Here is a 54,810-nt window from a genome sequence, read left to right on the forward strand (position 1 = left end):
TGTGGCCAACAAAGAGACGGGCCCCCCCCCCAGGAAAGAAGGGAAACTCCCCCCCCCCCCCCCCCTCCCCCGCCCTTCCTCTCAGCCCCCTCGTCCCCACGGGCGTATCGGGCAGACACCACCCGTTCGCCCTTCACTGATCGCCGCCCGGCCGTCCCGCGCTTAGCGTTCCAAGCGTCGCGACGAAGGGAGAATCATGGGCCGGGACAACTGGCGCGTCGAACGGACCGGGCACTCGCCCTGGGGCGCTCTCGCCCTGGTGCTGCTCACCGGCCTGGCATTGATGCAGAACGGCGCGGACTTCTCCCTGGGCCCTCCCCGGCCGGCCGCCGCCACGTCGCTCGACCTCCATCGGGCAGCCCCCGGAGTACCCAGCGACAGCCCTGTCCGGGGCGTTGCCGCAGCCCGGACCGGGGTCGGTGCCGGGACCGGATAGCCTCACTGCCGTGACAGACCGACAGCCCCACCAGTTCGAACGTGGCACAGACGGCCCGAGAGTGATCGTCGCAGGCCTCGACGGGTCCGATTCCTCCATGCGTGCCGCGGCGTACGCGGCGGGGCTCGCCCGTCGTCAGGGGGCCATGCTCGCCCTGGTCTATGTCCAGCCCGTGCTGCCCGCGGGGGCCGCGCTCGGTGCGCCGGTCGCCGATACGACCGGAGAGGTCGCGGAGGGGCTGGTGAACGAGATCCGGGAGGCGACGGAGCGGATGAAGGACATATGGGATGTGCGCTGGGAGTTCCACACCTTCCGCGGTGATCCCTACAACGGGCTCGTCACGGCGGCGGACGAACTGAAGGCCGATGCGGTCGTGGTGGGAGCGTCGGAGTCGGCGGGGCACCGGTTCATCGGATCGGTGGCGATCCGGCTGGTGAAGGCGGGCCGTTGGCCCGTCACGGTGGTGCCGTAACCGTCGCGGAATCCTCAGCCGGACGGCACGCCGTCTTTCGCACCGGACCCACCTGGGCCATCATGAGCGCCCGTCAGGGACGGCCGTCAGCGGAGAGGTGACTCATGGCAAGGCTCCGAGGGGGCGAGGGTGTACTGCGCCGCAAGCCGATCGAGCAGATCGACGAGAAAGGGCCGGCGGGGGACGCCACCACTCAGCTCACCAGAACGCTCGGGCTGTGGCAGCTCACGGCGATCGGCGTGGGCGGCATCATCGGCGCGGGTATCTTCACCCTCGCCGGCACGGTGGCGAACGGCACCGCCGGGCCCGCGGTCCTGCTCTCCTTCCTGATCGCGGGCGTGGCGAGCGCGGCGGCCGCTTTCAGCTACGCGGAGTTCGCCGGCCTGATCCCGAAAGCCGGCTCCGCCTACACCTACGGATACGCGGTACTCGGCGAGCTGGTGGGCTGGTTCATCGGCTGGGACCTGCTGCTGGAGTACACGGCGATCGTGGCCGTGGTCGCGATCGGCATCTCCGGCTACTTCAGCTTTCTGCTCGGGGAGATGGGGCTCGAACTGCCGAAGTGGATGCTGGGCGCGCCCGGCACCGGGTCGGGCCATCGCGTGGACCTGTTCGCCGCGCTGCTCTGCCTGCTCGTGGCGTACCTTCTGACCCTCGGCATCAAGAACGCGGCCCGCTTCGAAACGGTCGTGGTGATCCTGAAGGTCCTGGTCGTCCTGCTGGTCATCGGCGTCGGCGTGTTCCACATCAACACCGCCAACTACAACCCGTTCTTCCCGTTCGGGGTGAGCGGTGCCTTCACCGGTGCGGCCACGGTGTTCTTCGCGGTGTTCGGGTATGACGCCATGTCGACGGCGGCCGAGGAGTCCAAGGACGCCCAGCGGCACATGCCGAAGGCGATCCTGTACTCCCTCGGGATCTCCATGGTGCTCTATGTGGCGGCTTGTCTGGTGCTGACGGGGATGCAGAGCTACAAGGACATCGACCCGGAGTCCGGATTCTCCACGGCCTTCAAGTCGGTGGGGCTCAGCGGACTCGCCGATGTGATCGCGGTGGGCGCGATCATCGGCATCCTCACGGTGATGTTCACCTTCATGCTCGGCGTGACGCGGGTGTGGTTCTCGATGAGCCGCGACGGGCTGCTGCCGAAGTGGTTCGCCAAGACCCACCCGACCCGGCACGTACCGACCCGGGTGACCTGGATCGTCGGCGCGGCCTCGGCCGTGATCGCCGGGTTCCTGCCGATCGGCGAGGCTGCCGAGCTGACGAACATCGGCATTCTGCTGGCGTTCGTGGTGGTGTGCGTCGCGGTGATCGTTCTGCGTTACAAGCAGCCCGATCTGCCACGTACGTTCCGCACCCCCGGCATGCCCTTCGTGCCGGCCCTGGGTGTTGTGTTCTCGATCTGGCTGATCACCTTTCTGCAGTGGCAGACATGGGTACGGTTCGCGGTGTGGTTCCTGATCGGTCTGGTGATCTATTTCGGTTACTCGTACCGGAAGTCGGAGATGGCGAAGACACCGGAGACGGGGGCGGGTACAGGTACGGGTTGACCCATCGCCTGGAAGAACACCCGGTCGACCGCCGCCCGACCGTTCACCGCACCATTCGCCGCACTGTGCGACCGCTCGTCGCACGGAGCCGCCCGTCGCCTGTTCCTCGGCGCCGCGATGCGTTCGTATACGCCAGTCGGCAGCGAAGCGGCAAGGGGCCACTGCGGGGAAGGGCGTTCACGATGACCACCACGACGACCGATGAGCGGGCCCTGGCGGATCTCCAGCGGGACCACGGCCCCGCCGTTCTCTCTTTCCTGCTCGGGCTGACCTTCGGCGACCGGCAGCGGGCCGAGGATCTGCTCCAGGAGACGCTGGTGCGGGCCTGGCAGAACCCGGAGGCCTTCGACGCTCCGTACGACTCGATGCGGCCCTGGCTCTTCACTGTGGCCCGGCGCCTCGCGATCGATGCACGCCGCTCCAGGCTGGCCCGGCCGACCGAGGTGAGCGACATCGTGCTGGAGGCCGCCGCGGGCGGGGAGGACACCGCCGAGTCCACGGTCTCGGCCCTCGACGTACGCGATGCGGTACGCACCCTCAGCCCGGAACACCGTGCGGTCCTCGTCCAGATATATTTCCGCGGGCTGAGCGTGGGCGAGACGGCCCGGACTCTCGGTATTCCGGCGGGCACGGTCAAGTCCCGGTCCCACTACGCGCTGCGTCAGCTCTCCCGTAACCTGCCGGGCTACTCCAGCAGATCCTCCACGGTGATCAGGGCGAGCAGCGACACGGCCTCCGCGACCTCCATGTAGTCGGCGGCGCAGCGGTCGCAGGACTGCAGATGGCGGGAGACCATTCGGGTCTCGCCGGCCGTGAGCGCATCGAGAACATAGGCGCCGAGCGACTGCCGCACGTGCGCACCCTCCCCGTGATCGGCGGTCATCGCATCCTCGTGTCGTGGACGGAACCGGTCATGACGGATCCTGTCTTTCTGGCCACGTAGGGCGCGCTCCCCCGGTTCAATGCTCCGTGAAGCCCGGTGCCGAGAAGAGAAAGAGGCGAGACGGGATGCGCCCGGAACGTCAGGATGGAACCAGTGGGGGCGGGCTGCTGGTCCCGATGGCCTGGATGTACGCCGAGTACATCGCCGACGAGCTGCTGCGGACCGGCGATCTGATGGAGCCGTCCACCCTGGAGTACCGCGCGGGGCGGGACGCGCTCGCGCTCACCGTCTTCCTCTCCGACGGTGGGGTGCCCGATGCCCTGCCCGCGGCCCGGATGGACGAGCTGCGGCTGTTGACGGCGTACGGGGCGGCCTGGCGCGGCTGGGTCTGTGAGCGGCTCGACGCACTTGAGGCGGCCGCGGGGCTCGCGCCCGGCGACGCGGATCCGGATCTGGTGCTGGCCCGCGCGGCCTGGCGGTGGCTGGAGGAGACCGAACTGCTCGCGGCCGACCTCGATACGATCGGTCCGCCGCCCTGGGAACCGGTGAGCGACGGGGCGGATACGGAGGAGGCGGCCCAGGTGTGGACGCCGGCCTGGCAGCTGGGGCTGCCGCTGGGGCATCTGGCGATCCATCTGCACTGATCGCCGCCCCACCGGGTGGTCAGGAACCGTGCACCCCCGCACGGTACTTCGGCAGCCGTACCGTGACCTTCATCCCGGCGCCGATGCCCGTCTCGATGACGAGTCCGTAGTCGTCCCCGTACACCTGGCGCAGCCGCTCGTCGACGTTGAGCAACCCGATTCCGGTCGACTTGCCGCCCTCGCCGCGCAGGATGTGGCGCAGGCGTTCCGGATCCATTCCGGTGCCGTCGTCCTCGATGACGACCTCGGCCTCCGAACCGGCGTCGAGCGCGCGGATGGTGATGCGGGTCGGGGTCTCCCCTGCTCGAACGGAGTCGGGAGCTCGGGGAAGGGTGACGGCTCCTTCGAGGCCGTGTTTGACGGCGTTCTCGACCAGGGGCTGGAGGCAGAGGAACGGCAGGGCGACCGGCAGCACTTCGGGGGCGACCTGGAGGGTGACCGCGAGCCGTTCTCCGAAGCGGGCCCGTACCAGTGCCAGGTACTGGTCGATGGAGTGGAGTTCGTCGGCGAGGGTGGTGAAGTCGCCGTGGCTGCGGAACGAGTAACGGGTGAAGTCGGCGAATTCCAGCAGGAGTTCACGAGCCTGCTCGGGGTCGGTGCGGACGAACGAGGCGATGGCTGCCAGCGAGTTGAAGATGAAGTGCGGGGAGATCTGGGCCCGCAGCGCCCTGATCTCGGCCTCGATGAGCTGGGTGCGGGATCGGTCGAGTTCGGCGAGTTCCAGCTGTACGCAGACCCAGCGGGCCACCTCTCCGGCCGCTCTCGCCAGCACCGCGGATTCGCGCGGGGCGTAGGCAATGAGGGTGCCGAGGACCCGGTGGTCGACGGTGAGCGGCACGGCGACGGCCCAGCGCAACGTGCAGTCGAGGTTGTCGCAGTCGCTGTGGAAGGCGGTGCCCCGGCCGCTGGCGAGGAGGTCTCGCACCTGGTCCATCACGTGCCGGCCGTGGTGTTCGCCCTCGCCGTCCCAGACGAGCACCCGGTCGCGGTCGGTGAGGCAGAGGGCGTCGGTGCCGAGCAGGGAGCGGAGTCTGCGGGCGGATTTACGGGCGCTCTCCTCGGTGAGTCCGGCGCGCAGTGGGGGCGCGGCGAGCGAGGCGGTGTGCAGGGTCTCGAAGGTGGCGTGCTCGACGGGGGTTCCGACGTCGCTGGTACGGACCGGGCGGGCGGTACGGCGGCCGAGCAGGAAGCCCGCGCCGAGCAGCAGGAGGACGAGTACGGCGTATCCGGCCCCGGTCATCGGTGTCTCCCCGAGGTCAGGAGGGCCCGCTGCCGGGCCCTCACAGCGCTTCCGGCAGGTGGAAGCGGGTCATGGCGGCGTTCGTACCGGAAGGTATGCGGCCGGGCGTGGCGAGGGACACCAGGACCATGGCGAGGAAGCCGACCGGCACCGACCAGACGGCGGGCCAGGCGAGCAGGGCGTGCGGCCAGCCGGGCGGGCGTACCGCGCCGCTGACGGTGATGGCGACGGACAGGAACGCGGAGCCGCCGCCGAGCAGCAGCCCGGCGATGACGCCGGGCGGGGTGAGCCGCCGCCACCAGATGCCGAGGACCAGCAGCGGGCAGAAGGAGGACGCGGAGACGGCGAAGGCCATCCCCACCGAGTCGGCCACCGGCACCCGGCTCACCATGAGTGAACCGGCCAGCGGTACGCACATGGCGAGGACGGTGGCCAGCCGGAAGTGCCGTACCCCGCGCGATGGGAGCACGTCCTGGGTGATGACTCCGGCGACGGCCATCGTGAGGCCGGAGGCGGTCGACAGGAACGCGGCGAAGGCGCCGCCCGCGATGAGCGCGCCGAGCAGATCCCCGCCGAGCCCGCCGATGACGCGTTCGGGCAGCAGCAGCACGGCGGCGTCCGCGTCCCCGCCGTGGATCAGCTCGGGGGCGTACAGCCTGCCCAGTGCGCCGTAGACCGGCGGCAGCAGATAGAACAGGCCGATGAGGGCGAGGACAGCGACCGTCGTGCGCCGGGCGTCGCGGCCGTTGGGGCTGGTGTAGAAGCGGACGACGACATGCGGGAGGCCCATGGTGCCGAGGAAGGTCGCGACGATCAGCCCGTAGGTGGCGTACAGCGGATGGTCGGCGCGGAACACGGAGAGCTGCTCGTCGAAGTGGACGCGGGGCTGCCCGTCGCCCTGCCAGGCGAGCACCAGGAAGATCACGGGGACGAGGAGTGCGGTCAGCTTCAGCCAGTACTGGAAGACCTGTACGAAGGTGATGGACCGCATGCCGCCCGCGGCGACGGCGATGACGACGACGGAGGCCACGAGCAGATCGCCGAACCAGCCGGGCGCCCCGGTCAGGATCTTGAGCGTCAGCCCCGCCCCCTGGAGCTGCGGTACGAGATAGAGCCAGCCCGCCGCGACGACGAAGACGCTCACCAGCCTGCGCACCTGCCGCGATTCCAGCCGCCCCTCGGCGAAGTCGGGCAGGGTGTACGCCCCCGAGCGGCGCAGCGGTGCGGCGACGAACACCAGCAGCACCAGATAGCCCGCGGTGTATCCGACCGGGTACCAGAGCATGTCCGGGCCGTGCACGAGCACCAGGCCTGCGATGCCGAGGAAGGAGGCGGCGGAGAGGTATTCGCCGCTGATCGCCGCGGCGTTGAGCCGGGGCCGTACGGTGCGTGAGGCGACGTAGAAGTCGGAGGTGGTACGGGAGATGCGCAGCCCGAAACCGCCGACGAGGACGGTCGCGACGACGACGACGGCCACGGCCGCCACCGCGTACGTACGGCTCACTGTGCGGGGCGGCCTTCCACGAGCCGGGCGAAGTCGCGTTCGTTGCGCTCGGCCCGTCGCACGTACCACCAGGCGGCCAGGGTCAGTGGCGGATAGGCGGCGAACCCCAGGACCGCCCAGACGAGCGCGGCGCTGTGCAGGGCCTCGAAGACCAGCGGCAGTGTGCCGACGACCACGGCGAGGACGGTGAACGCGGTGAGTCCGGCCCGCAGTTGGCTGCGCATCAGCGAACGGACGTAGGCGCCGCCGAGTGCGGTCTGCTCGTCGATCTCCGACTGGGTGCGGTAGCGCGGCAGCGGGCGCACCCGCCGGGGCTCCCCCGTCACCACTTCACGCCGGGGCGTTGACTCTGCGGACATGGGCCCGGAGTGTACGCAGCACCGGACGGTCGTGGGAAGGGGTTCCAGCCCGGCAGGGCCTGGTCAGCGGCGCATCAGCAGATCGCGCAGCGCGCGGGCGTGGCGACGGCTCACGGCGAGCTCCGCAGCGCCGATGCGCACACTCATGCTGCCCGCGTCGAGGCGGAGTTCATCGATCCGCCCCAGCGCGACGAGATGGCGGCGGTGGATGCGTACGAAGCCGCGCGAGCGCCAGCGTTCCTCCAGGGTGGTGAGGGGGACTCGGACAAGGTGGCTGCCGTTGCCGGTGTGCAGCCGGGCATAGTCGCCCTGGGCCTCGGCGTAGGCGATGTCGTCGATCGGGATGAACCGGATCACTCCGCCGAGTTCCACCGGTATCTGGTCGTTCGCGGTGTCGAGTGCGGGCGCGGAGCGGTCGCCGACCTGTTCGGCCACGCGTCGTACCGCTTCGGCGAGGCGTTCGCGGCGTACCGGCTTGAGGACGTAGTCGACGGCTTTCAGGTCGAAGGCATGGACGGCGAAGCCCTCGTGTGCGGTGACGAAGACGATGAGCGGTGGCGCGGCGAACCCGGCCAGCAGCTGGGCGACGTCGAGACCGGTGAGACCCGCCATGTGGATGTCGAGGAAGACGACGTCGATGGCGGACGGGTCGTCGGGGCCCGCCTCGACGGCGCTGCCGATGCGGCGCAGGGCCTCGGTGGCACCGGTGGCGCCCTCGGCGCTGCGGATGCGGGGGTCGGCGCGCAGGAGGTAGAGGAGTTCCTCCAGGGCGGGTTCTTCGTCGTCGACGGCGAGTACGCGCAGCATAGGGCGGAGTTTAGGGCGTACCCGGGGGTTCCGCGCTGAGTGATTCACTCCTTCTCTCCGTACCGGACAGCATGCGCACCCTGGAACCTCATCGTGATGTCGGCGCCCATGCACTGGGTGTACTCGGCGCCGCCGATGCCTTCCGATTCGAGAAGCATCTGGCGGAGTGTGCCCGGTGCCGGCTCATGGCGGCGGAGTTCGCCGGGGTGGCGGCCGTGGTCGAGAAAGACGCGCAGGGCTTCGGCTTCCGGCAGTTCGGACATGGTTCCAGACCGCCAAAGCCGTCGCCCGGATGCCTGTCAGAGGCCGTACACGCGCTCGGCAGTGGTGGCGAGGACGCGCGTTCGCTCGTCGTCGGTGAGTGCATCGGTCAGAGTGTGTGCCGCTTCGACGACCTCCTCGTACGTCGCGGCGAGCCGGCACACCGGCCAGTCGGAGCCGAACATCAGCCGGCCCGGTCCGAAGACGTCCAGGACGGTGTCGGCGTAGGGGCGCAGATCACTCACGGTCCAGGAGTGCACATCGGCCTCGGTGACCAGGCCGGAGAGTTTGCACACGGTGTTGGGGCGGGCGGCCAGGGCCCGGAGGTCGTCGGCCCAGGGGTGCAGTTCACCGGTGGCGACGGGCGGCTTGCCGGCGTGGTCGAGTACGAAGGTCAGCCCGGGCAGCAAGGCGGCGGCCTCGACGGTGGCGGGCAGCTGGTGGGCCTGGACGACGAGGTCGTAGACGAGCCCTGCGTCGGCGACGGCACGCAGTCCGCGCCGGACGTCAGGGCGCAGCAGCCATTCGGGGTCGGGTTCGCCCTGGACCTGGTGGCGGATACCGACGAGCCGGTCGCCGCCCGGGAGTTCACGCAGCGCGGCAAGGGTGTCGGCGACGTCCGGCGCCGTGAGGTCGCACCAGCCGACGACGCCCGCGACGAGGTCGTTGTCGTGAGCGAGGGCCAGGAACTCGGGCGTCTCGTCGGGGACGGTGACGGTCTGGACGAGGACGGTGGCGCACACCCCGACGGCGCGCGCCTCGGGCTCCAGGTCGGCGAGGGTGAACGTACGCCGGAGCGGGGCGAGTTCGTCGCCGCTGATCCAGTCCTGGTCGCGCACCGACAGGTCCCACACATGGTGGTGGGCGTCGATGATCCGTTGCTGACCGGTCATGTCACAGCTCCCAGGCGACCGGGAGACCGGCTTCGGCGCCGTCCGACGAGTAGTCGTGCGCGACGTCGAGGAGCTCGTCCATCCTCGCCTGCCAGGCGACGTTGACGGGGAGTTTCTCCAGTTCGGCGAGGAGTGCGGCGTAGTCCTCGCAGTCGATGACGTGGAAGAGATCGGTGCCGCTGCGCCAGATCGTCCAGGAAGTGGCGCCCGCTGCTCGGATCGCGGTGGTCAGCTCCGCGGGGACTTCACGGTGCGCGGCCTCGTACTCCTCGATACGGTCCGCGCGGACCTTGGTGTGCAGGGCGATTCTCATGTCAGTGTCCGTCCTCGGTCAGCAGGCCCTCGGCGCGCAGGTCTTCCCAGAGGGCGCCCGGGATCTCGCGGCGGAGCAGGGCGGCGGCGTCGCGCACCTCGTCCGGGGAGCGGGTGCCGACGAGCACTCCGGCGACGGCCGGGTGCGCGAGCGGGTAGTGGAGGGCCGCGGCCCGCAGCGGGACGCCGTGGCCCTCTGTGACGGCCTTGATGCGCAGCGCCCGGTCCAGGAGGGCCAGGGGCGCGGCCGTGTAGTCGTACGTGGCACCGGGGCGCGGGTCGGCGAGCAGCCCGGAGTTGAAGACCCCGCCGACGACGACGCTGCGGCCGCGGGCGGCCGCCTCGGGCAGCAGTTCGGTCAGGGCGGACTGGTCGAGGAGGGTGTATCGGCCCGCGCAGAGCACGACGTCGACATCGGTGTCGCGCACGAAGCGGGTGAGCATCGCGGTCTGGTTCATGCCCGCGCCGATCGCGCCGATGACACCCTGTGCACGCAGCTTCTCCAGTTCGGGGTATGCCTCGTGGAACGCGGTATCCGCGTGGTCGTCCGGGTCGTGCAGATACGCGATGTCGAGGCGGTCGAGGCCGAGCCGTTCCAGGCTGTCCTCGATGCTGCGGCGTACGCCTTCGGCGCTGAAGTCCCAGCGGCGGCGGTGCGTGGCCCGTACGGCGAAGCCCTCGGAGAGACCGTCGGACATGTTCTCGCAGGCCGTACCGGTGTCGGCGGGCAGCGGGTCGAGCACCCGTCCCACCTTGGTGGACAGCACATACGAGTCGCGGGGTCTGGCGCGCAGGGCCTCGCCGAGCCGTCGTTCGGAGAGGCCGAGTCCGTAGTGCGGCGCGGTGTCGAAGTAGCGGACGCCCTCGTCCCATGCGGCGTCGACGGCGGCCGCCGCCTGCGCGGGGTCGACGGCGCTGAAGAGATTGCCGATGGCAGCCGCTCCGAAGGCCAGCTCGGTGATCTCGACCGCGCTGTTTCCCAGCCTGTTGCGCCGCATGCTTCCGTCGCCCTCCCCGGTGATCGCTTCCTGCACACAGCGAATATTCATCGGATCACTTGGGCACGTCAACACCTCAGACATCATGAACTGCGGCACATTCCCAGAAATTTGTCCGATCTATGGCCGATCGGGGCGCAGGCCGTTCACCGAGCGGGCAGCAGGGCGAGCAGCTGCGCCACCTCGTCCTCGGCGCAGCCCGCCAGCCGCTCCAGATCGGGCAGCGCCTTGCCGTCGGCCACCAGCCCGAGCTGCACCCGGCCGCCGTATGTGGACAGGGCGATGGCCAGGGACTGACCGCGGGCCAGCGGCGCCATCGGGTAGACGGCGCGCAGTGGGCAGCCGCCGAGCGAGAGCGCCGAACGCGGCAGGGGCACGCTGGTGACCAGGACGTCGAAGAGCATCCTGGCCGCGTTCCCGGCGATCGGTGCGCCGAAGCGGTGAGCCAGCGAGGGCAGTTGATCGGCGAGTACGGCCACCGCGCCTGCGCCGCGGAAGGGTCCTGCAGCCTTGTTGCGGTCCATGGCCGTGCGGACGGTACGGAGCCGCTTCCAGGGGTCGGGCTCGGAGACGGGGAGCCCGAGCAGGTAGGCGGAGAGCTTGTTGCCGCTCGCGGCGGCCTGGCCCGGCCTGCGGCGGGAGACCGGCACCAGGGCGCGCGGGTCCTCGGCGGGCAACGGTTCGCCGCGCTCCAGCATCCAGCGGCGCAACGCCCCGGCGACGACCGCGAGCAGGACATCGTTGGTCGTGCCTCCGGCGGCCCGCCGGATCCGCTGGACGGCGTCGAGGTCCAGGTCCGCGGTGACCAGCCGCCGGGTGCCGCTGGAGCTCGCGGTGAGTGCGGGCGCGCCGCGCAGATCGAGGCGACTGGCCCGCACCATGGAGGCACCGACCCCGAACGCCCGCCCGAGATCCTCGATCCGGCCCAGCGCGAGGCCGGCGACCTGGCGCGGGCCCGGCATCCAGGAGCGGGGCGGGACCGTGCGCGCCCGGCGGGCGGGCAAGCCGCTGCGGGCGCGTCCGGCGGCGGCGATCTCGTCGAAGATCCCGGCTCCGATGGCGACCGCGCGCATTCCGTCGGCGAGCGCGTGGTGGAGCTTGACGAGCACCGCGAAGGGGCCGTCCTCGGCGCCCCCGATCACATACATCTGCCAGGGCGGCAGACCCCGTTCGAGCGGCCGCTCCATCAGTTCACCGGCGAGCCGGGTGGCGCCCGCCATGAATCCGCCGTCCGCGCCCCGCGACTCAGCCTCGGTCAGCCGCACCCGCTCGATGTGCCGGTGCACATCGAAGTCCTTGTCCACGAACCAGGCCGCACCGCCGACCGGCAGCAGTACGTCCCTGACCCGCATCCGCAGCCGGGGAATCGCGGCGGCGCGGGTACCCAGCAGCTCCAGCACGGTCTCCGGGCCGGCGCCGTGCTCCGGGCCGGGCGGAGGGGAGAAGACGGCGAGCGCGCCGAGGTGCATGGGGTGGGCATCGGATTCGAGGTGCCAGAAGGCCAGATCGAGAGGTGCCAGTAGCTCAGTGCCCAACGGGTCCTCATGTCATCGAAGACGAAGACTGACGGAGTCGCAGTCAATCGTTCGCGGTCGGTTACGGTCAAGCACAGACATGTTACATTCTGTTACTGTCGGGTAGTACTCAACATCGCCGTCATCCGCGTTCCGGAATGACGAATTCGCACCACACGCACTTGCCGCTGCCCCGCGACTCCACACCCCACAGGTCCGCCAGCCGGTCCACCAGCATCAGCCCTCGCCCGGACACCCCGGCCGGCCCCGCGTCCCGGCGCCGGGGCAGCGCGCTGGAACGGTCCTCGACGTCGACCCGCAGCCGCCGCTCGGGCCCGGTGAGTACCCGGATCGTGAGGATCGCCCCGCCGTCGGTGTGCATCAGCGCGTTGGTGACCAGCTCGTCGGCGGCCAGCTCGACCTCGTCGGCCCGCGTCTTGGCGCCCCAGGCCCGCACCGCGGCACGGATCATGTGCCGCGCGGAGCTCAGCGCCTCCGGGTCGCCTTGTGCGACATGCTGCTGGAGCCGGCCGCCCGGCCGAGGTGCGTGAGCGGCCTGTCGGCGCAGCAGCAGGACCGCCACATCGTCCTCGCCGCCACGCTCGTCGACCTCCTCGCAGAGCTGGTCGGCCAGCCGCTGGAGGTCCTGCGGACCGTTGCGCACCAGGGACGTCAGCAGCTGCATACCCTCGTCGAGATCGGCTCCGGGCAGCTCCACCAGACCGTCGGTGAACAGCACCAGCGTCTGACCGGGGTCCAGCTCGACCGTGCTGACCGGGTATTCGAGCCGCCCGAACTCGGCCGACAGCCCCAGCGGCAGCCCGCCCTCCACGGGCAGCCTGCGGCAGCTGCCGTCGGTGTCGCGGACCAGCGGATCGACATGGCCGGCCCGGACCAGCTGCACCACTCCCGTCGTCAGGTCGGCCTCGGCGTAGGAGCAGGTCGCGAAGCGGTCGGTGTCCAGCTCATGGAGGAACACGGAGGCCCGGGCCATCACCGTGGCGGGGCTGTGCCCCTCCGCCGCGTAGGCGCGCAGCACGATGCGCAGCTGCCCCATGACAGCCGCGGCATGCGTGTCATGGCCCTGTACATCCCCGATGACGGCCCCGACCCGGCCGCCGGGCAGCGGGATGACGTCGTACCAGTCGCCCCCGATGTCCCGGCCCAGCCGGGCCGACCGGTACCGCACGGCGACCTGCGCGCCCGGCACGTCCGGGATCCGGCGCGGCAGCATGGCCTGCTGGAGGCCCTCGGCGAGATCGTGCTCCTGCTCGTACAGCATGGCCCGCTGCAGACTCTGGGCGATGGAGCTGCCGAGAGCGACGAGCAGGTTGCGTTCGTCGCCGGTGAAGCCGTCCTTCTCGCTGTAGAGCAGTCCGAGTGCACCGATGGGCCGGGCCTGGGCGATCAGCGGCAGATAGGCGGCGGACGTGATGCCGAGGTGGCTGATGTGGGGCCACAGAATCGGGTACGAGGTGGCGAAATCCGTGGCGGACTCGATGAACCGGGGCGAGAGCGTCGTCACCACTTCGCTCATCGGGTACGGCTCGTCCGTCCGGGTGTAACGGGTACCGGGTACGAAGGAGCCGTCCGGGCCGTCCGCCACCAGATGGATGCGTCCCGCCTCGATCAGGCCCACGACCAGGCTGGTCGCACCGAGATGCGCCAGGCCCTGCGAGTTCTTCAGCACGTCGATGACGTCCCGGACCGTCCGGGCGTGAGCCAGCGCGGCCGTGGTGCCCTCCACCAGGCTGGTTCGGCGCTGCCGCTCCATGTCCAGTTCGCGGCGGGCGGTGGAGTCGGCCAGCTCCTGGGTGGCGTCGCGGACGATGCCGATGATGCGATGGGGGCGGCCGGTCTCGTCGCGCTGGATGAAGCCCTGGGTATGGGTCCAGCGCAGAGTGCCGTCGCGCCTCAGGATCCTGAAATACGCGCCGTAATTTCTCTGCCCGCCCTTGAGGGCCTGCGCGACCATCGCGTCGAGCCGGACACCCTCATCCGGCGGCACCCGCGGCGCGAGCGACTCCGGCCGGTCGTCGTATTCCTCGGCCCGCAGGTCGAACACATCGAGTGCGGGCCGGTCCATGTGCATGAGGCCACTGTCGAGGTCCCAGTCGAAGCTGCCCATACGGTTCAGGGCGAGGCTGAGATCCGGGTGGGCGGGCCAGTCGTCCGGGAGTGACAGGGCACCCGCTACCCGATCATCCATGTGGGTCACTCTGCCATTATTTGTCCGATTCTTCGAGCGAACCCCGCACCGGCGGGGAATCCGGTGTCGCACAGTCGGAGCACCTCCCCGCCCCCACCGGCACCGGGCTGTAGCGCCCTGGACCGCCCCGAAAGCCGCCCGCCCAGAGGCCGCAGGTCAGCAGCGGATACCGTGTCCCGTGGAGCACGGTAAGCCCATCCTTACTTCTACCCTGCGCCGCACTGCCCGCGTCAGCCCGTTCTAAGGACCTGCACTCCATGACCCGCCCCGTCCGCGTCGCCATAGTCGGAGCCGGCCCCGCCGGAATCTACGCAGCGGACGCGCTGCTGAAATCCGGGGCCGCTCAGGACCCAGGTGTTTCGATCGACCTGTTCGAGCGGATGCCCGCCCCCTTCGGCCTGATCCGCTACGGAGTGGCCCCTGACCACCCGCGGATCAAGGGCATCGTCCAGGCACTGCACCAGGTGCTCGACAAGCCGCAGTTGCGACTGTTCGGCAACGTCGACTACCCCGCCGACATCGACCTGGACGATCTGCGGTCCTTCTACGACGCGGTGATCTTCTCCACCGGCGCCGACGCGGACCGCGCGCTCGACATCCCCGGCGGCTCCCTGGACGGTTCCCACGGCGCGGCCGACTTCGTCTCCTGGTACGACGGACACCCCGATGTGGCCCGCACCTGGCCCCTGGATGCGGAGAAGGTCGCCGTGCTCGGGGTGGGCAATGTGGCGCTGGACGTGGCACGCATGCTCGCCAAGACCGCGGACGAACTGCTGCCGACCGAGATACCCGCGAACGTCTACGAAGGCCTCAAGGCCAACAAGGCCCTGGAAGTGCACGTCTTCGGGCGTCGCGGTCCCGCGCAGGCCAAGTTCAGCCCGATGGAGCTCCGGGAGCTGGACCACTCACCGAACATCGAGGTCATCGTCAACCCCGAGGACATCGAGTACGACGCGGGCTCGATCGAGACCCGGCGCGGCAACAAGCAGGCCAACATGGTCGCCTCCACGCTGGAGAACTGGGCCATCCGCGACGTGGGCGACCGGCCGCACAAGTTGTTCCTGCACTTCTTCGAGTCCCCGGCGGAGATACTCGGGGAGGACGGCCGGGTCGTCGGTCTGCGCACCGAGCGGACCGAACTGGACGGCACCGGGAACGTCAAGGGCACCGGACGCTTCACCGACTGGGACGTACAGAGCGTCTACCGCGCGGTCGGCTACTACTCGCAGGAGCTCCCGAAGCTCCCGTTCGACGTGGCCTCCGGCACCGTCCCGCACGCCGCAGGGCGTGTCGTCGACGGCGAGGAGCCCATGCCGTCGGTGTACGTCACGGGGTGGATCAAGCGCGGCCCGATCGGTCTGATCGGCCACACCAAGGGCGATGCCAACGAGACGGTCGCCTGCCTCCTGGACGACCACGCCACCGGCCGGCTGGCCGCCCCGGCACAGCCCGAGCCGGAGGCCGTCACCGCCTTCCTGGAGGAGCGCGGCGTCCGCTACACCACCCGTGAGGGCTGGTACCGCCTGGACGCGCACGAGCAGACCCTGGGCGCGGAGCAGGGACGCGAGAGGATCAAGGTCGTGGAGCGCGACGCCATGCTGGACGCTTCCGAGCCCCGCCGCTGACGGTACGGACGTTTCTGACCGTACGGTCCGTACGGCCGGAAGGGCAGCTCCGCCCACCTCGGCGGAGCTGCCCGGCCCGCGATTTCACTCAACGGCCCTGCAGCGCCCGGACATTGTCCCCGAACGTCCACCGTTCCTGGGCAGTGAGCAGGAGTTGAGTCCTGCCTCACCGGCGCGCCCCGAACGGTGTTGGGCGCACTGGTCCTCCGCTTTCCCGTCCTGGTCGGCGACACATATCACGTATGCGATCCGTCCCAGGTGGGCGGAATCCCTGCGACCTGGCCATGTGGGTGTGGCCAGAGGCGACGGGGAGGCCCCGCACCATCACGCTGGTGATACGGGGGCCCCGACGGCTGACGCCACACCCGGCGCCCCAGATCGCGTCACAACAGCCCGTCGGGCACGCCCACAGATGTTCACACCGTTCACTCAATCGTGCCTATGTCCGCCAAAACAAAATATCGCAACAGCAGTTGTGAACCCCTCGACCGTGCCGGCGGAGTACGAGTCGCCCGCGCACCCGTGCATGCTGCCGTTGCAGTACTGCATGTTCAGCCACCACAGGCGGCCGTTGTCCGCGTACTTCTTCACAATGGGCAGGCAGGCGCCCCAGATCGAGCCGTACGTGATGCTCCCACCGGTGACATAAGCCGTCTCCGGCGCCATCGTCAGGCCGAAGTTCGAGGGCATCCGGGCGAGCACACCGTCGATGATGCGGATGAGGTTGGCCTGCGAGGTCGACAACTGGTCGATGTCACCGCTGCCGGTCAGACCGGTCTCGATGTCGATGTCGATGCCGTCGAAGTTGTATTCCTTCAGGATCGGCACGACCGTATCGACGAACCGGTCGGCGACGGCGCTGGAGCTGAGGTCGATACCGGCGGTCGCACCGCCGATGGCGAATACCCCATGCTCACGACAAGCAGCCGTAAGTTAGTCCAGACTTTTCATCAACGGGTCTGAACCAAAGACGGATACCGATAACCGAAGCCCGGTTGTAGGCGGAAGTTGACTTAGCTTAGGCTTACCTAAATGCTCGCGGTCCGCGCGGGATCCAACTGCTCCGTTCATCAACCCATGAGGAACATCCATGTCCCGGTTCACCCGCGTGCGTCGCCGGACGCTCGCCGCAACTGCCACCGCCGCAGCGTTCGTTCTCGTCCTCGGTGGTTGTTCGTCGAGCGACGACGGCAAGGAGACCTCCGGCGCATCCGGGAAGAACAACGGAGCGTTCCCCGTCTCGATCAAGAGCGCGCTCGGCACGGCCGAGATCAAGGAACAGCCCGAACGGATCGTCACCCTCGGCCAGGGCTCGGCCGAGACAGCCATCGCGCTCGGCCACACCCCGGTGGGCATGGAGAAGTACGAGTGGGGCAGCGACAAGACCGGCTATCTGCCCTGGATCCACGAGGCGGTGAAGAAGTCCGGCGACAAGCTGCCGACCCAGTTCACGGGTGGTGAGGACATCGACTTCGAGGCCATCACCGAGCTGGAGCCTGATGTCATCCTCGCGCCGTGGTCCGGGATCACGCAGAAGGACTACGACATCCTCAAGGACATCGCCCCCACCGTCGCCTATCCCGATCTGGCGTGGAGCACGGACTGGGACCAGCAGATCGACATCATCGGCAAGGCGCTGGGACAGACGGACGAGGCGAAGGGCCTCGTCTCGAAGATCGAGAAGCAGCTGTCCGACGCGGCGGCGACCCGGCCGAACTACAAGAACTACAAGTTCTCGTACATCTACAACACCGGTCCCGGCACCCTCGGCGTGTTCAAGCCCGAAGAGCAGCGCGTCAAGATGCTCTCCTCGCTCGGTCTCACCGTCGACCCGGTGGTGAACACCTTCAAGGAGACCAAGGGCACCGACTCGGCGCTCATCGGCCTGGAGAACGCCGAGAAGCTGAAGGACAGCGATCTGCTCTTCACCTTCTACATGGATGACAAGTCCCGCAAGGAGATCGAGGCTCAGCCGCTGTACGCGGCGATGCCCGCGGTCAAGAGCGGCGCCGTGGTGTACAGCAAGGACAACTCCTTCGTCACGGCCTCCTCGATCATCAACCCGCTCACCGTGCCGTGGGTGATCGACCGCTACCTGCCGCTGATCGACAAGGCCATCAAGGCCGCCGACAACGGCTGAGGCCGGGCCACCACCCACATGGCCACCACCACGCACGCACTGCCGGGCGGTGCCGGCACCTCACGGACCGGCACCGCCCGGCGGGTGTATTCCCTCGTCATCGCACTCGTCGTTCTCGTGCTCGCCGTGTTCGCGAGCGTCATGTTCGGCAGCCGGACCACCTCGTTCAGCGATGTGCTGCACGTCCTGTCCGGCACCGCCGATCCGAATGTCACCACCATCATCGAAAGCCGCTATCCGAGGACCGCGCTCGGTGTACTCGCCGGTCTCTGTCTTGCCGTCGCGGGCACACTCATGCAGGGAGTGACCCGCAATCCGCTGGCCGATCCCGGTCTCCTCGGGATCAACGCGGGCGCCTCGGCGAGCATCGTCGCCGCGACGGCCTTCCTGGGGGCGTCGGGCAGTACGGACACCATGTGGTGGGCGCTGCCCGGTGCGCTGATCGCCGGTCTGCTCGTCCATGCGATCGGATCGGCGGGTTCGGGCGGCGGACTGGTGCGGCTCGTGCTCGCCGGTGCGGTGCTCTCCGCCGTGCTGATGGCGTTCATCCAGGCGGTGACCCTGAGCCGGCCGCAGGTGTTCGACAGCTACCGGTACTGGGTCGTCGGCGCGCTCGGCGGCAGGGACTTCGACGTCTTCCTGTCGGTTCTGCCGTTCGCTGTGGTCGGACTGGTGATAGCCGCGGTGCTGGGGCCCGGCCTCAACACACTCGCACTCGGTGACTCGACCGCGGCGTCCCTCGGGGCGAATCCGGCCCTGGTCCGGGCGGGCGGGCTGCTCTCGGCCACGCTGCTGAGCGCCGCGGCGACTGCGGCGGTCGGCCCGATCGCCTTCGTCGGCCTGGCCGTTCCGCATGTGGTGCGGGCCCTGGTCGGTGTCGACTTCCGTGTGCAGATCCTTTTCTCGGCACTGGCCGGTCCCGCGCTGCTGCTCCTCGCGGATGTCGTGGGGCGGGTGGTCATGCGCCCGCAGGAACTGATGGTCGGTGTCGTGACAGCGTTCATCGGAGCGCCCGCACTGCTCATTGCCGTACGCAGGATGAGGGGCAACGCATGACGCCGCATCAGGCCGGATTCCGTACCGCCTCACCCAGGGGGTTCTTGACGATCGGCAGGACGGTGGCGTTGCCGTTCCGGCGAGTGTCCGTGCTGACGGCACTCGTGCTGTTCGTGCTGCTCGTGGTGGCCGCCGTCGCCACGCTGTCGCTCGGGCGGCTGGGCATTCCGCTCGCCGATCTCACCGGGGCGGTGACGGGCGGGGCCGATGGCAGACACGCGTTCGTCCTGGAACGCCTGCGCGGCCCGCGTCTGGTGGTCGCCATGGGCACCGGCGGAGCCCTCGGTCTTTCCGGGGCACTGTTCCAGTCAGTCACCCGCAATCCGCTCGGCAGCCCGGATGTGATCGGGCTGGCGTCCGGCGCGGGCGCCGGCGCCGCGATCACCGCGCTGATGTTCCCGGACACCGTGCCGGTGGCCCTCGGCGCACTGCTCGGTGCCGTCCTCGCCATGGTGCTGGTCCATGTGTCGACCGGCACCGGGTTCCGTAACCCCGCACGGCTCGTCGTCGCCGGGATCGGTGTCGCCGCGATCGGCACGGCGGTCACCCAGTACGTCGTCTACGCCATGGAGCGGGACCGGGCCGCCGTCCTCACCGCCTATGTCAACGGCAGCCTGTCGGCGCGGTCCTGGGACGACGCCACCACGATCTGGCTGGTGCTGCTGATCGTGGCCCCGCTCACCGCCCTGATCGCACGCCGGCTGGACATCGGGGAGATGGGCGACGACATCGCGGGCGCACTCGGAGCCGAGCCCCGCAGCACGAAGACGATCGCCATCGTGCTGGCGATCGTGCTCTCGGCGGGCGCCGTCAGTGTCGCCGGACCCATCGCGTTCATCTCGCTGACGGCTCCGCAGATCGCCAAGCGGATCACCCGGGTCTCCGGCCCGCACCTGTCGCTGTCGGCGCTGACCGGCGCACTACTGCTGGTGATCGCGGATCTCTGCGCCCAGCAACTGCCGCTGTTCGAGAACCTGCCCGTCGGTATCTACACGATGGCCATCGGGGGTGTGTACCTCGGCTGGCTGCTGGTACGGGAGTGGCGCCGGGGAGTGCTGTGAGGCTCTTCGGGGGCTGTCACTCGCCGCTGAAGTAGGCGTACGGCGCCCCACGGACACGCCCTCGCGGACGGCCCGTTCGTCGTCCTCTCCGGCTCGCCGGATCCGGGTCGCCCGATCGTGACGCGGCCGACGCCGCGTCCGGGGATGACCCGCATGCCCGGCATCCTGCCATCGTGACCGGACCCGGCCTCCCCCGACCCGCCCCACGGCCTCTCTTGAACGCGTTCAAGAGAGGCCGTGGAGTCAATGCCGAGCACACTTGAACGCGTTCAAGTCGGGGGGTGGTCATGTCAGTACTGGTCGGTCTGATCGTGATGCTGGGCATGCTGGTGGTGGTTCCGATGGGGCTGCGGCTGACCGGTGCGCCCGAACTGGACCGGGTGCGCCGTCTGTGGCCGCTCTTCGCCGTGCCAGGCGCCGTCGCACTCTGGCTGCCGCGCGGCGGGCCCGCCACCATACTGGCGGCCTGCTACGCGCTCGGTGCCGTACTCCTCGCCGTGCACGCCCCGCCACGGCTGCTCCGTAACCTCGAAGCGTCCAAAACCTCCGCCGTGGCGCCCGCCGAGATCGCCCTGCTCACCGCCCTGGTCACCCCTTCGATCGCCGCCATCGCGCTGGTCGCCGAACGCTCGGGGCACACACTCTTCGGCTTCGGGCTCGGCATCCTGGCACTGACCGTGCCGCACTTCCACTTCGCCGGATTCGCCGCCGCGCTGGTCTCGGGGCTCGTCTGCCGGATCGCCGACAGCGCCGCAGGAAGGTTCGCTGCGCTGAGCGTGCCGCTGGGCACCCTGCTCGTCCTGATCGGCTATTTCATCGGGGACTGGGCCGAACTGGCCGGGGCAGTCGTTCTGACAGCGGGCATGTGGACCGTCGCCCTGCTCACCTGGCGATCGATCCGAGGCGGCCAACGGGACCGGATCACCCGGCTGCTGCTCGCCACCTCGTCCGCCGTGCTCGTGGTCACCATGGTGCTCGCGCTGAGCTGGGCACTGGGGGAGGCCACCGGGCTCCCTCACCCCACGCTGACGTGGATGGCCGCCACCCACGGTCTCGGCAACGCACTCGGCTTCGCACTCTGCTCCGTGCTTGCCTGGCGCAGGCTCCGGAACCACACCGATCACGAAGGCAGGACCGCATGAGCACCTTCACGTACCCCGAAGTCGGAGCCACTCGCCTCGGCCCGCTCCCCGACGGCTACAACCACCTCCACCACCGGACCCGGGTCGGGCGCGGCCGGGCCGACTTCGAGGCAGCGGGCGCGGCGGTCACCGAATGGCGCATGCATCGCACCAGCGGAGCCGGGGTCCGCGCGTCGGCGGCCCGCGCCGAGGCCGGGGTCTGTGTTCGGGTGTCGCTGGGCATCGGCCCGTTCCGGTTCACCGCACCCTGCCGGGTCGTCTGGGCCGCGTACGAGAAGGACCGCATCGGATTCGCCTACGGGACGCTGGTCCGGCACCCCGAGTGCGGAGAGGAGTGCTTCATGGTGGAGCTCGCGGACGACGGGGCGGTGTGGTTCACCGTCATGGCGTTCAGCCGCCCGGCCGCCTGGCACACCAGGCTCGCGGGGCCCGTCGTACCGGTGATTCAGCATTGGTACGCCCGCCGGCTCGGCACCACGCTGCGCCGGATCATCACCGAAGGCCGGTGAGCACGCGTCTGAAGGGCCGAGCCGCCTCACCGGACCGATACTGGAAACGATGGAGTGGTTCACCGCAGACGGGTACTGGCTCAGCCGGCTGATCTTCCAGCGGGCTCTGGCCGGCATCTATCTGGTCGCGTTTCTCACCGCCGCGCTCCAGTTCCGGGCGCTGATCGGCGAACGTGGCATGCTGCCCGTACCGGATTTCCTGCGGCGTACGGACTGGCGCGACGCGCCCGGCCTCTTCCGGCTGCACTACTCCGACCGCTTCTTCGCCCTCGTCTGCTGGACCGGCTGCGCGCTCGCCGTCGCACTGATCGCGGGCGTGGACGCGTATGTTCCGCTCTGGGCGGCGATGGTTCTCTGGGCACTGCCGTGGGCGCTCTATCTGTCGATCGTCCAGGTCGGCCAGACCTGGTACGGCTTCGGCTGGGAGTCCCTGCTGCTGGAGACCGGCTTCCTCGCCGTCTTTCTCGGCAACGCGGACACGGCGCCGCCCGTGCTGGTGCTGTGGCTGCTGCGCTGGGTGCTGTTCCGGGTGGAGTTCGGCGCCGGGCTGATCAAGATCCGCGGCGACCAGTGCTGGCGCAACCTGACGTGTCTGTACTTCCACCACGAGACCCAGCCGATGCCGGGACCGCTGAGCTGGTTCTTCCACCGGCTCCCAAGGCCCGTCCACCGGGCCGAGGTGGCGGCCAACCATGTCACTCAGCTCCTGGTGCCGGTGCTCCTCTTCACTCCGCAGCCTGTGGCGAGTGCGGCCGCGGGGCTGATGATCGTCACCCAGCTGTGGCTGGTTGTCTCGGGGAACTTCGCCTGGCTGAACTGGGTGACGATCACTCTCGCCCTGTCCGCCGTCGACTGGTCCCTGTTCACCGAGCCGCCCGCGCAGTCCGCGCCGCCGCTCTGGTACGAGATCGTCGTCATCGCGGTCACCGCGCTGGTCGTGTTCCTCAGCTACCGCCCGGCGCGCAATCTGGTCTCCCGCCGACAGGTGATGAACCGCTCGTTCGACCCACTGCATCTGGTCAATACCTACGGCGCGTTCGGCAGCATCAGCCGGGTCCGGCTGGAGGTCGTGGTCGAGGGCACCGACGAGCAGGAGCTCCACGACGGAACGGTCTGGCGGGAGTACGGCTTCCGCGGCAAGCCGGGCGATCCGCGCCGGCTGCCCCGCCAGTTCGCCCCGTACCATCTGCGGCTCGACTGGCTGATGTGGTTCGCGGCGCTCTCCCCCGCGTACGCGGGCCCCTGGTTCGGCCAGTTCGTGGAGCGGCTGCTGGAGAACGACCGGGACACGCTGCGGCTGCTGCGTCACAACCCGTTCCCGCAGACCCCGCCCACGCATGTCCGCGCCAGGCTGTACCACTACCGGTACACGACCTGGCGCGAACTGCGGGCCACGGGACGCTGGTGGCACCGCACCTATGTGCGGGACTTCATGCCCCCCGTCTCGCTCGGTCCCGCCTGGCTCAGCCCGACCAGGCGATCTTGAACACCCAGGCATGCTTCCCGGTCCTGCGGGCCGCCGCCGGTACGTCGATCAGCAGCGAGCCGCCCGTGGTGCGCCAGCCGAGCGGCCGGTCGTGGCCGAGCAGGGTGACCCGGTCACCGCTGCGGATCGGCACGGGGGCCTCGACGGTGAGGCTCGCGCCCGGCTGCGCCAGGGAGTGGATGCAGACCGCCTTGTCCGGCCGTACGGTGAACCGCAGATCCTCGCCGAGCTGCGGCATCCGTGCCCAGTACGTGGTGTCGTAGACCGCCTCCCCGTTGGTCTTCAGCCACTCCGCGTCTCGCGCAGTCTGCGCTGCATGATGCCGGGGATCGTGCCGTCGGCCTTCGGCCCGATGTCGAGCAGGAACCCCCGCGTTGACGACGGTGGCCTCGGCACTCTGGGCGCCGGAGCCCAGCAGCGGGGTGGTGGAATGGGCGTCGCGCAACGTCAACGCCCGCCCCTGGGAGGCCGGTTGGAAGGAGAGCAAGTTCCGCCTCCACAGCGTCTTTCCGTCGGGCACCTTCGCGGCCAATGCCGGTGCGGCGCTACTCCTCGGCTTCCTCTCCGAGGCGGTGGCCGACGGGGACTTCGGGCCCCTGCTCCAGCTTCTGCTCGCCACCGGCTTCTGCGGCGCCCTGTCGACGTGGTCGACGTTCTCGTACGAGTTGCTGACCCTCACGTCGGCCCGCCGCCTGGGCATCGCGGCCGGCCTTCTGCTGCTCAGTGTCGGTGCGGGGGTCGGGCTCTCGTTCGCCGGGGCCGCTGTGGCGGACGCGGTCCGCTGACCGGCGGATGCCCCGGAGCGGCCGAGCTCCGGCCCACCCCTCGCGGGGTTCGGGCCGGAGCTCGGATGTGCAGGTATGAAGCGGTCAGTCGACGCTGGGCAGGATGTGCGGCTCGGCGAGGTCGTCCTCGTAGCCGGCCAGCCGGATCGGCGCGGACCTGGCCCAGACCTCGATGTTCCGGAGCTTCTCGGTCTTGCGGGTCCGTTCTCCGTGCCGTTCGGCCGGTCGCTTCTCGCGCTTCGCCAGTTCTGGTGTCGTCACCGCGCACTCCTTCGTGTCGCGTAACCCCGGGGCGTCGCCGACGCCCCGGCCTCATACCCGGGAGTCGACCACCCGCGAGGGGCAGGGGCAATTACAGTTCGGTCGCGGTGGCGCCGGGTACGGGGCGGGACGGCGACTTGGTTGACAAGCCTGTCCCAGGACGGTCGAGGAGGTTTCGTGGACTCCTCGATGACGTCCGTTCGCATCAGAGTAACCAAATGAGCGCGTTCACGCTCGATGGAAGGTGTGCACTGGCTCACTTTCGGCCATCAAGTACGGAAAAGACCCGGCCGGGAAGGAGTCCCGGGCCGGGTCCACTGCTCCGCACGAACACCGCGTGATCGGGTGACTACCAATTGGCGGGCGCGTAGTCCTTGAGGAAGCAGCCGTACAGTTCCTCGCCCTCCTCGCCGCGCACGATCGGGTCGTAGACGCGGGCGGCGCCGTCGACCAGGTCGAGCGGGGCGTGGAAGCCCTCTTCGGCAAGGCGGATCTTGTCGGGGTGCGGGCGCTCGTCGGTGATCCAGCCGGTGTCGACGGCGGTCATCAGGATGCCGTCCTTCTCGAACATCTCCTGGGCGCTGGTGCGGGTGAGCATGTTCAGCGCAGCCTTGGCCATGTTGGTGTGCGGGTGGCCCGCGCCCTTGTAGCCACGGCTGAACACGCCCTCCATCGCGGAGACGTTGACCACATAGGCGCGCTTGGCAGCGGTCGCCGCCATCGCCGGGCGGAGCCGGCTGATCAGGATGAAGGGCGCGGTGGAGTTGCAGAGCTGGACTTCCAGCAACTCGATCGGTTCGACCTCTTCGACGGTCTGGATCCAGCTGTTGGTGTCATGCAGGTCGGGTACGAGACCGCCCGCGTCGATCGCTGTTCCGGCGGCGATCCGCTCCAGGGAGGCGGACCCGGTGACCAGGGCGAGCTCGGTGACGTCCTGCGCGCTCAGGCCTTCCTTGCGGGCGACCGGGAGGGCCGCGACACGGTCGACGGTGCCGCTGCCGAAGGTGCCGATGACCTCGGCGGCGGGCAGCTCGCCCGCCGGGAGCGGGGCGGACTCGGCGTTGACCAGTTCGCTGTACGCGTTCGCGGAACGGCGCACGGTCTGCGCCGCGTTGTTGATCAGAATGTCCAGCGGGCCCTCGGCCGCGACCGAGTCGGCGAGCGCGACGACCTGGGCGGGGTCGCGCAGATCGATGCCGACGATCTTCAGCCGGTGGATCCATTCGTCGCTGTCCGGCATCGCCTTGAAGCGGCGGATCGCGTCGTTGGGGAAACGGGTGGTGATGGTGGTGTGCGCACCGTCGCGCAGCAGCCGCAGCGCGATGTACATACCGATCTTCGCGCGGCCGCCGGTGAGGAGCGCGCGCCGGCCGGTGAGGTCGGTCCGTGCGTCGCGGCGCGAGCGGTTCTCCTTGGCGCACTGCTGGCAGAGCTGGTGGTAGAACGCGTCCACCTCGACGTACCTGGTCTTGCAGATGTAGCAGGACCGGGGCCGCTGGAGGACGCCCGCGATCTCGGCACGGGCCGAGGACGACGGCAGGACCCCCTGGGTCTCGTCGTCGATGCGGTCGGCCGAGCCGGTCGCGGTGGCCTCGGTGACGGCCTTGTCGTGCGCGGTCTTGGCGGCGCGGCGCTCCTGACGACGGCGCTGCTTCACAGTCCGGTAGATCCCGGCCGTGGCGCGGCGCACGGCGATGGCGTCGGGGTGGTCGACCTCGATGTTGTCGAGTTCGTCGAGCACGCTCAGGCAGACGGCCAGCCGCTCCGGGTCGATACCGGAACCGAACTCCTCAGTACCGGGAGCGAGCTCCGGGCTGTCCTCTGTCACCGTCATTGCCGTTCCTCTGTCGCTTGTCACTCGTGGCGCCGACCGCCATACATGGTCCTGCCGGGCCGAACGCCCCGATCAAGTCTGCCATGCACCTGATGCTGCTCCGTTCGCGTGACTTCACAGGGGTTCCCCGCAGTTCGCGGGCGCGCGTGTGCATCGCTGCACCCCTCCGCCCCGACGGCTCCTCCACGGCTCGGTCACATATGCTTCCCTGCGAAACGGCCAGGGTTGAGCTGTGCCGTCCGTACAAGGGAGTGGAGAGTGGCCGAACTCCCCGCGGGCGGCTCTCCGGCGCAGCCTGTGCGCCCGGCCGCCATCCCCGTACAGAACGGACTTGTGCCGGTCGGCAACGGTTCGGTATGGGACGTCGATGCCGTGATCCTGCTGGTCGAGGACGACGCCGGTGATGCTCTCCTCGTCGAGGAGATGCTCACGGACAGCGAGCTGGACTCCGCGCTGGCCTGGTGCAGGACGCTCGCGGAGGCGCGCCGGTTCCTGGCCGGCTGCCGGACCCCGTGCTGTGTACTGCTCGATCTGCACCTGTCCGACGTGTACGGCCTGGACGCCGTCACCCAGATCGTCGAGTCGGCGCCCGATGCGGCCATTGTGGTGCTGACGGGCAGGGCCGAGGCCGATACGGGCCTGTCGGCCGTGGCGACCGGCGCCCAGGACTATCTCGTCAAGGGGCGACTCGATCCGGAGGCGCTGGGCCGCTCGGTCCGGTACGCCCTCCAGCGCAAGCAGGTCGAGCGGGCCGCCGCGGCGCTGCGCGCCAACCGGCTGATGGCGCAGGAGAACGCCCGCCTCGAACGCGGGCTGCTGCCCGTGCCTCTGCTGCGCGACGACTCCTTCGAAGCGGTGGCGCGATACGCACCGGGCCGGGCGCACGCCCTGCTGAGCGGCGACTTCTACGACGTGGTGCAGACGTCCGAGGGCACAGTGCACGCGGTGATCGGCGATGTGTCGGGGCACGGGGCGGCGGAGGCTGCGCTGGGTGTCTGTCTGCGGGTGGCCTGGCGCACTGCGGTGCTGTGCGCCACCGGCCAGCTCGAACAGGTCCGGCTGCTGGAGGAGATCCTGGTCGCCGAACGCTCCGACCCGCGTGTCTTCGCCACCGTCACCTCACTGTCCTTCGCGCCGGACCGCCGTCGGGTGCGGGTGGTGCGGGCCGGTCACCCCGGGCTGCTGCTGCGCAGCGGTGCCCGGGTGAGCTGGGTCGAGCCCGAGCCCGGGATGGCCCTGGGGCTGCTCCCGGGTGAGGGACGGTGGAGCGTCTCGGAACTGTCCCTGCCCGGGGACGGCCGGATCGTCCTCTTCACGGACGGCCTCTTCGAGGGGCGCACGGGGCCTGGTTCCCGGCTGGGCGAGGACGGACTGCTCGCCGTGGCCCGCAGGCACGGGGCGCTGGCGGCCCGCGCCTTTGTGGACACCCTGGTCGACGAGGCCGCCGGAGCCGCGTCCCCCTACGGTGGTCTCGCCGACGACGTCGCCGTGCTCCATCTGGGCTGGGGACGGGGGGATCCGCGATGAGCGGCCGGGACGCATCGCCGGCCCGCCGGCGCGGCCTCGCCTCACGCCTGTCGGTCCAGAACTGGGTCCATCTGATTCTCGCCGTCTTCGTACTGGTCGTCTGCGGCGGGCTGACCGTCGGTGGCCTGGTGCTGTCCCGGATGTCCGACCGCACCACCGAGCTGGTGGACCGCATCCAGCCTGCCCGCTCGTCGTCCTTCCAGTTGCAGAACGCCCTGCTGGACCAGGAGACCGGGGTCCGCGGATACGCGCTCACCGGTGACTCGACCTTCCTGCGGCCGTACGAGGCGGGGATGCGGGACGAGAAGCTGCGGCTGGCCGAGGTGCGTGCCCTCGTCGGGGACGAGCAGCCCTTCGCCCGCGATCTCGACCGGATCGCCGCTGCCGCGCGGGAGTGGCGCAGCCGGCACGCCGAGCCGCTGGTCGCCGCGGTCCGCCGGGACGGCCCGGCGTCCGAGTCCTCGGCCCCCATCCGGCGGAGCAACGGCGAATTCGACACTCTGCGGCGGCTGTACACGGCGCAGCAGGCGCATCTCGACGTGGCGCGTAACCGGGCCCGCGCCGATCTGAGCACGGCCCGCACCACCCGTGACCAGGTGCTCATCTCGCTGGTCGTGGGCTTTCTGCTCGCGGTTGTCTCGCTGAGTCTGCTGCTGAACCGGATGGTGGGCCGGCCGCTGCGCCGGCTGACCGCCGCCTCGGACACAGTCAGCTCGGGTGCGTTCCATAACCGGATCGAGGTCGACGGACCGTCTGATGTGCGGGCGGTGGCGGCGGCCGTGGAGGACATGCGCCGCCGCATCGTCGAGGAGCTTGCCGAATCCCAGGAGCGCGGGACGCTGCTGGCGGAACAGGCACAGGAGCTGCGCCGGTCCAATGCCGAACTGGAGCAGTTCGCCTATGTCGCCTCGCACGATCTGCAGGAACCGCTGCGCAAGGTCGCCTCGTTCTGCCGGCTTCTGGAGAAGCGGTACGCCGCGGAGCTCGACGACCGGGCGCGGCAGTACATCGACTACGCGGTCGACGGCGCCAAGCGGATGCAGGTGCTGATCAACGATCTGCTCACCTTCTCCCGTATGGGGCGGGTGCACGAAAAGTGGAAGGCGGTCGACCTCGACCGCTCCCTCGACCGTGCGCTGGCCAATCTCGCGCTGGTCGTCGAGGAGTCCGGTACCACGGTCGTACGGGAGGGCCCGCTGCCCGAACCGACCGGGGACGCGACGGCGCTCTCCATGGTCTGGCAGAACCTGATCGGCAACGCGGTGAAGTTCCGCCGTCCCGACGTACCGTGCCGGATCACGATCGGCTGTGTACGGGACGGCGACGACTGGCGCTTCTCCGTCGCGGACAACGGCATCGGTATCCCGCCGGAGTTCTCGCAGAAGGTGTTCGTCATCTTCCAGCGTCTGCACGGCAGGGATCAGTACGAGGGAACGGGCATCGGTCTGGCCCTGTGCCGGAAGATCGTGGAGTTCCACGGAGGCCGGATCTGGCTGGAGCCGGAGGCCGCCGAAGGCACCTGTATCCGCTTCACGCTGCCGGTCACTCCCGCCGTACCCGCGCGCACCGCTGCTGAGCCTCTCGTCGCGGAATCCCTCGTCGGGCGGCCCGGCCATGGCTGAGATCTGCCGGGTTTTCCCCGGAGTGGGACCGTTCGTCGCGGGTAGGCGAACGTCGAGTAGCTGTCATCGAACACCCCTGCGTCGCCCTGGCTGGAGCATATGAACGAACAGGTCACCCCGCGACCGGCCGGCCGCCCCGGCGGAGACCGGCTCACGGACGTTCTGCACAGCGCCGAGGTGTTCGACGGCGAGCCCGGCTGCATCGCGCAGGCCCGGGCACTGGCCGACCGCTTTCTGGTCCGGCTGGCCGCGGAGTGGCTCGCGGTGTTCGGCGAGCACACCCGCAGCGATCTCATGCTGGCCGTGAGCGAGCTGGTCACCAATGCGGACCGCTACAGCCAGGGCCCGTATCTGCTGGAGCTGGAGGGCACCGCGGAGCGCGTCAGCGTCACGGTGTACGACAGCAGCACGGCCTTGCCGCTGTTCTATTCACCCGACCCGACGCGCCCCGGCGGCCACGGAATGGAGATCGTGGTGGCGCTGTGCGACCGGCTGACCGCCGAGCGCGTGCCGGTGGGCAAGCGCATCCGGGCCGAGTTCGAGCTGAGCAGCTGAGCTGTGGGGCGGGCGGGACGCCGCCCGCCCCACGACCACGGTCAGCCGAGTGCGGGCGGGGCGTCCGCTGCCGAAGTGCTCCAGGCCGACGGCTCGCCGCCCACCGTGAAGGAGAGCGAACGGGTCGAGCGGATGTCGTCGGTGGTGCTCGCCTTCTCGTCGTCGTGGCTGAACTCCGCCACGTACTTTGCGTAGTCGGCCTGCGTGACGTCTCCGGTGGTGGGCAGGGTCGGCAGATCGCCCCCCAGGCCTCAGCCGACACCGGAGAGATGGATGGTGGAGAAGCCGCGTATGTGGTTCTCGCCGTAGTCGTAGCCGGTGTTGTGGCCGGTGTCCGGGGAGAACTGCACCATGCCGAACGGCACGGAGGCGCCGGGGTAGGTGTGCCCTCGTTCTGGGTGCCGATGAACGGGTTGACCAGGTCGGTCAGTTGTTCATCGGCGCGGGGCGCGGCCTGGGCCGTGGCCCCGGTGGCGAGGAAACCGCCGAGGAGCGCGACGGCGGCGAGTGCGGTCGCCGGGCCGCGAAGTCGCCGTGGGGTCCGGTGCATGGGGCGCTCCTCTTTGGATAACGTTGTCAGAGCGCGATCATTCTTGGGTCCCGGTGATTCGCGTCAAGGGTTCGGACGGAAACGCACGATCCGGCGGTCGTACGTGAGGAGCCCGTTCAACTCCCCCTCGACGTCCGAGAACTGGGTGTGGACGGCGCCGTTGCTGCCCTTGCAGGCAAGCTTGTGCACCTCGTCGGGCCGGGCCGGATAATCGTCGGTGTACGTGTCCGGGTCGACCGCGATGTGGGACTCATGGTGTCGGACTGCTGAACATCGGCACGCGACGGATTCGGGCGCCGTTTCGACCGCGACGACCCGGCAGAGAACCGGGCAGAGAGTACGCCCACCTCTCTGGACTCGGCGCGGAATTCCCTCCTCAGAGGCCGTGAGACCCAGGACGAGTCGGTGACGAACGCCGTCGCCGCCGAGTGGCGGGACAGGCTCCACACCCTCCTGCGCGCCGATCCATCGGCGCGCGCGGAACTCCGCTCGCTGCTCGACTCACTCGGTGAACCGCCCCGGAACCAGGCGTCACCCGCCGTGCGCAACGTGATCAGCGGTGGCGTCCAGCACGGGCCGGTCATCCAGACCGGCCGCATCGACGGAGCGGTGCTGTCCACGCCGCACAACGACTGAAACGTCCCCTCCGGGTCGTTCGGATCCACCATCGGACGACGACCTCAGGTGCGAGCCGACTGGCGCAACTTCCGCGTGCTCCGGGAACGATCCACGAAGATCGGGGCATCCTGTTGAGGTCCCCCTGGACGCAGACCTACACCCCACGCCTCATCCCCACCGGAACAAGGGGTGCATGCCGCATGCGGATGTCCAAGCCGGTCGCACCCACGGCGCCCACGAATCCGGGCCTCAAGCGGGAAATCGGGCTGATCGGTCTCATCTGGACCTCGGAGGGGTCCATCATCGGGTCCGGCTGGCTGTTCGGCGCCCTGTTCGCCGCGCAGGCAGCCGGCACGGCGGCGCTCATTTCCTGGGGAATCGGGGCACTCGCCATCATTGTGCTGGCGTTCGTCCACGCCGAACTGGGGGCCATGTACCCGGTGGCGGGCGGCACGGCCCGCTTCCCGCACTATGCCTTCGGCAGTGCCGCCGGCGCGTCCTTCGGATGGTTCTCGTGGCTGCAGGCCGTCACCGTGGCGCCGATCGAGGTCATGGCGTCGCTGAACTATCTCAGCGTCCACGCCCCCTGGTTGCAGACCGGCAAGAATCACCTGACACCCGCGGGGTACGGGCTGGCTGTCGCGTTCATGGCGTTCTTCGTCGTCGTCAACTTCCTCGGCATCAAATGGCTCGCCCACACCAACAGCGTGGCGACGTGGTGGAAAGTGGCCGTCCCCGTCTTCACCATCATCGTGCTGGCCGCCACCACCTTCCACAGCGGCAACTTCGGCTACCAGGGCTTCGCCCCCTTCGGTGCCAGGGGCGTGCTCTCCGCCATCAGCACCAGCGGCATCATCTTCGCGCTCCTCGGCTTCGAGCAGGCCGACCAACTCGCGGGAGAGAGCCGTAACCCGGCCAGGGACATCCCACGGGCGGTGATCGGCTCCATCCTCATCGGCGTCCTCATCTATGTGGCGCTTCAGGTCGTCTTCATCGCCGCCCTGCCGCACAGCGCCTTCGCCCACGGCTGGGCCAATCTCTCCTTCAGCGGAAAGGCGGGCCCGTTCGCCGGGCTCGCCACCTCCGTCGGACTCGGCTGGCTCGCCACGCTGTTGTACATCGACGCGGTCGTGTCACCGTCCGGTACGGGCCTGATCTATACCACCGCCACCTCTCGGGTCTCCTACGGCCTGTCCCGCAACGGCTACGTCCCCGCGGTCTTCGAGCGCACCACCAAGCACGGCGTCCCGTGGTTCAGCCTGCTCTTCGCGTTCGTGGTCGGCCTCATCGTGTTCCTGCCGTTCCCCACGTGGCAGAAGCTGGTCGGCTTCGTCACGTCCGCGAGTGTGCTGATGTACGCGGGGGCGCCGCTCGCCTTCGGATGCCTGCGCAAACAGGACCCGGACCGGCCTCGCCCGTACCGGCTGCCCGGCGGGATGTTCTGGGCGCCCGTGGCGTTCATCGTCTCGAACCTGATCATCTACTGGGCGGGCTGGGACACCCTGTGGCGGCTCGGCGTGGCCATCGTGCTCGGCTATCTACTGCTGGGCGGCTCCGCGCTGCTCAAGCTCAACCCAAAGGTTCCGCACATGGACTGGCGGTCCGCGCAGTGGCTGCCGGTGTACCTCGTGGGCATGGGGCTGATCTCCTGGCAGGGCGGCTTCTGCAGCACCGGCCCGGCGTCGTCAGCGTCCTGCGGTGCGACCGATGCCGTGCCGCTGTGGTGGGACGTCGCGCTCATCGCCGCGTTCAGCCTGGTGATCTACTTCTGGGCCCAGGCCGTGCGGCTCCCCGACGAGGAGACCCAGGAGTACATCGGCTCCGTCGAGGTGGTGCCGGGCGGGTGACCCGGCCTCCCGCCCGGCTCCGGCTCGTCCGGGTGTCAGACGTTCTCGAAGACGCAGTCGCCGCACAGACCGCCGCCCGGGCAGCGGTAGTACAGGCAGCAACTGCGGCGGCGGAACGCCGGGTCGTGCGGGGCGCCGGTGTTCCGGAGGTCCGGGTGGTCGAAGAGTTCGGCGGCCAGGGCGCGGGCCCGGCCTGACACGTCGGGGCGGCGGTGGGTGCGGGCCCAGGTGACCAGTTCGCGCAGGGCTCCCGCCAGCGCCGACCCCACGTTGCCCCACAGCAGCCCGTTCGACAGGGGGCCGTCGCGGTGGATCGCCTCGGCGAGGGGCACGAGATGGGCGTACTGCACGGCTTCCCGAATCCGGGCGGCGGTAGCGGGCAGCGATTCGGCGGTGCTCAGCCACAGGTCGTCGGGGGCGGTGTGCCGTGGGTCCCAGTGCAGGACATCGGGCGAGAGATCGGGGAAACGGCCGGTCAGGGCCGCCGGGCCGAGTGCGATCGACCAGAGGCGGGAGGCCAGCCCCAGGTGTGCGACGGAGGCGGCGACTCTGCGCTCAGGGGTACGGAGCCGGGTGGCGACCGTGTCGATACGGGCCGTGAGCGGTGCGGACTCCCCCGCGTACAACAGTGCCAGCGGGCGGTGCGCCCCGTCGGACGGTGAAGCGGTACGCAGTGTGAAGAATCCGCCCACAGAGACCGCTGCCGACTCGTCCATCGCACTGCTCCTTCTCGGCTCCCCGGCCGCCACTGGTGACATCGCGGGCACCCGGAGTACCGCGACCCGCCGTTCACCGTAACCCCTCGGGATGATCGCTCCGGGGCCCTCCGCAGGGAGGACTACCGTCGGGAGGAGGACACTGGGAGTAGTCACGTACTACCAAGGCAGTACGCAGGATTGCCGCCTCAAGGACGACGACGCAGCGGCTTTGAGGGGACATCGTGGTGTACATGAGTTCCCTTGCGCTGTCCGTGCTTCTGTCACTGGTCTCCGCGGTCGCCTACGCGGCCGGGGCGATCGTCCAGGAGCGCGTGGCCACGGCTGGAGACGGCCGTTCGCTCGCACCCTTGCGCAACCGTGTCTGGTGGGCCGCCGTGACAATGAACGGCGTGGGCGCGGTGCTGCATGTCGTGGCGCTGGCCTACGGTCCGCTCAGTCTCGTCCAGCCGCTCGGTGCGCTGACCATCGTCTTCGCCCTGCCGATGGCGGCACTCTTCGTACGCCGCCGGGCGGGTGCCATCGCATGGCGCGGCGCGATCATGGCGACCGTCGGTCTGGCGGGCCTGCTCGCGCTCACCGGGAACGCCGAGTCGCACACCCTGAGCGGCCCGGATCAGCTGACGCTCGCCGGCGTGACGCTCGGTGCGGTCGCAGCGCTCTTCCTGATCTCCAAGGGCTTGCACCGGCCGGTGGTACGGAGTGTGATCCTGGCCGGGGCCGCGGGCATCGCTTTCGGTATCGCCTCGGTGTTCACGAAGACCGTGGCCGTGCAGTGGACCTCCGGTGCGGCAGCGGCCGGAATGCCGGCGCTGCTGGCGATAGGCACGTTCGCGGCCGCCGGGCTGCTGCTCTCCCAGGCAGCGTACCGGGGCGCCGGGCTGACCGCGCCGCTGGCCACGGTGACCGTGGTGAACCCGGTGATAGCCGCGGCTGTCGGCATCACCATGTTCGATGAGCAGTTCCGGCACGGTACGGCGGGCACGATGCTCGCGCTGGCCTGCGGGGTGGTCGCCGCGGGCGGGCTGATACTTCTCACGACGGAGCGGCTGGGCGCGGAGCACCGCGCCGGGCAGCCGGCCGCGAGCGAGTACCGGGACGCTCTGGGAGACGGGGCGGACGCGGAGCCCGGCGCCGGAGGTGTTGTGGAACCGGCGGTGGATCTGGCCCACCCGGCTGAGACACAGACGGTTGTCGTTCTTCTCGAGCCCGCACCGTCGACGCCGGCCGCGGCCGTCGAGACCGTCGCGGAAACGTTCTCGGCAGCCCCTGTGATGCCTCTGATGACGCCACTGGAGCGTCGCCTCGGGCAGGTGGAGTTCGGGCCCGGGCGGTCGTCGCACACCGGCACCGCAGCACGGCGGGGCGGCGTGTCCGCGGAGCCTGCCGCGCCGGCTGACACAGCCGCGCCCCAGGGGGTCGTTCAGACGCTGACGCCGCCCGCCCTCAGGTAGGCCAGCGGGTCGACGTCCGAGCCGTAACCGGGGCCGGTACGGATCTCGAAGTGCAGGTGCGGACCGGTGACGTTCCCGGTGGAACCCGAGCGCGCAATCCGCTGGCCTGCGGAGACATGCCGGCCCTCACGCACATGAAGCGCGGACAGATGCCCGTACTGACTGTACTTGCCGTCGCTGTGCCGGATGACGATCTGGTATCCGTACGCCCCCGCCCAACCCGCCGAGACGACCGTGCCGGAGCCGACCGCCTTCACCGAAGTGCCGGTCGGGACGGGGAAGTCGACACCGGTGTGATAGCCACTGGCCCAGGAGCCGGCCCGGTGGTAAGGGGTACCGATACCTGCCGCAACCGGCGCGACGAGAGTGTCGGAGTGCTTCTCCGCCCGCCGCGGCTCGTGACTCTCGGCCTTCTTCGGATGCTGCTTCGGCTCGGTGGTCCGGTGCTGCGGCTTCGCGGCCTGGTGTTGCGACGTGGCCGGTTGCCGCTTCGGCTCGGTGGTCCGATGCTGCGGCTTCGCGGCCTGGTGTTGCGACGTGGCCGGTTGCCGCTTCGGCTCGGTGGTCCGGTGCTGCGGCTTCGCCTTCTGGCGCGGTGCGGTCTTCGGCTGCGCGGCCGGCGTCGAACCCGTCTTGGAACCCGCCTTCGGTGCCCGGGCCACATCGAGGCTCAGGCGCTGTCCGGGAAAGATGAGATCCGGTTCGTCCCCCACGATCGTGCGGTTCGCCGCGTACAGGTGCTGCCAGCCGCCACGGACATGCTTACTCGCCGCGATCGCGGAGAGCGAGTCACCACGGGCCACGGTGTACGACTCGCGCTTGCCGGGCACAGTGGTCGGCTTGGCGGGCGTGGTCGTCCGCTTCGTCTCCGGCTTCCCGGCGGCAGCCTTCCCGGGCGCCTGTAGGTGGCCGGTCCGCTCCGACTGCGGGTTGATGCCGGGGGCTTCCCCGCCACTGGTCAGCCCCGCCCGTGTCGAGCAGCCCGGCCAGGCGCCGGGTCCCTGCCCTTCGAGCACCTTCTCGGCGATGGCTATCTGCTGGTCCTTGGTGGCCAGGTCGGCGCGCGGGGCGTAGACCGTACCGCCGTAGGCCGCCCACGTCGACCGGGTGAACTGAAGGCCACCGAAGTAGCCGTTGCCACTGTTGATGTGCCAGTTGCCGGTGGACTCACAGGCGGCTACCTTCTCCCAGACATCCGTCGAGGCGGCGCCTGCCGAGGCGGCTGCGATGAGCGGGAGCGCGATGCCCGCACCGCCGACGGTGACCGTGAGCGAGGCACGGTTGAGCCGGCTGGGCTGATATCTGCGGTGCCGTCCGTTTGCGGCCATGACTTGGCTCCCCCACTGGCTGTAGGACACGTCGCAAGCGCCCAACTTATGGGCAGACAAAGGCCGATGACAAGGGAGCGACAGCGGCTCACCCGTCACGGACGGCCCAGGGGACACCGCCGCCCGAGGTTCGTGGCCGGTGCACTCGTCAGCCCTCGTACCGTGCTGTCCGGTACGAGGATTGAGGACTGCACCGGCCATCCGGCCTTCTCCGGGGGAGAGTTACCCAGCGTGTGGCGTCACGGTTGAAGACCGGTCGCACCCACAGACAGCCGACCAGGCTCATCCCGACGCACCAGGTGAGCGCGATGATCCCGCTGTTGCCGACCTCGGTGCCCATCAGCAGGCCGCGCAGCGTCTCGATGACCGGTGTGAAGGGCTGGTACTCGGCGAACCAGCGCAGCCCGGTGGGCATGGACTCCGGTGGAACGATGGCGCTGCCGAGGCAGGGGAGGAACGTCAGCGGCATGGAGACGTTGCTGGCGGTCTCGGTGTTCTTGGCCACCAGCCCGGTCGCGGCGGCCAGCCAGGTGAGCACCAGTGTGAGCAGGGCGAGGACGCCGGCGTGAGGTCCATGGCGCCACTTTGGCCCCATGACGGCTCAGGTAGTTGCTCCGGGGTGCGGAACGGGACCTGGAACGAGCCCGTCAACACCCCTGACCTGCCCGTTTCAGTCGAGCAGCGCCTCCCGCAACCGCGCGGCGAACGCATCGGGATCCTCGGTGGAACCGGTGTGTCCACCGAGGAACTCCACGAGCCTGCCACCGGCCCTGTCCACCAGCCGGGCACCCGGAATCGCCGCGAGCAGGGTGCCGGAGCGACGCCTAGACCCTCTAGGTCTTTCCCTAATACAAATAGGCAGGTCCATACGGCCCATGCTGAACAGGCCGTCCCCGCGCCCCGTATCCATACTGAAGATCCCGGCACCCCCCACACAGATTGCAGAGCACACAGATGAGCGGCACTGCGCAGATCGGCGTCACAGGACTCGCGGTCATGGGCCGCAATCTCGCACGTAACTTCGCCCGCAATGGCTTCACGGTCGCCCTGCACAACCGCACGACCGCGAAGACGGACGCCCTGGTCAAGGAGTTCGGCGACGAGGGTTCCTTCGTTGCCGCACATACGCCGGAGGAGTTCGTCGCGGCGTTGGAACGTCCGCGCCGGCTGGTCATCATGGTGAAGGCGGGCGATCCGACGGACGCTGTGATCCAGGAGTTCGCCCCGCTCCTCGAAGAGGGCGACGTCATCATCGACGGCGGCAACGCACACTTCGAGGACACCCGCCGCCGCGAGAAGGAGCAGCGCGAGCGCGGCATTCACTTCGTGGGCGTCGGCATCTCGGGCGGCGAGGAGGGCGCGCTGAACGGGCCGAGCATCATGCCGGGCGGCTCGACCCAGTCGTACGAATCGCTGGGGCCGCTGCTGGAGAAGATCGCCGCCAAGGCGAAGGACGGTGCCCCGTGCACCACCCACATCGGTCCCGACGGTGCCGGGCACTTCGTGAAAATGGTCCACAACGGCATCGAGTACGCGGACATGCAGCTGATCGCGGAGGCGTACGACCTGCTGCGTGCGGTGGCGGGCTACTCCCCCGCAAAGATCGCCGAGACATTCCGCAGCTGGAACACCGGCCGCCTGGACTCGTATCTCATCGAGATCACGGCGGAGGTCCTCGCCCACACCGACGCGGCCACCGGAAAGCCCTTCGTCGACATCGTGCAGGACCGGGCGGAGCAGAAGGGCACGGGCCGCTGGACGGTGCAGATCGCGCTGGATCTGGGGGTGCCCGTCTCCGGTATCGCGGAGGCCGTATTCGCCCGCTCGCTGTCCGGCCATGCGGATCTGCGCGAGGCGGCGCAGGGCCTGGCGGGCCCATCGCCCAAGGCGCTCGACGAGACAGCGGCCGCAGCCTTCGCCGACCGGGTGGAGCAGGCGCTGTACGCGTCCAAGATCGTCTCGTACACGCAGGGGTTCCACCAGATCCGGGCGGGCAGCGAGGCCTACGACTGGGACATCGACCTCGGCACGGTGGCAGCGATCTGGCGGGCCGGGTGCATCATCAGGGCCGCGTTCCTGGACCGGATCCGGGCAGCCTACGACACCCGCCCCGACCTGCTGAGCCTGCTCTCGGACGCGCAGTTCGCCGAGGAGATCGGTGCGGCGCAGGACGACTGGCGCACGGTGGTCGCCGAGGCGGTACGGCAGGGGGTGCCGACGCCGGGGTTCGCAGCCGCGCTCGCGTACTACGACGGACTGCGCGCGGACCGGCTGCCCGCGGCGCTCACCCAGGGACAGCGCGACTTCTTCGGCGCGCACACATACCGGCGCACGGACCGCGAGGGCTCCTTCCACACGCTCTGGGGCGGCGACCGGTCGGAGGTCGGGGCAGGCTGATACGCGACGTCGGTGGGCGCTCCACGCCCTCGGTGAATGCGGAGGGAGTTGCAGGAGACCGGGCTGACGCATGTGCCCCCGGACCCGGACACCGCTGATGGACCGCCGCGGAACCGGCCGCGCCGACGGACCTGCTGCTGCCGGCCGGGCTGACCGAGCTGACCGCGACGCTCCCGGCGGACACCCTGTTGGACCGGCCGGTCATGGTGGACGGCTGTACCCGTGCCCCGGACGCGTCGACATCCGACCCGGCGGGTGATGGCGCCCCTCGTCAGGCCGGCTTCTTCAGCAGTTCCGCCGCGGGCGGTATGGACAGGGACGGGTACTGGCCGGTGATCAGGCCGCGGTCGACGACCACGTGCGGGCCCCTGCGGGGCCTTGGCCGCGGGCACGCGGGTGAACTCGCGTCCCGGATCGTCGGTCGGTCGCCCCGCGTGACGGCCGCAGGCGCGCCCGGGGAACAGGACCATTCGCGCAGTCGCCCGGTCAGGTGACCCGGGGTGCGGCGCTGTCGTACGTATGCGTAAGTAGCAGCGGGCCCACTTGTCGCCCCCGCACCCGCGAGCCCGCTGCCGTTCCGTACCGCTGACGCCCCATGGAGCCCCCGTATGCCCGACGCCACACCGGAACCTGTCGCGGCACAGCCCGTCGTCGCCCCGCTGACCAGCGCCGCCCTGATCCTGGTCGCCACGATCGAGCCCGGTGGTGAGCCCGTCGTACGCGAGGTGCTGCCCGATCTCGCGGCGATCGCCCGCTCCATCGGATTCCGGTTCCCGGGCACCGGCCTGGTCTCCGTGACCGGCTTCGGTTCCAACGCCTGGGACCGGCTGTTCGCGGGGCCGCGCCCTGCGGGGCTCCACCCGTTCCAGGAGCTGCACGGTGCCCGACACCATGCTCCCGCCACTCCGGGGGACCTGCTGCTCCACATCCGGGCCGAGCGGATGGACGTGTGTTACGAGTGGGCGGCCCAGTTCCTGGACCGGCTCGGCGGCGCGGTGAAGGTCGTCGACGAGACACAGGGGTTCCGCTACTTCGACCACCGGGATCTGCTCGGCTTCGTGGACGGCACCGAGAACCCGGTGGGGGCGGGTGCACGGTCGGCGGCCCTGGTCGGCGCCGAGGATCCGGAGTTCGCGGGTGGCAGTTATGTCATCGTGCAGAAGTATCTGCACGACCTCGCGTCCTGGAACACGCTGGGCACCGAGGCGCAGGAGCGGGTCATCGGCCGTACGAAGTTCGCCGACATCGAGCTCTCCGACGACGTCAAGCCCGCCGACTCGCATGTCGCCCTCAATACGATCACCGACCCGGACGGTACGGAACGCGAGATCCTGCGGGCCAACATGCCGTTCGGCAGCTTCGAACAGGGCGAGTTCGGCACGTACTTCATCGGATACGCCGCCGACCCGGGCGTGACCGAGCAGATGCTCCGCAATATGTTCCTCGGCAATCCGACCGGCACGTACGACCGCATCCTCGACTTCTCGACGGCGGTCACCGGCACGCTCTTCTACGTCCCCAGCGCCGACTTCTTCGACGCCCCGCCGCCGTCGCCCGCAGTGACCGCGACCGAGACCCTGCCGGAGCCGGCGTCCGCGCCGGCGGTGGCGCAGGCCCCAGCCCCGGTCCGTTCGGACGACGGTTCGCTGCACATCGGCAGCCTGCAAGAAAGCGCCCAGTGATGAACAACCTCCACCGCGAACTCGCCCCTGTCACGGAAGCCGCCTGGGACCAGATCGAAGAAGAGGCCCGGCGCACCTTCAGCCGCCATGTGGCGGGCCGCCGTGTCGTCGACGTGACCGGCCCGGACGGCCCCGAACTGGCGGCCATCGGCGACGGTCATCTGCGCGACATCGATCCCCCCACGCCGGACGTGATCGCCCGGGCCCGCACCTCGGTGCCCGTCATCGACTGGCGGGTGCCGTTCACGGTGACCCGGACGGCCGTGGACGACGTCGAGCGCGGTTCCGACGACAGCGACTGGCAGCCCGTCAAGGACGCGGCCCGCACCTGTGCGTTCGCCGAGGACATGGCGATCATCGACGGGTACGCGTCGGCCGGCATCACCGGACTCCGGGACGGCTCCTCGCACTCACCGCTGCCGCTGCCGGCCGACGCCCGCGACTACCCGGCCACCGTCAGCCAGGCACTCACCCGACTGCGGCTGGCCGGTGTCGACGGGCCGTACCGGCTGCTGCTCGGTGCCGACGCCTTCACCGAGGCGACCGAGACCTCCGACCACGGATATCCGGTGGCCACCCATCTGGCCCGGCTGCTCGACGACCAGATCCTCTGGGCGCCCGCCGTCGCGGGTGGTGTACTTCTGTCCACCCGTGGCGGCGACTTCGAACTGTGCCTGGGCCAGGATCTGTCGATCGGCTATCAGGACCACGACGCGACCAGCATCCGGCTCTACCTCCATCAGTCGTTCACCTTCCGGATGCTGACGCCCGAGGCCGTCGTCCCGATCATCGCCTGAGGAACTGCTACCGGTGCCCGGTCGGCCTGACGCTCCAGGTGAGGGTGTCGGTGGCCAGGGCACGGACGGCGGGGTCGCGGATCGCGTCCGTACGGTCCACGGCCTCGGCGGTCACCTTGTGGCTGCGACCGTCCGCGTGGACTCCGAGCGAGGCCGGGGTGACGGAGCTACGTCCCCGGGCGGCGACCTTCTCGACGCCGTCGACGTACCAGCGCAGATCGGTCCTGGCGAGGCCGGTGGCGGCAAGGGGGCGCCCGTGCGTGTGAGGCTTGACGCCGACGGTGGTGAGGTCTGCCAGGGTCACCGCGATACGGCGGCCGGGTCCGACGGTGTCGTCCGTGTCGACGGTGCTGCTCAGTGCGTTGCCCCCGCGGTAGAACCCGGCGATCATCGCCTCGCGTCCCGGCAGGTTGAACGCGGTGTTGCTCAGCTCGCGCATGATCGATGAGGCGGTCGGGCGGTAGATGCCGAACGGGTAGTAGGCGCTGCCCTCGTACGTGCCGACGGTGCCGCCCGCCGGGTCGCTCTGCCCCAGCCAGCGATACCACTTGGCCTGTTTCTCGGTGAGTTGCCCGGGCGTGTAGGTGGTGGAGTTGATTCCGCCCGGCTCGCCTCCGGTCCAGGTGCCGTACGCCTCGTAGGTGTACTCGTCGTCGAGCAGGCCCACCGAGTGCCCGATCTCATGCGCGGCGATCAGGCTGGATGAGGCGTGGTCGGAGGAGAGCGTGGAGACTCCGTTGAAGGGGTAACCCTCGGCCTGGAGTCCGGAGTAGCCCGCGCCGCCGTACTTGGTGGAGTTGGCGATGACGACCACGAGGTCCGCGGCCGGGGCCTTGGCGGCGTAGGCGGCCACCTTGTCGATATCGGCGCAGATCAGCCGCTCGGTGTCCGAGCACCAGAAGTAGCTGCCGAGTGCGGTGTCCTTGACGGTGTCCGCTCCGGGGTCTCCGCTGACGCCGGACTCGTTGGAGACGGCGTCGACGGTCCAGACATTGAACAGACCCTGGTAGCTCTTGTACGGCTCCAGGGCGGTGATGTCGGCCCACTTGGCGGTGGCGTCCGCGTGGAAGTCGTCCTGCTGGCCGGCCGTGTAGCCATCGCCGATGATCACGACGTCCAGGCGGTCGTCGGTGGGACCGGTCACGGCCTGCTTGCCCACCGTGCCGTCGAGCGCGGCCTCGGCGGCGCCCAGCGGGGCGGCGGCGCCTCTGCCCCTCTGCGTGGGGGAAGCGACGGGGACCTCCACGGTCCTGCCCGGGCCGCCGGGGTCGGGGAAGTACTCGGCCTCGACGCGCCGACCGCCATCGGTGCCCGTGGGGGTGGCTGACGCGGGGGTGGTGACGGCGGTCGCCGCCAGAAGGCCGGCGAGAGCAAGTCCCGACATCGATACTGCTGTTCGGCGCGTGTGGGGGCGTATGCGCATGGACGACTCCTGTGGTTTCCGGGGCACTTCCGGGACACGACCAGCATGTAACTCACTGGTTAAGTGGATTTAATGCGATGCTTAACCTAGAAGGGTACGGGGCTCCGAACAAGGCCCAGGAGTCGCGTGGTTGAGGCTCGTAACCGGGCATTTACGATATATGGGCCGCATTTCGAGGCCGTGCGAGGCAGAAGGGGCGGCGCGATGAACGAGAAGCGCACAACGGGACGAGGCACCGGAGCGGGCTCCGGCCACGGGCCGGACGACGCGCACGGCCCGGGCTACGACGACCCCGGAGCCATCGGTCGGCGCGTACAACGGCTGCGTGCCGAACGCGGACTGACCCAGCGACAGCTCGCCGAGCCTTCCTACACCCCCGCCTATATCTCCACCCTGGAGGCGGGCCGGGTCCGCCCGTCGGAGGCGGCCGTACGTCACCTCGCGGACCGGCTCGGCGTGACGTACGAGGAACTGGCGACCGGACGCCCCGCCCATCTCGCCACCGAGCTGCGGCTGAAGCTCGTCGAGGCCCAACGGACACTGGCCACCGGCGCCGCCGAGGACGCCGCCGCCACCTACACCCGGCTGCTCGCCGAGGCCGATAGAAACGGACTCGACAGCGAACACGCCGCAGCCCTGCTCGGGCTCGGCCAGTGCGCCCTGGAGACGGGCGATCTGCCCGCGGCCCGCGGCCACTTCGAGACCGGGGAGAGGCTGCTCGCCGACGCGCCGCTCCCCCGGCGCGCCCCGGCCGTCCGCGGCCGGGCGGTCGCCCATCTACTGGCGGGAGAACTCCGTTACGCCTGCTACCTGCTGGAAAGTGCCATCGACGAGCTCAACGCCTCCGGCCTGCAGGACCCCGGCGCGCTCCTGCTGCTGTACACGGCCGTGATCGCGCCGTACATGGACATGGGCGCCCATGCCCGCGCCGCACAGGCGGGCGAGCTGGCACTGGCCCTCGCACCGCAGGTGTCCGATCCGGAGCTGGTCGCCGGACTGCACCGGAGCGTCGCGCGCACGCTCATCGCAGCGGGCCGTACCACGGAAGCCGACGCTTCCCTCGCCAAGGCGGCCGAGATCTACCAACAGCTGCAGATCCGCACGGAGTTGGCGCACTGCCACTGGATGCGCGGCTACGTCCACGCACAGGACGGCGACCTGTCCGGCGCCGAGAGCGAGCTGCGCGCCGCCCGCGACATGCTGGCGTCGAAACGGGCCCCCCTGTACACGGCGCAGGTCGAGGTGGAGCTGGCGGACGTACTGCGCAGGCGCGGCAAGGCCTCCCAGGCCCAGGAGTTGCTGCATCGGCTCCTGGGCGAACTGCACCCCGACCGAGGATCGGTCCACGCCGGCGGCGCGCACCGGCTTCTCGGCCTCATCCACGAGGAGCAGGGCAACCTCGATTCCGCCGAGGAGCACTACGTCACCGCGCTGGCCCTGCTGGAGCGGGCGGGCGCCGCAGGTGATCTCGCGGACATCTGCCGGCTCCTGGGCGATCTGCTACGACGCCTGGGGCGGACCGAGGCGGCGATGGACGCGTACCGGACCGGGCTCGGGCATCGGGCCTCTCCCGGCAGCACCACACTGGGACCGGCGCCGGTGCGGCCGTCCACCGTCTGAGTTCCGTCCGGTCGAGTCGGACCGCCTGCCCGCCGCGCCCATGAGTGAGGAACGCCTCTACGGTGGGGGAATCGGCGGGGACGTCGAGCCAGGGGTGGAGTCGGCGCCGGTCCGGATTCGTTCGTAGGCGTCGTGCGCGGCCCGAACCACGGCTCGGCCTTTCGCAGGGCAGCCGCCTCCCGGCGCTGCTCGTGGGTGAAGTCGACATCGAGGGCTCACGCACGGGCGGTGATCGGGGTCAGGGTGCGGACGCGCCGCAGGTGCCGAGCCGCATGCAGAAGGGCGAGATCGCCGCCCGCCGAATGCGCGAGCACGTCGACGCGGCCGAGACCGAGATGATCACGGAGTGCCTCGGCGTCGACGAGCTGTCGATCGCAGCGGTACGCGGCCGGGTCGGCGGGAGCGGAGGAGTCACCGGTACCCCGCAGGTCGAGCATGATCGGCCGGCGCCGCTTCGACAGCCCACCGAGATCACCGAGGTAGGCACAGGCACGCATGGGCACACCGGGAAGGCAGAGCAGCGGCCCGCCCTCACCCACGACACGGTAGACGAATGGTGCCGCCAGGGGCGGTGAAGGAAGGCGCGGCGCAGTCCTCATCGCCACGCGGCCGCCACGCCAAGGAGCTCGCTTCCCACGCAATCACCATTCCCGCGAGCGCAGTTCAGCAGCGATGAAAACAATAGCCATGTACATAGTAGCCATGTACTCTGTCTGTTCATGAGCAACGCACCTCAGGGACCGACCCCCGGCTTCCTGGTCTGGCGCCTGTCGATGAAGTGGCGGGTGGCCGTGGACCGGGCGATCGGGCCGCTCGGCCTGACACATGCGCAGTACTCACTGCTCGGATCCCTGCTGGGGATGCAGCATTCGGGGCTGCGGCCCAGCCAGCGCCGGCTCGCGGACCACACCGGGCTCGAACCCCTCTACGTGTCGAAGCTGGCCCGCACCCTGGAGACCGCCGGCCTCATCGAGCGCACCACCGATCCCGGCGACACCCGGGCCGTCCAGCTCTCGCTGACCGATGAGGGGCGCGCGGTCACACTCCGCGCGGTCTATGTCGTACGAGAGCTCCTCGACCAGCAACTGGCCCCGCTGGGCGGCCTGGACGGTGCGGACACCGAGGCATTCACCCGCACGTTGGCAGCTCTTCTCGACGCACCGATTCCCGCGATTCCAAGTTCATCGACCAAATCGACCAAGGAGTAGCCATGCCTGTCACACCGACCGTCAACGGCCAGGTCATCGGCCAGGCCCACTACGCCACCCGGGCCGTTCTCGAACGGCTGCTGGCGACCACCGGAACCACGTTCCATCAGGCGGTGGCACTGAACGTCATCGCGGACAGCGGCGAGGCGATCGAGCGCGTCCGGCTCGTCGACCGCATGACCGGCACGCTGAAGATCGACGCGGAGGTCGCCGAAGCGACGTTGGCCGAGCTGTCCGCCGCGGGGCTGCTGGAGGAGGTCCCGGGCAGCACAGCCCGCGTCGGTCTCACGCCCGCAGGCCGTGACCGCCGGCATGCGAACAGCACCGGCATCGCGGACATCACGGCCCGGCTGTACGCGGGTCTGCCGGCCGAGGACCTGGCGGCGGCAGGCCGCGTACTCACCGAGGTCACCGCGCGGGCGAACGCCGTCCTGGCCGGGGCCTGAGGCGTACCGCCCGAGGGGACAGAGCCCGGCGCGGCGCACCGGGCAGCGGTCATCCAGCCGACCGGGGTGACGGTTCCGGCGCCGGCGCCGGCTCGGGTGTGGGCGGCTGCGGAATCGGATCGGGGGACGGGCCGGGCGGGACGGGCCCCGGCGGCGGGGGCGGCGGCTCCGGCAGCGGCGCCGGAGGCCCCGGCATCGGTCCCGGGGTGGGCGCCGGTGGCACGGGATCGGGGTACGGGTTGGTCATCGGGGGCCTCCGAGCGGTTCGGGGTGGATCTCCTTTCACCGTCCCTCGGAGCGGCTGCCCTCGCCTGGTGAGTCCATACGTACAGGTTCCGAATGATCCGCGCAGGTCCGGAACCCGAACGGCAGGTCAGCGCGCGGCGGCGGCCGCGGCGGCGAGGCCCGGCCGGGGGCTGGAGAGCACCGGGATCCGAGTGGCCGTACGGGTGACCGCATCGGCCATGGACGCCTGCGCCAGCACGATCACATCGGCGTCCGTCACCGCATCGACCGCGGCCGCGACCAGGTCCAGATAGCCGTCACGGTCACCGGCTTCGAAGCGCGCCCAGGCACCGTCGACCATCACGGTACGGACCTCCACGGGCCGGTCCCCCGCCTCTTCGGCGAGCAGAGCGAGGGTCGGCCCCAGGGTCGCGGACTGGGTCGCGAGTACCACCAGGCGTTCCCGTTCCGCAGCAGCGGCTGCCATCGGGCGGTCGACACGCAGCACGGGAACGCCGATCGTCGCCGCGGCCGACTCCGCGACCCCGCCGATCGTCGAACAGGTACAGAGCACTGCGGAAGCGCCCTCGGCGACGGCGCCCGCGAGCAGCGCCCTGATCTCGCCCGACATCGCCTCCGGGCCCGATTCCCTCGCCCGGGTGAGCAGGTCCTCGTACACGAGATGACGCAGACCGAGTCCGGGATGGTCCGTGTCCCGGAGCGCGTCGAAGACCGGGACATGGACCGGGGAGGTGTGCAGCAGGGCGAGGACCATCGGCCGAACGGTACACCTCCCGGCCGGTGGGATCACTAGAGTTCGGGATGGGACTTGAGCTGGACCTTCGCCTGCTCCACCAGTTCGACCGGGGCTTCGGGAGCCTGGTCGGGATGGCGCTGCGCCCACTTCGCGGCATACGGGCAGAGCGGGACGACGGGGACGCCCTCAAGGCCTGCCATGGCGTAGAACTCCTGAACGAGGGCGCCCGCGATGCCCTTGCCCTCGTGGCCGGGTTCGACGACGGTGTGCACGGCCACGAGGGCGGCGAGGCCGCCGTCCATCACGAAGTACGCGATGACTCCAACGGCCTTGCCGTTCTCGTACGCGCGCAGGTTGCCGCTCGCGCGGTCGTCGCGGATGTCGAACTCGATCCGGTCGGTCTGTTCTGCCATGACGGGTGCTCCCTCGATGGTCGAGCCGGGTCAGCGCGCCGCGGGGACTGCGTGCGGGCTCCGCTCGGTGGCGGTGCCCGGCACGGGCGCGGAGGCATCGGCGCCGAGCGCGACGATACGGTTGCCGGCGTCGACGTGCACGATGCGCGGGGTCAGTCCACGGGCCTCGGCGTCGTCTACCTGGGCGTAGCTGATCAGGATGACCAGGTCACCGGGGTGGACGAGGTGGGCTGCGGCGCCGTTGATACCAATGACGCCGGAGCCGCGTTCGCCCTCGATGACGTACGTCTCCAGGCGGGCGCCGTTGTCGATGTCGACGATGTGCACCAGCTCACCGGGCAGTAGATCCGCGGCTTCCATCAGCTCGGCATCGACGGTGACCGAGCCGACGTAGTGCAGGTCGGCCTGGGTCACGGTGGCCCGGTGGATCTTGGATTTGAACATTGTACGCATCATGGAGGTACTCCCGGGCTAGGCTCCCTGCCTGCGTTTTTGCAGGTCAAGTGCTGTTTCCCTACCTTACAACGAGTCGCAAGTTCGGTCAGCTTTCCCCATGTATTTGAGGACTGATGCTCACCAGTTGCTCACTTTGCTGCCCCCCGTCAGGCTGATCGGAGGTCATCCACGGACAACCTGTGGCCGTCCCGCCGCGACGACGACGCCAGCCTACGCAACCACTCTGGGGCATCCTCGGGGCCGCCCCCATCCGCCCCCCACCACACCCTGGCTCCCCTCCTGGCGCGAGGGGGCGGGTGACCACGGAGCCGGGCTACGCCCTCCGCTACCGAGACGCCCCCTGCCCACCGGCTACTTACGAGACGGCGCGGGCGAAACAAATCGCGGGCGGCGCGGGAACATAGCAGCAAATGACCGGCTGGGGAAACCGGTGATTCTCAAGACCATTTCTGTTGTCCGCGCGCCGGCACTTGGTGGTGGCAACCGGCGGACGCTCGCGCGGCACACGGATCGCACCCGCGGTGAGCGAATTTCACTGTTTGATCAGGACATCAGGGAGTCATCTTGCACAAATCGACACGCACGGCTTCGCACCAGCTGAGCTCCACGACCTACTCGGCACGCGAACGCCACCCTGTCGCGCCGGTTCTTATGGATACAGCCGAGGTAGCGACCATGCTGAACATGTCCGTCAGCTGGGTCTACAAGGAAGCTGCGAAGTTGGGCCTCAAGGGATACAAGCTCGGCCGAGGCCGGAACGCCAAGGTCCTGTACAAGAGGACTGAGGACTTCAAATGGCTGGAGCAGCAAAAGATTCACTAGCCTCGCCGTTTCACTTGGGTACGGCGGCTGGTGGGGCGAAAACGCGAAAGTGCTGCGTCGGACCAGCTCGCGGGTTCAGGTCGCCGCCGAAGCCCGAACCCCGCTCGCCATACCCGCGGTCCAACCTGAACCCGCACGCCCAGAACCGGAAACTGTCTCGGCGTACGCGGCCGATGCCGGCGACCACGGTGTCCTCCTCGACGACTTCCTTGACGCTCACGCGCCGGGGGAAGCGCCGCTGGCTACGCGGGCGCTCCGGCCATGCCTCTGCGGATCCACGTGACAGATGCCGGTGGGTCGCCTCTTCGCGTGCTTCCCCGTTCCACCGCGGGGCAGCAAGGGGTTCCACTACCGTGTACCGGCATGACTGTGCTGATCATCGGAGCCAGCGGGTTCCTGGGGACCGAGCTGGTGCACCAGGCGACGTCCGCAGGTCGCGTCACGGCCGCGACGTTCAACTCCCGCCCTGGCGACGCCTCCGGCACCTCGTGGCACCACCTGGACCTACGGCATCCCCGTCGACTCGACGAGATCATCGACACGGTGGCACCGAGCATGGTGATCAACGCGTCCAGCGGGGAGGCCGACTGGGCAGTCACTGCGGACGGCCCCGTCCGCCTCGCCGAGGCGACGGCGAGGCGGGGGATCGGCCTCGTGCATGTCTCCAGCGACGCCGTGTTCTCCGGGACCCACGTGCACTACGACGAGACGGCTCTCCCCGATCCGGTCACCCCCTACGGGGCCGCGAAGGCCGCCGCTGAGACCGCCGTGCGACTCCTCCACCCGGCCTCGGTCGTCGCCCGCACCTCGCTGATCATCGGCGATGGCCGATCCGCGCACGAACGAGTGGTGCACGAGCTAGCCGGCGGCGCGCGGGAGGGGGCCCTGTTCACGGACGACATCCGCTGCCCTGTGCATGTCGCCGACCTGGCGGCTGCCCTGTGGGAGCTTGCGGTGTCCGACGCAGCCGGCGTCTTCCACCTGGCTGGATGCGATGCCCTCAGCCGCTACGCACTCGGCGTGCTCATCGCCCGACGCGACGGCGTCGACCCCTCCCTACTGCCCGCCGGCCGCCGCGCGGACACGCACCTCCTGGGAGCCCTGGACGTACGCCTCAACAGCCAGGCCACGCAACGTCGGCTGAGCATCAGACTCCGCGGGGCCAGGGAATTCCTCGGCGCCGCCACGGCTGCTGCCGACGCCAACACCGACGTGATGCATGCCGATGCCGAGATCTTCGACCAGGTCCGGCCCCAGACAGAAATCCTTCCCAACTGCGAGGACATCGTTTGAGAGGGTGATACGTGAGTTGATGTTCGGTTCATGATTCGCTGGCTACGAGTGCCTGCCCGAACTCGCCAGGTGGGACCCGGTGTCAGTGGGACTGCGGCAATCGGCAGGGCGCCGAGGCCGAACGTACAGGTGAGAGCGATCCACTCGGGCATCTCAGTGAATCAGGCGACAGGTGCGCAGGGCTGACGATTCGAGGGCCTTCCACTGCGACACCATGAGCGGCCGTCAGCGACGACGAACTCAGGACCATACTGGAACGGCAGGAGTGCAGAAAGCTCATGAGTGTCTCCGGACCCAAGCCCGATCGGGTGGCCGGCAACGCCGGCGGCGACCCCACGGACCCCGCGGGTCCCACCGGCCGGCTGACCACCTGGCTTGCCGGCACCTCGCTGGGCGAGGTGCCGCCTTCCGTGCGCGAGCGCGCCAAGCACCTGCTGCTCGACGGTATCGCCTGTACCCTGGTCGGAGCCAGGCTCCCTGTCTCCCGCAAGGGCGTCGAGGGGGTCACCGCGCTGGACAACGCCGGAAGCGCCATGCTGATCGGTTGGGGAGCCCGCACGACCAGCGCGCCGTCGGCGGCGATGCTCAACTCCAGCTTCATCCAGGGCTTCGAACTCGACGACTACCACCCGCTCGCCCCTTTGCACAGCAATGCGCTGGTTGTGCCGGCCATGCTTGCGGCGGTCCCGCACGTCGGCGAGGTGTCAGGGTCCCGCTTCCTGCTCGGCGCGATCCTTGGCTATGAGACGGGGCCACGGGTGGGCATGGCCCTGGGGGGCCTGGAGATGATCTCCCGTGGCTGGCATTCGGGGGTGGTCTTTGGTACCCACAGCGCCGCGGTGTCTGCTGGGACGCTCTATGGGCTGAACGCCGCCGGATTCGAGGACGCCCTTGGGATGGCGGCCACCCAGTCGTGCGGCCTGATGTCGGCGCAGTTCGAGTCGATGGTCAAGCGGATGCAGCACGGCTTCGCCGCGCGCAACGGCCTGACCGCGGCCGCGCTCGCGGCGTCGGGTTACGTCGGTATCAAGCGGGTCTTCGAGCGGGAGTACGGCGGCTTCCTGTCCACCTTCGGAGAGGGGCACAGGCCCGACGCCGGACAGATCACCGCGGGCCTGGGCGTGGTCTGGGAGACCGAGCGCATCGCGGTGAAGGCGTACGCCGCCATGGGCCTGCTGCACGCCGCCATCGACGCCGCCCTCCACCTGCGGTCGGAGCACAAGCTGACGGCCGACCAGGTCGAACGGATCGAGATCGACCTGCCGGAGGCCGCCTATGGACACGGAGGATGGCGGGCGGTCCGGCCGCTCGAGCCGATTGGCGCCCAGATGAACGTGGCCTACACGGTGGCGGTGGCGCTCATCGACGGGGACGTGCTCATCGACCAGTTCGCCGAGGAGCGGATCAACCGCGACGACGTGTGGAACCTGATCGACCGCACGGAAACACGCCACGAACGGGCGTACGACCGGCTCCCGGTCGATGAAAGGCTCACTACACGGTTGCGTCTGACCCTGAAAGACGGTGGGGTGTGCGAAGCGGTCGTCCGGCACCCCCGCGGCACCGGCGACCGCCTCCTGACCAACGCGGAGATCGTCGACAAATACCGCAGCCTGACTCACTCCGTGTTCTCCCCGGGCCGCCAGGCCGCCATCGAGAGCGCAGTCCTCGGCCTCGAAGCCCTCGACGACATCTCCCAGCTGACCGCCCTGCTCACCCCCGCCGTGCAGCCCGCTCTGGATGAGATGGGACTGTAAATCATTCGGCTCTGGCAAGATTTTCGTAGCCGTTGATCGTGCCTCGGTGTGGATCAGTTGAGCAGGATGCGGTGGCGGAGGAGGGCGAACCCGGCTCGGCCGTGCATCTGTCTCGTGATCCTCTTGGTGCGTGTGTTGATGCCCTCGGTGCGGCCGTTGTGGTGTTCAGTGGTCAGGCTGGCATTGATGTGCCGCGCGGTCGAGTTCGAGTCCGTTGGCGAATGCGTGCAGGTAGGGCAGGTCAGCGGCCCGCGCGTCGGTGATCCACTTGGTGAGTGCGGCGTCGTTGCCCTCAGCTGGGGAGAGGAGTTCGGCGAACCTCCGAACCAGTTGGGCGAGGGCGGTCATCTCGGGGCAGGCAGCGGTGAGTTCGGCAAGAAGCCTGGCGTTTGTCGCGCAGGTTGCCGGGGCGGGTGAGCAGGAGGCGGGCCAGGCGGTGAATGCGGTCCTCCGCGCGGCGCAGCCGCTGGGCGGCCTGGTCGGCGTCGGTGGCGGTGACGACGAGGAGTCCGACGCGTGCGACGTCAACGTCGCCGGCGGGCGGAAGGGTCACCTGGTCACCGGTCTCGGTGATCCAGCTAATCTGCTCCAGCCACTCGGTCTCCCGGGCGAACGCCTCGTCGATGTGCCGTTCGGTCACGGTTCCGGAAGTCTGCGGGTACAGGATGCTGATCGCGGCAGCCCGCTGTCGCGTGGGGGTGAGGTCGGGTTCGATGCCGGTCGCGATGTCGGCAGCGGCACGGGGAAGGTCGATGCCGGTGGCCAGGAGGACGCGCTTGCCGATGAGGTCGCCGCCGAGGGGTCGAGGGCCGCGGTTCAAGACCCTTTGGCCGCGAGCTGCGGGGGTGGGTCGCCGCCGAGCAGGGTGATCAGTTGGGCGAGCAGCATGTCCAGTTCGCGGCCGACGTCGGTGATCTGAGGGTTGTCGTAGCTGGCGAACAGCAGGCTGGGCTGGTCGACGGCGAGTTTGGTGTCGCCGTCGGGGTCGGCGTAGAGCAGGGTCCGCAGTGGTGCGTGCAGCATGACCGACGGGTCGTGGCGGAACATGCGTTCGGCGATGGTGTGGTTGCCCATCAGGTACTGCGTGGCCTTCCACCCGGACGGCGACCCGGCCATGACGGCGGTGATGTCACTGCGGTAGTAGCGCATGAAGCCGTGCGGGGCGTTGATCTCCGCCAGCTCGAGCGTGGCCTGCCACGAGGCCATTTGGAAGAAGCGAGCGAGATCGACCTCTGGTACGAGGGTTTCGTAGTGCCCACGGGTGGCGTCATATGGGTGCGGGAGCGCCACGACGAGCCGCCGGGCGGGGTGATCGATGACGGCGTCATGAGTGGTCATGGCTGTGCCTGTTCGTCGCCGGAGCGAACCTGTTCGACGTCGTGGATGTCGAGGGTGATGGACGGCAGGTTGAGGTTGACGCTGTTGTCGGGGTTGCGGCGGAAGACCCGGCGGCGCGCGGCCACGAGCAATCCGTCGAACGTCTGGTAGCGGCTGGTGTAGTGGCCCACGAGGGTGCTGCCGTTGACTTCGGTGATGTAGTCCATGCGGCGTTGCATTCCGAAGGTATCGAAGTAGAACACCTGGTCCGGGTTGTGCGTGGCGATCCGGGGTGGGAAGCGCACCTGCAGGCGTCGCCAGGTCTGGCCGGCTTCGCGCCACGGTTCGATTTCATGGGCCCGCACATCCGGATAGGTGAACAGGAACGGCGTTGTGAAGTAGTTCCAGCACGCGTAGCCGAGGAAGTAACCAAGGTGGAGGGCGTCCCAGGGAGTGTTGCGCAGCATTCCTTTGAAGCGTGCACGTGCGGGGGTGAGGGTCTCGACCGGTTCGCCGTCGAGTGTCTGCATGGTGACGCTGTCGGTGGCGGCGTCGAAGACCATCCGCTGGTCGGGGCGGGTGAACGGGCTGAACACGATGTGCTCCCTGACCGTGTCCAGTGTCAGGATCTGGTCGAACGTCTTGTCCGGGGGCCAGCCCTTCATCGCCCAGATCGGGCCGCCGATGGAGATGTCGATTTTTAGGCCACGCAGGGTGTTCCAGAGTGCTTGGCCGCCGGTTGCGGCGATTGCCAGGTCGAGGAGTCCGTCACTCATGGCCAGGTCCTTTCCGCGGCGGTTTCCGCGTAGGAGCTTGATCTGGTGCCCGAAGCCGGTTGGCGGCGGGGCCCGCAGATCGTGGCCGGTGCCTGCGGCGACCAACCCACGACGTAGGACGCTGGACGACGCTTCGAAAGAGATGGTTTCAGCGGGTGAACAGGTCGTCGTTCTTACGGACGAAGTCGGCTATCCCTGACGGGGGCCGCCCGGTGACCTGCTCCACACCGTCCGCCTTGCGGTCGTAACGATTCTCCGCGTGAAGGCGGGCCATGGTGGAGATGTGCTGGAAGACGTGGTCCGGCAGCCCTATCGGTCTGAGGTCGTTGTCGATCCATTCCTGCAGTGGGACGTCGGTGTAGCTGACCGGTCGGCCCAGGGCTGAAGAAACCTCCGCAGCCATGGCGGTGATGTCCTCCGAGCGGGGGCCGGTTAGTTCGTAGGTCCGGCCGATGTGCGCGGCCGGGTCGGCCAGGATCTCCTCCACGACCGCGGCGACGTCACCGGCCGCCACCGGTGAGGTCTTCGCCTGACCGAGGGGCAGTCTGATGGTGCCGTCCTTGGCGATCGAGGAGAAGCCGACGCGGAAGAGCGGGTTCTCCATGAACACCGTGGGCCTGATCTGGACGACGGGCAGGCCTGACCAGTCGAGAGCCTGCTCGACCAGCCACTGCTGTCGCTGCTGATTCGATTCGGAGGTGCTGGTGAGGTCCATCTGGGCAACAGTCAGCTGCGACATGTTGACGAACACTTCCAGGTGCCCGTACGCGCGCGCGACGGCCGCTGCCGTCACGGCAGCCTCCAGATACTGCGCCGACACGCCCATACCGAAGTACATGCGCCCGCAGCCGGCCAGGGCGTCGGCGACGTCGCCCGCATGCGTCAGGTCTCCGACGACGACCTCGGCGCCCGTCGCGCGCAGCGCCTGCGCGCGTTCGTCATCGCGACGCACCATGGCCCGGACGGGCAGGCCCCGTCGCCGAAGGCCTTCGACCACGGATCGCCCTACGGAGCCGACTCTGCCCGCAGCGCCGGTCACCAAAATGGGCAGCACGCTGGGTTCTGGGGTGCGGTCCATAGGGGCAGCGTGCAGCGCCCACGGCCATGGCGCAACCGGAGCCTGGCGCCCCTGGGCGACAGCGGAATGCGGTCGCAGGCCGTGAGCCATCCGTCACGGGCACGACGAGCGCACCGACTGCCTCAACCGCTCGTACCGATCT

General features: G+C 69.6%; 51 protein-coding genes and 5 pseudogenes. 29 read left to right on the forward strand and 27 right to left on the reverse strand.

From position 1 onward, the window contains the following. Positions 1-196: 196 nt before the first annotated feature. From ACZ7IB_RS27575 to ACZ7IB_RS27590, 4 genes and pseudogenes are all read left to right on the forward strand, one after another. Positions 197-373: pseudogene (locus ACZ7IB_RS27575) on the forward strand (class F sortase); the annotation flags it as partial. Positions 374-446: 73 nt separating this feature from the next. Then, positions 447-908 (forward strand): universal stress protein, encoded by a 462-nt coding sequence (locus ACZ7IB_RS27580; protein ID WP_470916505.1) that lies wholly within the window; start codon positions 447-449, stop codon positions 906-908. A gap of 104 nt (positions 909-1,012) precedes the next feature. Beyond that, entirely contained in the window at positions 1,013-2,461 is a 1,449-nt protein-coding gene (locus ACZ7IB_RS27585) for an amino acid permease (protein WP_470916506.1), read from the forward strand. 182 nt (positions 2,462-2,643) lie between these two features. Beyond that, positions 2,644-3,213, forward strand: coding sequence for a sigma-70 family RNA polymerase sigma factor (locus tag ACZ7IB_RS27590; RefSeq protein WP_470916507.1), 570 nt, complete (start codon positions 2,644-2,646; stop codon positions 3,211-3,213). On the opposite strand, the gene ACZ7IB_RS27595 is transcribed toward ACZ7IB_RS27590, so the two are convergent. Further along, positions 3,147-3,344, reverse strand: a complete 198-nt coding sequence (locus ACZ7IB_RS27595) for a zf-HC2 domain-containing protein (RefSeq protein WP_470916508.1) — start codon at positions 3,342-3,344, stop codon at positions 3,147-3,149. The genes ACZ7IB_RS27590 and ACZ7IB_RS27595 overlap by 67 nt on opposite strands. Positions 3,345-3,469: 125 nt before the next feature. Here ACZ7IB_RS27595 and ACZ7IB_RS27600 point away from each other — a divergent pair, with 125 nt between their 5' ends. Continuing rightward, positions 3,470-3,988, forward strand: coding sequence for a hypothetical protein (locus ACZ7IB_RS27600; protein WP_470916509.1), 519 nt, complete (start codon positions 3,470-3,472; stop codon positions 3,986-3,988). A gap of 19 nt (positions 3,989-4,007) precedes the next feature. Here ACZ7IB_RS27600 and ACZ7IB_RS27605 read toward each other — a convergent pair whose 3' ends face one another. The 4 genes from ACZ7IB_RS27605 to ACZ7IB_RS27620 all read right to left on the reverse strand — a co-directional run bounded on the left by ACZ7IB_RS27605 (position 4,008) and on the right by ACZ7IB_RS27620 (position 7,898). Beyond that, on the reverse strand, positions 4,008-5,228 hold the full coding sequence (locus tag ACZ7IB_RS27605) for a sensor histidine kinase (RefSeq protein ID WP_470916510.1): 1,221 nt from the start codon (positions 5,226-5,228) through the stop codon (positions 4,008-4,010). A 40-nt stretch (positions 5,229-5,268) separates the two neighbouring features. After that, the gene (locus ACZ7IB_RS27610) at positions 5,269-6,732 is read right to left on the reverse strand and encodes a sodium/solute symporter (RefSeq protein WP_470916511.1); all 1,464 of its coding nucleotides are present in this window, start codon (positions 6,730-6,732) and stop codon (positions 5,269-5,271) included. After that, on the reverse strand, positions 6,729-7,091 hold the full coding sequence (locus ACZ7IB_RS27615; protein WP_470916512.1) for a hypothetical protein: 363 nt from the start codon (positions 7,089-7,091) through the stop codon (positions 6,729-6,731). The genes ACZ7IB_RS27610 and ACZ7IB_RS27615 overlap by 4 nt, the downstream gene beginning before the upstream one ends. 63 nt (positions 7,092-7,154) lie before the next feature. Then, positions 7,155-7,898: a LytR/AlgR family response regulator transcription factor gene (locus tag ACZ7IB_RS27620; RefSeq protein ID WP_470916513.1), complete on the reverse strand. Its 744-nt coding sequence runs from the start codon at positions 7,896-7,898 to the stop codon at positions 7,155-7,157. Between the two features lie 71 nt (positions 7,899-7,969). Between ACZ7IB_RS27620 and ACZ7IB_RS27625 the strand changes: the two are divergent. Beyond that, positions 7,970-8,041 (forward strand): annotated as a pseudogene (locus ACZ7IB_RS27625) (hypothetical protein); the annotation flags it as partial. A gap of 156 nt (positions 8,042-8,197) precedes the next feature. On the opposite strand, the gene ACZ7IB_RS27630 reads toward ACZ7IB_RS27625, so the two are convergent. From ACZ7IB_RS27630 to ACZ7IB_RS27650, 5 genes are all read right to left on the reverse strand, one after another. Beyond that, positions 8,198-9,052 (reverse strand): amidohydrolase family protein, encoded by an 855-nt coding sequence (locus ACZ7IB_RS27630; RefSeq protein WP_470916514.1) that lies wholly within the window; start codon positions 9,050-9,052, stop codon positions 8,198-8,200. Position 9,053: 1 nt separating this feature from the next. Continuing rightward, positions 9,054-9,365 carry an L-rhamnose mutarotase gene (locus ACZ7IB_RS27635; RefSeq protein ID WP_383974877.1) on the reverse strand — a complete coding sequence of 104 codons (312 nt, stop codon included), beginning with the start codon at positions 9,363-9,365 and terminating at the stop codon, positions 9,054-9,056. Position 9,366: 1 nt separating this feature from the next. Beyond that, positions 9,367-10,362, reverse strand: a complete 996-nt coding sequence (locus ACZ7IB_RS27640) for an aldo/keto reductase (protein WP_470916583.1) — start codon at positions 10,360-10,362, stop codon at positions 9,367-9,369. A gap of 146 nt (positions 10,363-10,508) precedes the next feature. Further along, the gene (locus ACZ7IB_RS27645; RefSeq protein WP_470916515.1) at positions 10,509-11,897 is read right to left on the reverse strand and encodes a wax ester/triacylglycerol synthase family O-acyltransferase; all 1,389 of its coding nucleotides are present in this window, start codon (positions 11,895-11,897) and stop codon (positions 10,509-10,511) included. 121 nt (positions 11,898-12,018) lie between these two features. Next, positions 12,019-14,085, reverse strand: a complete 2,067-nt coding sequence (locus ACZ7IB_RS27650) for a SpoIIE family protein phosphatase (RefSeq protein ID WP_470916516.1) — start codon at positions 14,083-14,085, stop codon at positions 12,019-12,021. Between the two features lie 257 nt (positions 14,086-14,342). Between ACZ7IB_RS27650 and ACZ7IB_RS27655 the strand changes: the two genes are divergently transcribed. Then, complete coding sequence (locus tag ACZ7IB_RS27655; RefSeq protein WP_470916517.1) at positions 14,343-15,710, forward strand: FAD-dependent oxidoreductase; 1,368 nt, start codon at positions 14,343-14,345, stop codon at positions 15,708-15,710. A 474-nt stretch (positions 15,711-16,184) separates the two neighbouring features. On the opposite strand, the pseudogene ACZ7IB_RS27660 reads toward ACZ7IB_RS27655, so the two are convergent. Continuing rightward, positions 16,185-16,616 (reverse strand): annotated as a pseudogene (locus ACZ7IB_RS27660) (glycosyl hydrolase family 18 protein); the annotation flags it as partial. 184 nt (positions 16,617-16,800) lie between these two features. Between ACZ7IB_RS27660 and ACZ7IB_RS27665 the strand changes: the two are divergent. The 6 genes from ACZ7IB_RS27665 to ACZ7IB_RS27690 all read left to right on the forward strand — a co-directional run bounded on the left by ACZ7IB_RS27665 (position 16,801) and on the right by ACZ7IB_RS27690 (position 23,104). Continuing rightward, positions 16,801-17,850 (forward strand): iron-siderophore ABC transporter substrate-binding protein, encoded by a 1,050-nt coding sequence (locus ACZ7IB_RS27665; protein ID WP_470916518.1) that lies wholly within the window; start codon positions 16,801-16,803, stop codon positions 17,848-17,850. A gap of 18 nt (positions 17,851-17,868) precedes the next feature. Then, the gene (locus ACZ7IB_RS27670; RefSeq protein ID WP_470916519.1) at positions 17,869-18,906 is read left to right on the forward strand and encodes a FecCD family ABC transporter permease; all 1,038 of its coding nucleotides are present in this window, start codon (positions 17,869-17,871) and stop codon (positions 18,904-18,906) included. Beyond that, positions 18,903-19,967 carry a FecCD family ABC transporter permease gene (locus tag ACZ7IB_RS27675; RefSeq protein WP_470916520.1) on the forward strand — a complete coding sequence of 355 codons (1,065 nt, stop codon included), beginning with the start codon at positions 18,903-18,905 and terminating at the stop codon, positions 19,965-19,967. Before ACZ7IB_RS27670 ends, ACZ7IB_RS27675 begins: the two co-directional genes overlap by 4 nt. Positions 19,968-20,254: 287 nt before the next feature. Then, on the forward strand, positions 20,255-21,109 hold the full coding sequence (locus tag ACZ7IB_RS27680) for a YndJ family protein (RefSeq protein WP_470916521.1): 855 nt from the start codon (positions 20,255-20,257) through the stop codon (positions 21,107-21,109). Next, a complete protein-coding gene (locus ACZ7IB_RS27685) occupies positions 21,106-21,618 on the forward strand; it encodes a DUF1990 family protein (protein WP_470916522.1) in 513 nt (170 codons plus the stop codon). Before ACZ7IB_RS27680 ends, ACZ7IB_RS27685 begins: the two co-directional genes overlap by 4 nt. 49 nt (positions 21,619-21,667) lie before the next feature. Further along, positions 21,668-23,104: a lipase maturation factor family protein gene (locus ACZ7IB_RS27690; RefSeq protein WP_470916523.1), complete on the forward strand. Its 1,437-nt coding sequence runs from the start codon at positions 21,668-21,670 to the stop codon at positions 23,102-23,104. Here the strand turns inward: ACZ7IB_RS27690 and ACZ7IB_RS27695 are convergent. Then, positions 23,082-23,555, reverse strand: coding sequence for an alpha-L-fucosidase C-terminal domain-containing protein (locus ACZ7IB_RS27695; protein ID WP_470916524.1), 474 nt, complete (start codon positions 23,553-23,555; stop codon positions 23,082-23,084). The genes ACZ7IB_RS27690 and ACZ7IB_RS27695 overlap by 23 nt on opposite strands. Between ACZ7IB_RS27695 and ACZ7IB_RS27700 the strand changes: the two genes are divergently transcribed. Further along, positions 23,530-23,889 (forward strand): fluoride efflux transporter FluC, encoded by a 360-nt coding sequence (locus ACZ7IB_RS27700; RefSeq protein ID WP_470916525.1) that lies wholly within the window; start codon positions 23,530-23,532, stop codon positions 23,887-23,889. The two genes, ACZ7IB_RS27695 and ACZ7IB_RS27700, sit on opposite strands and share 26 nt — an antisense overlap. An 84-nt stretch (positions 23,890-23,973) precedes the next feature. Here ACZ7IB_RS27700 and ACZ7IB_RS27705 read toward each other — a convergent pair whose 3' ends face one another. Both ACZ7IB_RS27705 and ACZ7IB_RS27710 read right to left on the reverse strand, forming a co-directional pair. Beyond that, positions 23,974-24,150, reverse strand: coding sequence for a hypothetical protein (locus ACZ7IB_RS27705; protein ID WP_189279976.1), 177 nt, complete (start codon positions 24,148-24,150; stop codon positions 23,974-23,976). Positions 24,151-24,499: 349 nt separating this feature from the next. Continuing rightward, positions 24,500-25,984 carry an SDR family NAD(P)-dependent oxidoreductase gene (locus tag ACZ7IB_RS27710; RefSeq protein WP_470916526.1) on the reverse strand — a complete coding sequence of 495 codons (1,485 nt, stop codon included), beginning with the start codon at positions 25,982-25,984 and terminating at the stop codon, positions 24,500-24,502. Positions 25,985-26,242: 258 nt separating this feature from the next. Here ACZ7IB_RS27710 and ACZ7IB_RS27715 point away from each other — a divergent pair, with 258 nt between their 5' ends. From ACZ7IB_RS27715 to ACZ7IB_RS27725, 3 genes are all read left to right on the forward strand, one after another. Continuing rightward, positions 26,243-27,511, forward strand: coding sequence for a PP2C family protein-serine/threonine phosphatase (locus tag ACZ7IB_RS27715; RefSeq protein WP_470916527.1), 1,269 nt, complete (start codon positions 26,243-26,245; stop codon positions 27,509-27,511). Beyond that, entirely contained in the window at positions 27,508-29,133 is a 1,626-nt protein-coding gene (locus ACZ7IB_RS27720; RefSeq protein ID WP_470916528.1) for a sensor histidine kinase, read from the forward strand. The genes ACZ7IB_RS27715 and ACZ7IB_RS27720 overlap by 4 nt, the downstream gene beginning before the upstream one ends. 99 nt (positions 29,134-29,232) lie before the next feature. Next, a complete protein-coding gene (locus tag ACZ7IB_RS27725; RefSeq protein WP_470916529.1) occupies positions 29,233-29,688 on the forward strand; it encodes an ATP-binding protein in 456 nt (151 codons plus the stop codon). 146 nt (positions 29,689-29,834) lie between these two features. Here the strand turns inward: ACZ7IB_RS27725 and ACZ7IB_RS27730 are convergent. Beyond that, a pseudogene (locus ACZ7IB_RS27730) lies at positions 29,835-30,238 on the reverse strand (glycoside hydrolase family 92 protein); the annotation flags it as partial. A gap of 405 nt (positions 30,239-30,643) precedes the next feature. On the opposite strand from ACZ7IB_RS27730, the gene ACZ7IB_RS27735 reads away from it, so the two are divergent. Then, positions 30,644-30,874 (forward strand): hypothetical protein, encoded by a 231-nt coding sequence (locus tag ACZ7IB_RS27735; RefSeq protein WP_470916530.1) that lies wholly within the window; start codon positions 30,644-30,646, stop codon positions 30,872-30,874. A 182-nt stretch (positions 30,875-31,056) separates the two neighbouring features. Next, entirely contained in the window at positions 31,057-32,703 is a 1,647-nt protein-coding gene (locus ACZ7IB_RS27740; RefSeq protein ID WP_470916531.1) for an APC family permease, read from the forward strand. Between the two features lie 35 nt (positions 32,704-32,738). Here ACZ7IB_RS27740 and ACZ7IB_RS27745 read toward each other — a convergent pair whose 3' ends face one another. After that, positions 32,739-33,419 (reverse strand): (2Fe-2S)-binding protein, encoded by a 681-nt coding sequence (locus ACZ7IB_RS27745; protein WP_470916532.1) that lies wholly within the window; start codon positions 33,417-33,419, stop codon positions 32,739-32,741. A 224-nt stretch (positions 33,420-33,643) separates the two neighbouring features. Here ACZ7IB_RS27745 and ACZ7IB_RS27750 point away from each other — a divergent pair, with 224 nt between their 5' ends. Further along, positions 33,644-34,873, forward strand: a complete 1,230-nt coding sequence (locus ACZ7IB_RS27750) for a DMT family transporter (protein WP_470916533.1) — start codon at positions 33,644-33,646, stop codon at positions 34,871-34,873. Here the strand turns inward: ACZ7IB_RS27750 and ACZ7IB_RS27755 are convergent. Both ACZ7IB_RS27755 and ACZ7IB_RS27760 read right to left on the reverse strand, forming a co-directional pair. Then, positions 34,843-36,201, reverse strand: coding sequence for a transglycosylase family protein (locus ACZ7IB_RS27755; RefSeq protein WP_470916534.1), 1,359 nt, complete (start codon positions 36,199-36,201; stop codon positions 34,843-34,845). The two genes, ACZ7IB_RS27750 and ACZ7IB_RS27755, sit on opposite strands and share 31 nt — an antisense overlap. 148 nt (positions 36,202-36,349) lie before the next feature. After that, positions 36,350-36,796, reverse strand: coding sequence for an ABC transporter permease (locus tag ACZ7IB_RS27760; RefSeq protein WP_470916535.1), 447 nt, complete (start codon positions 36,794-36,796; stop codon positions 36,350-36,352). Between the two features lie 359 nt (positions 36,797-37,155). Between ACZ7IB_RS27760 and gndA the strand changes: the two genes are divergently transcribed. The 3 genes from gndA to ACZ7IB_RS27775 all read left to right on the forward strand — a co-directional run bounded on the left by gndA (position 37,156) and on the right by ACZ7IB_RS27775 (position 41,077). Then, complete coding sequence (gene gndA, locus ACZ7IB_RS27765) at positions 37,156-38,598, forward strand: NADP-dependent phosphogluconate dehydrogenase (RefSeq protein WP_470916536.1); 1,443 nt, start codon at positions 37,156-37,158, stop codon at positions 38,596-38,598. A 608-nt stretch (positions 38,599-39,206) separates the two neighbouring features. After that, positions 39,207-40,280: a Dyp-type peroxidase gene (locus tag ACZ7IB_RS27770; protein WP_470916537.1), complete on the forward strand. Its 1,074-nt coding sequence runs from the start codon at positions 39,207-39,209 to the stop codon at positions 40,278-40,280. Next, positions 40,280-41,077 (forward strand): family 1 encapsulin nanocompartment shell protein, encoded by a 798-nt coding sequence (locus ACZ7IB_RS27775; RefSeq protein ID WP_470916538.1) that lies wholly within the window; start codon positions 40,280-40,282, stop codon positions 41,075-41,077. Before ACZ7IB_RS27770 ends, ACZ7IB_RS27775 begins: the two co-directional genes overlap by 1 nt. A gap of 7 nt (positions 41,078-41,084) precedes the next feature. Here ACZ7IB_RS27775 and ACZ7IB_RS27780 read toward each other — a convergent pair whose 3' ends face one another. Further along, the gene (locus ACZ7IB_RS27780; RefSeq protein WP_470916539.1) at positions 41,085-42,461 is read right to left on the reverse strand and encodes a M64 family metallopeptidase; all 1,377 of its coding nucleotides are present in this window, start codon (positions 42,459-42,461) and stop codon (positions 41,085-41,087) included. Positions 42,462-42,704: 243 nt separating this feature from the next. Here ACZ7IB_RS27780 and ACZ7IB_RS27785 point away from each other — a divergent pair, with 243 nt between their 5' ends. After that, positions 42,705-44,120 carry a helix-turn-helix domain-containing protein gene (locus ACZ7IB_RS27785; RefSeq protein ID WP_470916540.1) on the forward strand — a complete coding sequence of 472 codons (1,416 nt, stop codon included), beginning with the start codon at positions 42,705-42,707 and terminating at the stop codon, positions 44,118-44,120. Between the two features lie 215 nt (positions 44,121-44,335). Here the strand turns inward: ACZ7IB_RS27785 and ACZ7IB_RS27790 are convergent, their stop codons facing one another. Then, the gene (locus ACZ7IB_RS27790; RefSeq protein WP_470916541.1) at positions 44,336-44,617 is read right to left on the reverse strand and encodes an alpha/beta fold hydrolase; all 282 of its coding nucleotides are present in this window, start codon (positions 44,615-44,617) and stop codon (positions 44,336-44,338) included. Between the two features lie 222 nt (positions 44,618-44,839). On the opposite strand from ACZ7IB_RS27790, the gene ACZ7IB_RS27795 reads away from it, so the two are divergent. Both ACZ7IB_RS27795 and ACZ7IB_RS27800 read left to right on the forward strand, forming a co-directional pair. Continuing rightward, positions 44,840-45,328 (forward strand): MarR family winged helix-turn-helix transcriptional regulator, encoded by a 489-nt coding sequence (locus ACZ7IB_RS27795; protein WP_470916542.1) that lies wholly within the window; start codon positions 44,840-44,842, stop codon positions 45,326-45,328. A gap of 2 nt (positions 45,329-45,330) precedes the next feature. Then, positions 45,331-45,774: a hypothetical protein gene (locus ACZ7IB_RS27800; RefSeq protein WP_470916543.1), complete on the forward strand. Its 444-nt coding sequence runs from the start codon at positions 45,331-45,333 to the stop codon at positions 45,772-45,774. A gap of 373 nt (positions 45,775-46,147) precedes the next feature. Here the strand turns inward: ACZ7IB_RS27800 and ACZ7IB_RS27805 are convergent, their stop codons facing one another. From ACZ7IB_RS27805 to panD, 3 genes are read right to left on the reverse strand one after another with little or no spacing between them, the layout of a single operon-like run. After that, positions 46,148-46,774 carry an aspartate/glutamate racemase family protein gene (locus ACZ7IB_RS27805; RefSeq protein ID WP_470916544.1) on the reverse strand — a complete coding sequence of 209 codons (627 nt, stop codon included), beginning with the start codon at positions 46,772-46,774 and terminating at the stop codon, positions 46,148-46,150. A gap of 35 nt (positions 46,775-46,809) precedes the next feature. After that, positions 46,810-47,169, reverse strand: a complete 360-nt coding sequence (locus ACZ7IB_RS27810) for a GNAT family N-acetyltransferase (RefSeq protein ID WP_470916545.1) — start codon at positions 47,167-47,169, stop codon at positions 46,810-46,812. A 30-nt stretch (positions 47,170-47,199) separates the two neighbouring features. Continuing rightward, positions 47,200-47,625, reverse strand: coding sequence for an aspartate 1-decarboxylase (panD, locus tag ACZ7IB_RS27815; protein ID WP_072485184.1), 426 nt, complete (start codon positions 47,623-47,625; stop codon positions 47,200-47,202). Between the two features lie 684 nt (positions 47,626-48,309). Between panD and ACZ7IB_RS27820 the strand changes: the two genes are divergently transcribed. The 3 genes from ACZ7IB_RS27820 to ACZ7IB_RS27830 all read left to right on the forward strand — a co-directional run bounded on the left by ACZ7IB_RS27820 (position 48,310) and on the right by ACZ7IB_RS27830 (position 51,497). Beyond that, positions 48,310-48,447: a hypothetical protein gene (locus tag ACZ7IB_RS27820; protein WP_470916546.1), complete on the forward strand. Its 138-nt coding sequence runs from the start codon at positions 48,310-48,312 to the stop codon at positions 48,445-48,447. 363 nt (positions 48,448-48,810) lie between these two features. Next, entirely contained in the window at positions 48,811-49,740 is a 930-nt protein-coding gene (locus tag ACZ7IB_RS27825; protein WP_470916547.1) for an SDR family oxidoreductase, read from the forward strand. 278 nt (positions 49,741-50,018) lie between these two features. Continuing rightward, entirely contained in the window at positions 50,019-51,497 is a 1,479-nt protein-coding gene (locus ACZ7IB_RS27830; RefSeq protein WP_470916548.1) for an MmgE/PrpD family protein, read from the forward strand. Positions 51,498-51,550: 53 nt separating this feature from the next. On the opposite strand, the pseudogene ACZ7IB_RS27835 reads toward ACZ7IB_RS27830, so the two are convergent. The 4 genes and pseudogenes from ACZ7IB_RS27835 to ACZ7IB_RS27850 form a co-directional block, all read right to left on the reverse strand. Continuing rightward, positions 51,551-51,924: pseudogene (locus tag ACZ7IB_RS27835) on the reverse strand (transposase); the annotation flags it as partial. A 389-nt stretch (positions 51,925-52,313) separates the two neighbouring features. Next, complete coding sequence (locus ACZ7IB_RS27840) at positions 52,314-52,835, reverse strand: DUF302 domain-containing protein (protein ID WP_470916549.1); 522 nt, start codon at positions 52,833-52,835, stop codon at positions 52,314-52,316. Further along, a complete protein-coding gene (locus ACZ7IB_RS27845) occupies positions 52,832-53,590 on the reverse strand; it encodes a hypothetical protein (protein WP_470916550.1) in 759 nt (252 codons plus the stop codon). The genes ACZ7IB_RS27840 and ACZ7IB_RS27845 overlap by 4 nt, the downstream gene beginning before the upstream one ends. Before the next feature lie 148 nt (positions 53,591-53,738). Further along, positions 53,739-54,668, reverse strand: coding sequence for an NmrA family NAD(P)-binding protein (locus ACZ7IB_RS27850; protein ID WP_470916551.1), 930 nt, complete (start codon positions 54,666-54,668; stop codon positions 53,739-53,741). Positions 54,669-54,810 lie beyond the last annotated feature (142 nt).

It is taken from the genome of Streptomyces sp. NPDC037301 (genome assembly GCF_055602785.1).

Excerpts from the sequence above, each read along its gene's own strand:
- ACZ7IB_RS27585 (WP_470916506.1), top strand. The coding sequence starts at position 1,013 with ATGGCAAGGCTCCGAGGGGGCGAGGGTGTACTGCGCCGCAAGCCGATC.
- ACZ7IB_RS27590 (WP_470916507.1), top strand. The coding sequence starts at position 2,644 with ATGACCACCACGACGACCGATGAGCGGGCCCTGGCGGATCTCCAGCGG.
- ACZ7IB_RS27595 (WP_470916508.1), bottom strand. The coding sequence starts at position 3,344 with ATGACCGCCGATCACGGGGAGGGTGCGCACGTGCGGCAGTCGCTCGGC.
- ACZ7IB_RS27600 (WP_470916509.1), top strand. The coding sequence starts at position 3,470 with ATGCGCCCGGAACGTCAGGATGGAACCAGTGGGGGCGGGCTGCTGGTC.
- ACZ7IB_RS27605 (WP_470916510.1), bottom strand. The coding sequence starts at position 5,228 with ATGACCGGGGCCGGATACGCCGTACTCGTCCTCCTGCTGCTCGGCGCG.
- ACZ7IB_RS27615 (WP_470916512.1), bottom strand. The coding sequence starts at position 7,091 with ATGTCCGCAGAGTCAACGCCCCGGCGTGAAGTGGTGACGGGGGAGCCC.
- ACZ7IB_RS27620 (WP_470916513.1), bottom strand. The coding sequence starts at position 7,898 with ATGCTGCGCGTACTCGCCGTCGACGACGAAGAACCCGCCCTGGAGGAA.
- ACZ7IB_RS27630 (WP_470916514.1), bottom strand. The coding sequence starts at position 9,052 with ATGACCGGTCAGCAACGGATCATCGACGCCCACCACCATGTGTGGGAC.
- ACZ7IB_RS27635 (WP_383974877.1), bottom strand. The coding sequence starts at position 9,365 with ATGAGAATCGCCCTGCACACCAAGGTCCGCGCGGACCGTATCGAGGAG.
- ACZ7IB_RS27640 (WP_470916583.1), bottom strand. The coding sequence starts at position 10,362 with ATGCGGCGCAACAGGCTGGGAAACAGCGCGGTCGAGATCACCGAGCTG.
- ACZ7IB_RS27650 (WP_470916516.1), bottom strand. The coding sequence starts at position 14,085 with ATGGATGATCGGGTAGCGGGTGCCCTGTCACTCCCGGACGACTGGCCC.
- ACZ7IB_RS27655 (WP_470916517.1), top strand. The coding sequence starts at position 14,343 with ATGACCCGCCCCGTCCGCGTCGCCATAGTCGGAGCCGGCCCCGCCGGA.
- ACZ7IB_RS27665 (WP_470916518.1), top strand. The coding sequence starts at position 16,801 with ATGTCCCGGTTCACCCGCGTGCGTCGCCGGACGCTCGCCGCAACTGCC.
- ACZ7IB_RS27670 (WP_470916519.1), top strand. The coding sequence starts at position 17,869 with ATGGCCACCACCACGCACGCACTGCCGGGCGGTGCCGGCACCTCACGG.
- ACZ7IB_RS27675 (WP_470916520.1), top strand. The coding sequence starts at position 18,903 with ATGACGCCGCATCAGGCCGGATTCCGTACCGCCTCACCCAGGGGGTTC.
- ACZ7IB_RS27680 (WP_470916521.1), top strand. The coding sequence starts at position 20,255 with ATGTCAGTACTGGTCGGTCTGATCGTGATGCTGGGCATGCTGGTGGTG.
- ACZ7IB_RS27685 (WP_470916522.1), top strand. The coding sequence starts at position 21,106 with ATGAGCACCTTCACGTACCCCGAAGTCGGAGCCACTCGCCTCGGCCCG.
- ACZ7IB_RS27690 (WP_470916523.1), top strand. The coding sequence starts at position 21,668 with ATGGAGTGGTTCACCGCAGACGGGTACTGGCTCAGCCGGCTGATCTTC.
- ACZ7IB_RS27710 (WP_470916526.1), bottom strand. The coding sequence starts at position 25,984 with ATGACGGTGACAGAGGACAGCCCGGAGCTCGCTCCCGGTACTGAGGAG.
- ACZ7IB_RS27720 (WP_470916528.1), top strand. The coding sequence starts at position 27,508 with ATGAGCGGCCGGGACGCATCGCCGGCCCGCCGGCGCGGCCTCGCCTCA.
- ACZ7IB_RS27725 (WP_470916529.1), top strand. The coding sequence starts at position 29,233 with ATGAACGAACAGGTCACCCCGCGACCGGCCGGCCGCCCCGGCGGAGAC.
- ACZ7IB_RS27740 (WP_470916531.1), top strand. The coding sequence starts at position 31,057 with ATGCGGATGTCCAAGCCGGTCGCACCCACGGCGCCCACGAATCCGGGC.
- ACZ7IB_RS27745 (WP_470916532.1), bottom strand. The coding sequence starts at position 33,419 with ATGGACGAGTCGGCAGCGGTCTCTGTGGGCGGATTCTTCACACTGCGT.
- ACZ7IB_RS27755 (WP_470916534.1), bottom strand. The coding sequence starts at position 36,201 with ATGGCCGCAAACGGACGGCACCGCAGATATCAGCCCAGCCGGCTCAAC.
- ACZ7IB_RS27760 (WP_470916535.1), bottom strand. The coding sequence starts at position 36,796 with ATGGGGCCAAAGTGGCGCCATGGACCTCACGCCGGCGTCCTCGCCCTG.
- gndA (WP_470916536.1), top strand. The coding sequence starts at position 37,156 with ATGAGCGGCACTGCGCAGATCGGCGTCACAGGACTCGCGGTCATGGGC.
- ACZ7IB_RS27770 (WP_470916537.1), top strand. The coding sequence starts at position 39,207 with ATGCCCGACGCCACACCGGAACCTGTCGCGGCACAGCCCGTCGTCGCC.
- ACZ7IB_RS27775 (WP_470916538.1), top strand. The coding sequence starts at position 40,280 with ATGAACAACCTCCACCGCGAACTCGCCCCTGTCACGGAAGCCGCCTGG.
- ACZ7IB_RS27780 (WP_470916539.1), bottom strand. The coding sequence starts at position 42,461 with ATGTCGGGACTTGCTCTCGCCGGCCTTCTGGCGGCGACCGCCGTCACC.
- ACZ7IB_RS27785 (WP_470916540.1), top strand. The coding sequence starts at position 42,705 with ATGAACGAGAAGCGCACAACGGGACGAGGCACCGGAGCGGGCTCCGGC.
- ACZ7IB_RS27790 (WP_470916541.1), bottom strand. The coding sequence starts at position 44,617 with ATGCGTGCCTGTGCCTACCTCGGTGATCTCGGTGGGCTGTCGAAGCGG.
- ACZ7IB_RS27795 (WP_470916542.1), top strand. The coding sequence starts at position 44,840 with ATGAGCAACGCACCTCAGGGACCGACCCCCGGCTTCCTGGTCTGGCGC.
- ACZ7IB_RS27800 (WP_470916543.1), top strand. The coding sequence starts at position 45,331 with ATGCCTGTCACACCGACCGTCAACGGCCAGGTCATCGGCCAGGCCCAC.
- ACZ7IB_RS27805 (WP_470916544.1), bottom strand. The coding sequence starts at position 46,774 with ATGGTCCTCGCCCTGCTGCACACCTCCCCGGTCCATGTCCCGGTCTTC.
- ACZ7IB_RS27810 (WP_470916545.1), bottom strand. The coding sequence starts at position 47,169 with ATGGCAGAACAGACCGACCGGATCGAGTTCGACATCCGCGACGACCGC.
- panD (WP_072485184.1), bottom strand. The coding sequence starts at position 47,625 with ATGATGCGTACAATGTTCAAATCCAAGATCCACCGGGCCACCGTGACC.
- ACZ7IB_RS27820 (WP_470916546.1), top strand. The coding sequence starts at position 48,310 with ATGTCCGTCAGCTGGGTCTACAAGGAAGCTGCGAAGTTGGGCCTCAAG.
- ACZ7IB_RS27825 (WP_470916547.1), top strand. The coding sequence starts at position 48,811 with ATGACTGTGCTGATCATCGGAGCCAGCGGGTTCCTGGGGACCGAGCTG.
- ACZ7IB_RS27830 (WP_470916548.1), top strand. The coding sequence starts at position 50,019 with ATGAGTGTCTCCGGACCCAAGCCCGATCGGGTGGCCGGCAACGCCGGC.
- ACZ7IB_RS27840 (WP_470916549.1), bottom strand. The coding sequence starts at position 52,835 with ATGACCACTCATGACGCCGTCATCGATCACCCCGCCCGGCGGCTCGTC.
- ACZ7IB_RS27845 (WP_470916550.1), bottom strand. The coding sequence starts at position 53,590 with ATGAGTGACGGACTCCTCGACCTGGCAATCGCCGCAACCGGCGGCCAA.
- ACZ7IB_RS27850 (WP_470916551.1), bottom strand. The coding sequence starts at position 54,668 with ATGGACCGCACCCCAGAACCCAGCGTGCTGCCCATTTTGGTGACCGGC.